Raw genomic sequence first — 55482 nt, 5'->3', positions numbered from 1 at the left:
GTTCGGAGATGCGGTACGGGCCTGGGCGGACGCGGGGTCGCAGGCCGGTTTGCAAAAATCTGCATAAGGTCTCCCATGATGTGCAATGCTGCAGACGGCGCTGCCTTGGAGCAGGGGCCGTTCAAGGTCAGGCGCGGAAAACCTGAGGACGCCGCCGCACTGGCAGATGTGTTCCATGCCGCGGTGCATGGTATTGCCAGCCGCTTTTATTCTCCGGAACAAACCGCCGCCTGGTGCCCGGACGTTCCGCCGGCAGAGCCGTTCCGGCAACGGCTGATGGATGGGCGGGAACTGTGGGTGGCGGCCGGCAGCAGCGATGTCCCGGACGCATTTATCGACTTGGAAAGCGATGGGCTTATCGACATGCTGTTCTGCCATCCGCGGGCGGCAGGGCAGGGTGCAGCAGCGGCGCTCTATGGTCAGCTGGAAGCCGCGGCGCGGCAGCGGGGCCTGGCGCAGCTTTATGTAAACGCCAGCGAAGCGGCACGCGGTTTCTTCGAAAAGCGCGGGTTCACTGTGGATCACAGGCGCGAGGTTGAGCGCCGCGGTGTGATGCTCCACAATTACCGGATGGTGAAAGCGCTCGTCTGAGGATGTGCGGCCCGCCCGGCAAGGCAGGCCGCATTTTGGTTCAGATCAGCAGCTCAAAGTCATGCATCAGCGGCAGCCGCCGGGCGCGTTTGCCTGTGAGGTCGAAAAGCGCATTGGCCAGTGCCGGGGCTGCGGGCGGGGTGCCGGGTTCGCCAACGCCGCCAAGCTGCGCTTGGGTTTCCAGCACCTTCACCTCTGTCCGCGGCATCGTATGCATACGGATTGCGTCGTAGTCCGGAAAATTGCCCTGTTCCGCCGCGCCTTCGGCAAAGGTGATCTCGCCGAAACACGCCGCCGACAGCCCATAGACCATGCCGCTGAACATCTGCGCCTTGACGATCTCCGGGTCGATGGCCCGGCCGACGTCGCAGGCAATCCAGGCGTTGGCGATGCGGATGCTGCCGTCTTCGTCCACCACTTCGATCACTTCGGCCACGGGGGTTCCGAAGCTGTAGCACAGCGCCACCCCGCGGCCTGTGCCTTCGGGGGTCTTGCCGGTCCAGCCGGACATTTCCTTGACCGCTTCCAGCACCGCAGCGGCTGGCGCCCATTCACGGCGCGCCATGTCCAGCCGGAATTCCAGCGGATCGGTGCCGGCAGCATGGGCCATCTCGTCAATGAAGCTTTCAACGAAGAAGGCGTTGAAACTGTTGCCGACTGAGCGCCAGAACCCGACAGGGATCTGGATGTCCGACAGGTGGCCGGCCATGCGGAAGCTCGGGATTGCATAAGGCGCATTGAAGAACCCCTCCACATGCACCTTGTCGGGGCCGGCGGCAGGCAGATCCGCCAGCCGTTTCATCGCCTGCGCAACTGGCGAGGCGGCTGCAACCTTGCCGTCCAGCAGCACCGCCTGGCCGCCCTTCACCGCGCCGCGCATCCGTGCCAGCGCCCCGGGGCGGTACATGTCGTGGCGCATATCCTCCTCGCGGCTCCAGGTCAGCTGCACCGGGGTGCCGGGCATCTGTTTCGCCAGCCGGGTGGCCAGCACCGCATAGTCGAACTCGGCCCGCCGCCCGAAGCCGCCGCCAAGATAGGTGGTGTTGACCTCCACCCGATCCGTTTCCAGCCCGGCCTCCCCGGCGCATTTCATCTGCACGAAGGTCGGCATCTGGTTGCCGCACCAAAGGGTCAGCTTGCCGTCCTGCAGCAGCGCGGTGGCATTCATCGGCTCCATGGTGGCATGGGCCAGGTAAGGCACCTGGTAGTCTGCCGTCAGTTCGGTTGCGCCATCAGGCAGCGCGTCCGCATCGCCGTCATCCCGCAGGACGGAGTTCGGCGCATCGTCAAACGCTTCTGCGATTTTTGCAAAGATCTGATCGGTTTCCGGCGGGTAGGGGGCGTCCTCCCAGTCCACGTCGATGGCGTCCAGCGCCTGCATCGCCAGCCAGGTGTTTGTTGCCACCACGGCCACGCCGGCCCCCATGTCCACGACCTTCTCGACACCGGGCATCCCTTCGGCAGCGGTGGCGTCAAAGCCCTTCATGCCGCCGCCCTGGCGCGGGTTCATGCGGACAGAGGCAAACTTCATCCCCGGCAGCCGCACGTCGATGCCGAACTCGGCGGTGCCAGTGGCCTTTTCTGCCATGTCAATCCGCGGCTGCGGTTTGCCGATCAGCCGCCACTGGCTGCTGGGGCGCAGGTCTGCGTCCACCGGTTCCAGTTTGGCGGCGTCCATCGCCAGATCGGTATAGGGGATCTGCGTCCCGTCCGGAGCAATCACCGCGCCCTTTGCGGTGCTCAGCTTGCTGCGGTCCACACCCAGCCGTTCTGCCGCGGCCTGCTTCAGCGTCTCGCGCGCGGCGGCGCCGGCTTGGCGCATCCGCTTGAACCCGTCCTTCATCGAGGTGGAGCCGCCGGTGCCATGCAGGTTCAGCACCTTGCCGATATGCCCCAGCGCCTCGCCCACGGCATGTTTAAAATTGCCGCTGTCATAGCCCTTGCCCGGCAGCGCATCGGCGATGAAGGCAGAGTTGTAATAGGCCTGCGCGGCAGGGCCGTGCAGAACCCGGACCTGGTCCAGCTCCAAATCCAGTTCCTCAGCGATCAGCGCGGCCCAGCTGGTTTTCACGCCCTGGCCCATCTCGGCGCGCGGTGCAAACAGGGTGACACCGTTCTGGTCAATGAGCACAAACGGGTTGAGCGCCGCTTCACCTTCTGCCGGTTTCAGCGGGTTCGGGGCCGGGCGGCTGACGTAATAGGCGCCGAAAGCCACGCCGCCGACAATGGCGGCTGAGCCGATCAGAAAGGTGCGGCGGGCGATTTTTGCAATACTGGCCATGGGTTACGCCTCCTGCATCTTCTGGGCGGCGGCATGGATCGCGGCGCGAATGCGCGGGTAGGTGCCGCAGCGGCAAAGGTTTCCTTGCATAGCCTCGTCAATTTCTGCATCGGAAGGCGCCGGGTTTTCCGCCAGCAGGCTGGCCGCTTGCATGATCTGGCCCGACTGGCAGTAGCCGCATTGGGCCACCTGATGCTCCACCCAGGCCTGCTGGATCGCGGCCATCGCCTCCGGCGTGCCGAGGCCCTCAATCGTGGTGACCTCGCCCCAGACATCCGACAGCGCCACCTGGCAGGAGCGCACCGCCTCGCCATCAATCTGCACAGTGCAGGCGCCGCAGGCGGCCACACCGCAACCGAACTTGGTGCCGGTGAGGCCAACCTCATCCCGCAGAACCCAGAGAAGGGGAACATCATCAGGCAGATCTACCTGATGGGTTTTTCCATTGATGCGCAGGTCTGTTGGCATGGCGGGGCTCCCTTGCTGTGCTTCTGACAAAAGTAACGAGTTTTGTCAGGGTGTCAATTGACATTTTTTACAAACAATGTCAGAAGCGGAAACATGAACATGGCAGGCATTGATCCGAAACAGCAGGCAATCCTCGAGGCCGCCTGGATGGCGTTTTCCACCTATGGGTTCCGCAAGACCTCGATGGATGACATCGCCAAGGGCGCGGGCATGTCGCGGCCCGCACTGTATCTGCATTTCAAGAACAAGGACGCGATTTTTCGGGCCTTGGTGACTGCCTACTACGGCAACGCTGCAGCCGGTGTCCGTGCTGCACTGGCCGGACCGGGGCCGCTGCCGGACCAATTGCAGGCGGCCTTTGCGGCCCAAGGCGGTGAAGCGATTGAACAGATGATGGCCTCGCCGCATGGGATGGAGCTGTTCGAGGTCACCAAACATGTGGCCGGCGCAGAGATCGAAGCAGGAGAGGCGGCGCTCAGCGGAATCTATGCGGACTGGCTGCAGCAGCAGGCCAATGCCGGGCAGGCGGTGCTGAGCGGCGATGCCGCGGTGATTGCCCGGACCCTCTGCGCCTCGTTGAAGGGGATCAAACAGACCGCCGCGGATTACGCGGCCTACCAGGCCGGGGTGCGCCAGCTGGCGGCCTTGGCCGGGGCTGGGCTGACACCGCGGTGATGCGGGCCGGTAGGGCCGGCCCGCTGAACTTTCACAGCTCGGTGCGCAGGTGCCACAGCTCTGGGAACAGCTCCACCTCCAGCATCCGCTTCAGATAGCTGACGCCGCCGGTGCCGCCGGTGCCGCGCTTGAAGCCGATCACGCGCTCCACCGTGGTCACATGGTTGAAACGCCAGCGGCGGAAGTAATCCTCGAAATCCACCAGCTTCTCGGCCAGTTCATACAGCTCCCAGTGGGTTTCGGTGTCGCGGTAAACCTCTGTCCAGGCGGCCTGCACCGCCTCATGCGGCTGATAGGCCTCGGAAACATCCCGGTTCACCACTTCATCCGGCAGCGCAAAGCTCTGGGCCAGCGCCTTCAGCGCCACATCATACAGCGACGGCTGCGCCAGTTCCGCCTCCAGCAGCGCCAGAATGTCCGGCCGGTGCGCGTGGGGCCGCAGCATCGCCTTGTTGCGGTTGCCCAGCATAAATTCGATCTGCCGGTACTGATGCGACTGAAAGCCGGAGCTTTGGCCCAGCTCATCCCGGAAGGCCGTGTAATCCGAGGGCGTCATGGTGCGCAGCACGTCCCAGGCGGAGTTGAGCTGTTCAAAGATCCGCGCCACCCGCGCCAGCATCTTGAACGCCTGCCGCGCCTGGCCGCTCAGCAGCCGCTCGCGGGCGGCGCTCAACTCGTGAATGGCCAGCCGCATCCACAGCTCAGAGGTCTGATGCTGAATGATGAACAGCATTTCGTCATGGGTATTGGTCCATGTCTTCTGCGCATTCAGCAGCATATCGAGCGACAGGTAATCGCCATAGGACATGCGCCCGTCAAAGGACATTTGGGCGCCGTCGTCGGCGGGATCGTAGGGTTTGGTCATCGGAGTCATTCCTTTTCCTAAGGGTAGCATACGTCAGGGAAAGGAATGCGTCCTCCGGTTCAGGGTGCCGCATTGGGCCAGGCGGCGCCACAGCGCGACCCAGCCCGCCGGGCGGCAGAGCGGCAGATGGTATGCGCGCGCGCCCTGCATCAGGTGACCGCGTGGCGGACCATGTATTCCGGCCGGTCCCACAGGGCGTTGGTCATGACATCGGCAATGATTTCAGCCGCCGCGCGCACGTCACCCTCGTCGATATACAGCGGGGTGAAGCCGAACCGCATGATATCGGGCGCCCGGAAGTCGCCGATCACACCGCGGGCAATCAGCGCCTGCATCGCCGCATAGCCCTCGTCGAACTTGAACGACACCTGGCTGCCGCGGAAGGCGGGGTCGCGCGGCGAGGCCAGCTCCAGCTGCGGGCAGCTCTCTTCAACCAGCGCGATGAACAGGTTGCAAAGTTCGACGGACCTGGCGCGCACGGCCTCCATTTCCGCCATGTCCCAGATGTCCATTGCCGCCTCCAGCGCGGTCAGCTGGATTACCGGCGGCGTGCCGACGCGCATCCGGTCGATGCCGCTGCCGGGCCGGTAGTCGAGGTCAAAGGCAAAAGGCGCCTCATGCCCCAGCCAGCCCGACAACGCCGGGCGGGCGGTCTCTGCGTGGCGTGGTGACACATAGATGAAGGCCGGCGCGCCGGGGCCGCCATTCAGGTATTTGTAGGTGCAGCCAACCGCAAAATCCGCACGGCACCCGGCCAGATCCACCGGAATGGCACCCGCCGAGTGCGCCAGATCCCAGACCGTCAGCACGCCATGGGCATGGGCCTTTTCGGTCAGCGCCTTCATGTCGTGCTTGCGCCCGGTGCGGTAGTCCACCTCTGTGATCATCAGCACCGCGATCTCATCGGTGATGGCGTCCTCAACCGCCTCCGGGTTCACCACCCGCAGCTCATACTCCGGCCCCAGCGATTTCAGCAGCCCGCCGGCCATATAGAGATCGGTGGGAAAGTTGCCATTGTCCGACAGCACTACCTTGCGGCCCGGGTTCAGCTCCAGCGCCGAGGCGACGGCCTGGTAAACCTTGATCGACAGCGTATCGCCCATCACCACATGGCCCGGCTCCGCCCCGATCAGCCGCCCGACCCGGTCCCCCAGCGCCTTGGGCTTGTCCATCCAGCCGGCCTTGTTCCAGCCGGTGATCAGCATCTGGCCCCATTCGTCCTGCATCATGGCCCCGACCCGCTCCCGGGCGGCGCGGGGCAGCGGACCCAATGAGTTGCCATCCAGATAGATCACCCCTTCGGGCAGGTCGAACATCGCCTTGGTTGCGGCAAAATCGGTCATGGAGGCCTCGCGTCTGATCGGTATTTCAAGCTTAAAGATTTTTAGGATTTGCTATCGCACCCAGGCCATTCTGTCCAGAGGCGGGCTGTCTGCATTAACCTTGGCTTGTGTCCGCTTGCGGGTCGGGGATGCCGAACTCGGCGCGCTTCTTTTTGGACAGCTTCGCGGTCACCATCTGATAGGACAGGGTGATCTGCTCTTTAAGCTCCGCATCCGTCAGGCCGTCGCTGTCAAACTGCTGCAGCCATTTCATGCCCCGCGACGCCAAATAGGGCGCCGGGCGGACACCGGGGCGCTCCTGCAGCACCTCATAGGCGATATCGCCCGCCTTGAAGGTGAAGGCATCCTGCCCCTCGGCCCAGCCGCAGACGGCAAACAGCTTGCCGCCCGCCTTCCAGACGTCGGAATTGCCCCATTGCACGACATGCTCGGCCGCTGGAAAGGTGGCGCAGAAGGCGTTGAATTCCTCTCGGTTCATCACATCTGCCCCCCGGCTATTTCGATGCACTGGCCATTGACTGAACCCGAGCCGGGACCGCACAGCCATAGGGCCGCCGCCGCCACTTCCTCCGGCTCAATCAGCCGCTTGTGGCGGTTGGCGTTGACCATCACGTCCAGCGCCTCCACTGAGCTTAAGCCCGCGCGCTGGGCGATCGAGGTGATGTTGCGCTCAACAATCGGGGTGTCCACATAGCCGGGGCACAGCGCGTTGAAGGTAAAGGGCGTGCCCAGATAATCCTCGCTCAGCGCGCGCGTCAGCCCGACCAGCCCGTGTTTGCTGGCCGTGTAACAGGCACCGCCTTTCAGCCCCCGCAGCCCGGCAATGGAGGAGACGGTAATCACCCGGCCCCAATCCGTCTGCCGCATTGAGGTAAAGCATTCCCTGATGGTCAGAAAGGCACCATCCAAATTGGTCGCCATCATATTGCGCCAGAACGCCATCGAGGTCTTGTGCAGCGCGGCGCCCTCGGCCACGCCCGCGTTGGCCACACAGACCTGTACCGGGCCGCGGGCCTCCACCGCGGCGGCAACCTTGGCCGCCACGTCGTCCTCGTCGCGCACATCCATGACCAGCGGATGCAGCCCGTCTGTTACGGCCTCCTCCAGCACCTCCAGCCTGCGCCCTGTGATGGTGACTTGGGCGCCCTGCGCGGCCAACCCCTGCGCAATGGCCAGCCCGATACCGGTGCCGCCGCCGGTGACCAGCGCGTGTTTGCCTTGCAAGCTCATGGCCTCGCCTCCCTGTTTTGCGGCTCAGCCTAGCCGGGCAGGGGCATCTGGCAACCCCGCCGTGCCGTCACGCCGCACACAGAGGGCGTTTACAGTTATATTCGCATGTGTGAATGTTGTGGCAAATGATCCGGGAGAGATGTGATGAAACCCCTTGCCGCCCTTGCCCTGCTGGTGCCATTCGCCGCCTTTGCCAGCGAGGATATCGCCGACCAGTACCCCCAGTCCGAGCTGTATTCGAAACCGGTTGAGGTCATTCCGAATGTCTTCTCCGCCATCGGCGCCACCGCCCCGCCGACCTATGAAAACGCGGGCCATAACAACAACTTGTCCTTTATCGTGACCTCCGAAGGCGTGGTGGTGGTGAACTCAGGTGCCTCCGATGCACTGGCGCAAGCCTTGCATGACGAGATCAAGCAGGTGACCGATCAGCCGGTGGTTCTGGTGATCAACGAAAACGGCCAGGGCCACGCGATGCTGGGCAACGGATACTGGCGCGACCAAGGCGTCGATGTGCTGGCCCATGCCGAGGCGATTGCCGAGACGCAGGAAAACAGCGACATGATCCTGCAACGCATGCGCGGCTATAACAAGGACCGGGCAGGGGAGACCCGTGTTGAGCACGCCAATATGTCTTTTGAAGACCGCTATGACCTGAGCCTCGGCGGGGTGGAAATGCAGGTGCTGCACCTTGGCCCCGCGCATGACCCCGGCGATATTCAGGTCTGGATCCCCGCCTGGGATCTGCTGATTGCCGGCGACATCGCCTTTCACGAACGGATGCTGCCGGTCTTCCCGCACACCTGCACCAAATGCTGGATCGAAACCTGGCAGGACAAGCTGGAACCGCTGGCGCCGGCCTATGTGATCCCCGGCCACGGCCACCCGACCAATTTGCCGCAGGTGCGCCGCTATACGCTCGACTATCTGACCGACCTGCGGGCCAAGGTGGGCGCCCATATCGAGGCGGGCGGAGACCTCGCAAGCGCATATTATGTTGATCAGGCGCGCTGGAAGGGCCTGGACACATTCGAGGAACTGGCGACCAAGAACGCAGGCCGCGTGTTCGAGGAAATGGAGTGGGAGTAAGGCCCCGCGCCCTCAGTACACATAAATATACTTAGGCTTTCGGGGGATTTTGTGCAGGATCATGCCGCAAGCCGGGACAGATTCGCCGTAAATGCGGCATCGGGGGCAATTTGTCCTTAATTTCCAGTCTTGGCTCAAGAGGTCTGGACGGCCTGGCTGGATGAGGGAAAACTGCCCGCGATGTGCGTGATTTCAGGACATATTTTGCCGGAGAACCGGGCGTGATGCGGTGGCTGGACGTGCCGCCCGCCTGGCTGGCGGGTTCTGTGCTGATTGCCTGGCTGCAGGCAAAACATGCCGCATTCGGGCTGTCTTTCGGCGGCGCCTGGGCGGATTTCCTGGGCGGTATCCTGCTGGGCGGCGGCCTGTTGCTGGCGCTGCTGGCGATTACTGAGATGCGGCGCCAGAAAACCTCCGTGATTCCGCATCAGACGCCCAGCCGGCTGGTGCAATCGGGCATCTTCAGCCGCTCCCGCAATCCAATTTACCTGGGCGATGTACTGATCCTCGCGGGCCTCATCCTGTGGTTCGACGCGGTGCTGTCGCTGCCTTTGATCCCGGTCTTCCTGTGGCTGCTGGAGAAGCGGTTCGTGATCCCGGAAGAGGACCGGATGCGGCGCACGTTCCGGGCCGACTGGGCGCGGTATGAGCAGAAAGTACGCCGCTGGCTATGACCTGAACGCGGCATTGCGGCATAAAATTGCGGCGGCGCAGCAAAATCCTTGCGCAACAATATTGCGCGATGTAATAGAAATCATTGCGATCCGTACCTGGGCACTGCTGGCACGGGCAAGACGAGGGGGACCAAAAAGGTGAAAATAGGAACACCAAAAGAAACATTTGCAGGTGAGAACCGGGTCGGCATGACGCCGGATTCTGCGCGTCAGCTGCAAAAACTCGGCTACGATTGCGCGATCGAAACCGGGGCAGGCGCAGCGGCAGGCTTTTCCGATGCGGCCTATGAGGCGGCAGGGGTTGAGATCATCAAGACCCCGGCAGCGCTGTGGAAAGCCTCCGACATTGTCGCCAAGGTGCGCCAGCCGGACGCGACAGAGCTGAAGCGGCTGACCAAGGGCAAGACACTGATCTCCTTCTTCAACCCGGCGGGCAATGAAGAAGGCATGGAGCTGGCCAAATCCAAGGGCGCCAATGTGATCGCCATGGAAATGGTGCCGCGTATTTCGCGGGCGCAGAAGATGGATGCGCTGTCGTCGATGGCCAATATCGCGGGCTACCGCGCCGTGATCGAGGCGGGCAACAATTTCGGCCGCTTCTTCACCGGTCAGATCACCGCGGCGGGCAAGGTGCCCCCGGCCAAGGTTCTGGTAGTTGGCGCCGGTGTGGCGGGCCTCGCCGCCATCGGCACCTCAACCTCGCTTGGTGCGGTCACCTATGCCTTCGACGTGCGCCCGGAAGTGGCCGAGCAGGTCGAGTCGATGGGCGCCGAGTTTGTCTATCTCGATTTCGAGGAAGAGCAGCAGGACGGCGCCGCCACCGGCGGTTATGCCTCGGTCTCCAGCCCGGAATTCCGCGAAGCGCAGCTCGCCAAGTTCCGTGAATTGGCTCCAGAGGTGGACATCGTCATCACCACCGCGCTGATCCCCAACCGCGAGGCGCCTGAGCTGTGGACCGAAGACATGGTCGCAGCGATGAAGCCGGGCTCGGTCATCGTGGACCTCGCGGCAGAGAAGGGCGGCAACTGCAAGCTGACCGTCGCGGATGAGAAGATCGTCACAGAAAACGGCGTCACTATCATCGGCTACACCGACTTCCCGTCCCGGATGGCGGCGCAGTCGTCCAGCCTGTACGCCACCAACATCCGCCATATGATGGCCGACCTCACGCCTGAGAAAGACGGCCAGGTCAACCACAACATGGAGGACGACGTGATCCGCGGCGCCACCGTGGCGTTTGAGGGCGAGATCACCTTCCCGCCGCCGCCGCCCAAGGTGCAGGCGATTGCGGCCAAGCCCAAGGAAACCGTGCCGGAACTGACCCCGGAAGAAAAACGGGCGCAGGAAATCGAAGCCTTCAAGGCGCAGACCAAAAGCCAGGTCACCATGCTGGCAGGCGGCGGTGCTCTCTTGCTGCTGGTGGGCCTGTTTGCTCCGGCCAGCTTCATGCAGCATTTCATCGTCTTTGCGCTGTCGTGCTTTGTCGGCTTCCAGGTGATCTGGGGCGTCGCACACTCGCTGCACACGCCCCTGATGGCTGTGACCAACGCGATCTCCTCGATCATCATCCTGGGCGCGCTGATGCAGATCGGATCGGGCAGCTTCCTGGTGATCCTCCTGGCGGCGCTTTCGGTCTTCATGGCCGGGATCAACATCTTCGGCGGATTCCTCGTCACCCGGCGCATGCTCGCCATGTTCCAGAAATCTTGAATTGGGGGACGGACTTATGATTGGTTTCACCACCGCCGCCTATGTCGTTGCGGCTGTTCTCTTCATCCTGTCCCTTGGCGGGCTGTCCAACCAGGAAAGCGCCAAGCGCGCGGTCTGGTACGGCATTGCCGGCATGGGGCTGGCGGTTTTTGCCACCCTCATCGGCCCCGGCTCCGGCCTGTGGCTGCTGTCGCTGATCCTGATCGCCGGCGGCGGCATCATCGGCACCTATGTCGCCAAGAAGGTCCAGATGACCGAGATGCCGCAGCTGGTTGCCGCGATGCACTCGCTGGTCGGCCTGGCGGCGGTCTTCGTCGGCTTCATCGCCCATTTCGAGATCGGCAATGTGGCAGCTGCGGCCAGCACCGATGACCTCGGCGCCTTTGCCAAGCTGATCGCCAAGAAGACCCCGGCCGAGATCGCCTTCCTGCGGGTTGAGCTGTTCCTCGGCATCTTCATCGGCGCCATCACCTTCACCGGCTCGGTCATCGCCTTCGGCAAGCTGGCGGGCAAGGTCACCTCGGCGGCCACCAAACTGCCGGGCGGCCATATGCTGAACGCAGGCGCGGCGGCGCTCTCGCTCCTCTGCCTGATCTGGTACTTCAACACCGGCGGCTTCTTCCCGCTGATCCTGATGACCCTGGCGGCGCTGTTCATCGGCTACCACCTGATCATGGGCATCGGCGGCGCCGACATGCCGGTGGTGGTCTCGATGCTGAACAGCTACTCGGGCTGGGCCGCGGCCGCCATCGGCTTTAGCCTCGGCAATGACCTGCTGATCGTGGTCGGCGCGCTGGTGGGCTCCTCCGGTGCAATCCTCAGCTACATCATGTGCAAGGCGATGAACCGCTCGTTCATCTCGGTGATCCTGGGCGGCTTCGGCGGCACAACCGGCCCTGCGATGGAAGTGGAAGGCGAGCAGATCGCCATCGACGCCGACGGTGTCTCCACCGCGCTGGAAGAGGCTGACAGCGTCATCATCATCCCCGGCTACGGCATGGCGGTGGCCCAGGCGCAGCAGAACGTGGCGGAACTCACCCGCCGCCTGCGCGCCAAGGGCAAGGACGTGCGCTTTGCCATCCACCCGGTGGCAGGCCGTCTGCCGGGCCACATGAACGTGCTCCTGGCCGAAGCCAAGGTGCCTTACGACATCGTCCTTGAAATGGATGAGATCAACGAGGACTTCCCGGAAACCGATGTGGCCATCGTCATTGGCTCCAACGACATCGTGAACCCGGCGGCGCAGGAAGATCCCAACTCGCCCATCGCCGGCATGCCGGTGCTGGAGTGCTGGAAAGCAAAACAGGTCTTCGTGTCCAAACGCGGCCAGGGCACCGGCTATTCGGGCATCGAGAACCCGCTGTTCTTCAAGGACAACACCCGCATGTTCTATGGCGACGCCAAGGCCAGCCTCGATACGCTGCTCACCATGATCAGCTGAGCCGCCAGGCCAAAGACAAGGAAAGGCGCTCCACCCGGGGCGCCTTTTTCTTTCGGGCTTCTTTCAGGCTGCAAATACTCCGGGGGAGGCCGCAGGCCGGGGGCAGAGCCCCTTTAGGCGGGATGTATACCGTTGCATTCAGCTAACGCTTTGAAATAAAACGTTTCTGTACATGTATTCTTGACCGGAGTATGGTCCGCGCCATTGCCCCGGAGATCAAGAATGCCACCGATCCAGGATCACCCTCTGCGCTACACGCTCACCAATGAGCTGCACGCGCGCCCTTTTCCTGCCATGTCCTGCCCCAGCACGGTGGTTTACCTCGCCGTCAAACAGCCGCATGAGGCAGAGCACCGGGACCGGATGCAGGATCTGCAGCATCTGACCAGTCTGCTGGACCGCCACGGCGCGCCGCATCCCAAGCCGGGAGCCACCCATCACGCGGCGCAAATCGGCCGGCATATGATCAAGTGGGAGCAGCATACCGAATTTGTCAGCTACACCGTCTACCGGGACGGGGCCAGCGGCCGGGCGTTTGACCCTGCGGATTTTGATGTGTTTCCCGCCGATTGGCTGGCAGAGCTCCCTGGCCAGCGGATCACTTCGGCGCTGATCCGGGTTGTGCCCCGCCGGAAGGCGGCAGCGATGAAGGAGACCCTGCACGACTGGTTTGTGCCGGAAAGCCTGGCCGTTTCGCAGGTGCTGGATGACAGCGCTGTGGTGGCGGGGGATTTCCGCATTGACCCGGCCGGGCACATGCGCTTTGCGGTTCTGGCGAACCCGGAAACCGGCAGCCAGCGGATAGGCCGGATCGTGCAGCGGCTTTGCGAGATCGAGACCTACCGGGCGATGGCAATGCTGGGTTTTTCCCGCGCCCGCGGGCTGACCCCGTCGATCAGCGCGCTCGACACCCATCTCAGCGAGATGATGGTGGAAATGACCGGCGGCAGCGCTCCGGCGGAGCAGACCCTGTCCCAATTGCTGACCGTGTCAGCTGAGCTGGAGTCGATGGCTGCCCGCTCAGCCTTCCGGTTCAGCGCAACGGGGGCCTATGATGCGCTGGTCAGCCAGCGGGTCAGCCTGCTGCGCGAGGACCGGCACGGCGGGTTCCAAACCTTGGAAGAATTCATGCTGCGCCGCTTTGAACCGGCTATGCGGACGGTGAAATCCACCGAAAAGCGGCTGGACAGCCTGGCAAACCGGGCCCGGCGGGCAGGGGAGCTGCTGCGGACCCGGGTGGATGTGGAGCGCTCGGCCCAGAACCAGGCCCTGCTGGCCAGCATGGACCGGCGCTCGGACATTGCCTTGCGGCTGCAGCACACAGTCGAAGGGCTGTCGGTGGTGGCAGTCAGCTATTATGCGGTGTCGCTGGTCTCGGACTTTTTCCTGCCGCTGGCGGAACGCTACGGGATCAGCAAGAAGCTGTTGATCGCGGCGGTCACTCTGCCGGTTGTTGCCCTGGTGTGGCTGGGGATCCAGCGGATCCGGAAGACACTGCACTAGGGGTCCTGGCCCTAAGTGCCGCGTCCATCGCCAGCCCGCCAATTGCGATGCAGGCCAGCGCGAACAGGGCCGCCAGGCTCAGCGTTGGAATGCCGGCCAGCCCGGCGCCGACAGTGCAGCCGCCCGCCAGCACACCGCCCGCGCCCATCAGCACAGCCCCTGCCAGGTAACGGCCGGTCTGGCGCGGGCTCTCAAAGCTCTGCCACTGAAAGCTGCCGCTGAACACCGCTGCCGCCAGCGCCCCCAGCAGCACGCCGCCAATCAGCCCGGTGCCAAACCCGGCAGGGATTGAGCTGGAGGCGATGACAAAGAACAGCGTGTCCGCAGCGGGGGCGGTGAATGACAGGCTTTCCATCGCGATCGGGTCGAATTCGTCAAACAGGATAAAGCCAGTGCCAACCCAGGCCGCAGGCACCAGCAGGCCGATCAGCCCGGCGCCTGCCAGTGTCAGCGTCCGGTTGCCGGACCGCAGGGCAAGAGCCAGCGCTGCCGCAGCGATCACCGCGCTCCACAGCAGCGGGCCACCGGGCAGCGCGGCAAGGGAAATCTGCTCTCCCGCTGGCAGCGTGACCGCCCCAAGCGCGGTGCGCACCGATGCCAGAACCCCTTTGAGCGTTGCATGGGCGGTGACAGCAAAGACCGCGATGACCAGCAGCGCCCGCAAGTTGCCGCTGCCCGCCAGCACCAGCAGGCGCGAGGCGCAGCCGCGGGTCAGGATCATGCCCGCGCCGAACATCAGCCCGCCCGCGGCGATGGCTACAATGGGCAGGTCCTGAGCCAGCAGCCGGTGCTCGGCAAAGCTGATCCACCCCGCGGCCACGGCCGCCTGGGTGCCCGCGACGGCTGCAGCCAGCGCCATGGCCCACACCCCTGCCGCCTGGCGGCGGTCCTCTCCCGCCAGTGCGCGGCGGAAACAGAAACGGGTCAGCTGCGCCAGCACCCCGAACAGGGCGCCGATGCCAAGCGCAAACAGGACCGAGGCGTCCCGTGCAGTGGTCTCTTCAAAGCCAAATGTTTCGAACATGGCGCTCTCCGGGGTGGGGATTCGGAACCTTTTCCCGAAATGGCGTTTTTTTCGCCAGCAGGCAACGGCCATCGCGGCCTTGCACCGCATGCCAGGGCGGACAACAGTCTGCCCTTGCGGCGGTTCCGGGGAAAACAGTCTTTCGCACTGGTGCTGGCCGAAAACAAACTGGCCGCCTGCGGGGAGGCGGCCAGAAGGTATGTTTTTATTTGAATGTGTGACTGTGTTGCGGTCAGCGGCCCCGGATCCGCGGGTCCAGCGCGTCGCGCAACCCGTCGCCCAGGTAGTTCACGCTCAGCACCGTCAGCGAGATCGCCATACCGGGCCAGAACACCCGCTCAGGGTGCTGCTGCAGGTAATCGGTGGCATCAAACAGCAGCCGTCCCCAGGTCGGGAAATCCGGCGGGAAGCCAAGGCCGAGGAAAGACAAGGACGACTCGGTGATGATCGCGGTGGCAATGCCCAGGGTGGCCGAAACCATGATTGGCGACAGCACGTTGGGCAGGATGTGCCGTGTGATCAGCCCGCGGTTGGTGGTGCCGATAGACCGCGCCGCCATCACGAACTCGCGCTCCTTCAGCGCCAGCACATCGCCGCGCACGATCCGGGCGGTCGGCATCCAGCTGGTTACCCCGATGGAGATCACGATCAGGATGAAGATCCCCTGTTCCGGGCCGAAGGCGGCATTCAGCGGCTCTCGGAACAGCAGCATCATCACCAAGAGCAGCGGCAGCAGCGGCAGCGCCAGGAACAGGTCGGTCAGGCGCATCAGTGGCCCGTCCAGTTTCTTGAAGAAACCGGCCATCACCCCGATGAAGGAGCCCAGGAACAGCGCCAGCAGCATCGCTGTCAGGCCCACCGACACCGATGTCGCGCCGCCCGCCATCATCCGGGCCAGCATGTCGCGGCCCAGCTGGTCGGTGCCAAAGGGGTGCGCCCAGCTGGGACCCTGGTTGCGGGCGCGGATGTCGATCTTGGTGGCTTCGATGTCCCACAGGAACGGGCCCAGGTAGACCGCCAGGATGATGAACAGGAACAGCGCCCCGCCCATCAGCGCGCCGCGATGGGATTTGAACTGGTCCCAGACGTCCAGCCACTGGCTGCGCGGCGGCTTCGAAGGGACAGGATTGCTCAGCTCAGTCATAGCGGATCCTCGGGTCAAGAATGCCGTACAGCACGTCGGCGATCAGGTTGAACAGCACGATCAGCACCGCAAAGATGAAGGTCAGCGTCTGCACCATCGGCAGGTCGTTGGCCTGGATTGCACCGATCAGCAATTGGCCGATACCGTTCACCTTGAACACCTGCTCGGTGATGATGGCGCCGCCAAAGATCGACGGGATCCCCAGCGCAATCACCGTGACCACCGGGATCATCGAGTTCCTGAGCACATGGACCATCACCACCACATATTCGCTCAGCCCCTTGGCGCGGGCGGTGCGGACATAATCCTGGTTCAGGTTGTCCAGCATCGAGGCGCGCATAAAGCGGCTAAGCTGCGCGGTGATCTGCAGTGCCAGCACCATCACCGGCATGATCATCTGCTTCAGCTGGTAGACAAAGGCGTCCCAGCTGTCGACCACATGGGTGGTGTCATAGATCGACGGGAACCAGCCCAGCTGCACCGAGAAGATCACAATGACCAGCACGCCCGAAAAGAACGGCGGCACCGAGAAGCCGACCATCGACACAAAGGTGCCCATCTGGTCGAACCAGCTGTACTGGCGGTAAGCGGAGTAGATGCCGATCGGCAGCGCGATCAGAATAGCGACCACATAGGCCGTGCCGACCACCCACAGGGTCTGCGGAATTCGCTGCACCACGATGTCCATCACCGGCGAGCGGGTCTGCCAGGAGATCACCCGCAGCTGCCCCTCTGAGAAGCTGGTGCCCAGGTAATAGTCGATCAGCACCTGCGGCTCGATCCAGAAGAACTGCACGATCCATTTCCAGAACCGGATATGCACCGGCTCGCCCAGGCCCAGGGCCAGGCGCATTTTCTCTTTGACTTCGGGGGGGACGGTCAGGGGAACCTGTGCCATCGGGTCGCCAGGGGCGAGCTCCAGCAGCAGGAAAATCACGAGACTGATGAACAGCAGTGTCGGAACTGCCAGGATCAGCCGCCGGATTGTAAAGGTCAGCATCTGCTTAGCGCCTTTGCAATTTGTAGTTATTTCGGAACAGGCGGGGAGAAAACCCCGCGTCCAGGCCATGTGAGGAGCCGAAGAACAGCCCCGGCAGATGGCAAGAGGCCCCGGCATGTGCCGGGGCCCCGGAAAGCAAGCCAGGCTTACTTGATGCGGTGCCAGTCAGCTGCGTTCCACATCTCGCTGTCCCAGACATTCAGGTCGACACCGCCCAGGGTGTTGGAATGCGCCGACAGGCGGCCACGGTGCACCAGCGGGATCATACCGCCTTTTTCGACCATGATATCATTCAGGCGGCGGCCGATCTCGGCGCGGGCTTCCAGGCCTGCGGTCTTGGTCAGCTCGGCATGCAACGCATCGAACTCCTCGTCGCAGAAGCGGGAGATGTTCTCGCCCTGCCACTGGGAGGCCGGGGCCGGGGCCTTGTCGCACAGGCCGTTGGCCAGGTAGGACTGCGGGTCAGTGCCGTTGAAGGTGTTGGCATACATTTCCACGTCCGCATAGAACTTCTGGAAGGTGTCGGGCGAGCCCGGGTCACCGCCGAAGAACACGGATGCGTTGATGTTGCGCAGTTCGGTCTCGATGCCGATCTGGCTCCACCATTCCTTGATCAGCGCCTGGAAGTCCTGGCGCACCGCGTTGGTCGAGGTCTGGTACAGGATCTTCATCGGCTTGCCGTCCGGGGTTTCCCGCACGCCGTCGCCATTGGTGTCCTTGTAGCCGGCTTCTTCCAGCATCGCCTTGGCGCCTTCGATGTCCTGGGTGGAGCAGTCAAAGGTGTCAGAGGCAAATGCCGCAGGTGCCGGCACCCAGTTGCAGCCGACCTTGCCGGCCTTGCCATAGCCGATTTCCACCAGCAGCGGGCGGTCGATGGCCAGCGACATCGCCTTGTAGACCGCCGGGTCGTTCAGGAACGGGTGGCCGCGCTTCACGGAACGCTCATCCGGGCCCAGTTCCGGGCTCGGGTCGGTCTGGTTCAGCATGATGCGCTCAACCAGCGGGCCGAAGCCTGCAACCGGGGTGCCTTTGCCGCCGGCTTCCATCTGGGCGATCACTTCCGGCGCCAGCTGCAGGTTCCAGGCATAGTCGAACTCGCCGGTTTCCATCACTGCACGGCCTGCTGCAGTTGCGTCACCGCCGCCTTTGAACAGCACCTTGGCGAAGGCGGGCTTGGCCGGGTCGCGGTAGTTCGGGTTCGCGGACATGGTGATCACGTCGTTGGGCTTGAACTCATCCACGGTGAACGGGCCGGTGCCGATCGGGCCAAAGTTGGCCTCGGTGCATTCCGGCGCCTTGGCACCCATGCAGTTCTCGAACTGGGCCTTCTGAATGATCGGGCTTTCACCGCCGACAAACGGGCCATAGGGGAAGGGGGTCGGCTTGTCGAAGGTGACCTTGACGGTCAGATCGTCCAGCGCTTCGACCGAGGTCACGCCCTCGAACTTGGTGACTTGCGCACAGCCGCCTTCGGGATGCATGCAGTAGTCGGCGGTGAACTTAACGTCATGCGCAGTAAAGGCAGACCCGTCGGACCACTTCAGGCCGGGGGCGATCTTCCAGGTGATCGAGGTCAGATCTTCGGACACGCCGCCGTTTTCGACGGTCGGGATTTCCGTTGCCAGATAGGGCAGCATGTTACCGTTCGGATCATAGCGTGCCAGCGGTTCGATCACCAGCGCTGAGGCGTCGATGTCCTTGGTGCCGCCGGACAGGAACGGGTTCAGGATCGACGGCGCCTGCCAGTAGATGATGTTGACCTGGCCGTCGCTGCCGCGCTCGGCAAAGGCCGCAGGCGCCAGAGTGGCCGCGGCAACGGCACCCATCAATAGGGATTTCAATTTCATCACACACTCCTTGTCGGACACGTTTCGTGTCTTTTTGTTGGCCGGGCCGGATCGGGCCCGGAAGGTTTCCGCATCGCTGCGGAAGTGTAGCACTGGGCCTGCAGGCGCAGGGAAAACTTTGGAACTATAATCCCTTAACACGTTGCCGGACACACCGGCATGTGACAGCTTGCAGACAACCACGGGGGTATCGAAACGCTTTTGCTGCGAAATTGCAAATTCCAATTTCGAAACGCCCATGCATTATTTGCATGAGCTTTTTTGTGCGAAGTAGAGTTTACTCCGGAACCTGAGGCCGCCCGGGAACGCGGCCCAGGCAAAATAGAACCAGGGAGCCGTCATGCTGGACAACGCCATTGCGTCCATAAGAAACCTGCGGGTGGAGTTTCAGACCAAGGACGGCCCGGTGGTCGGGGTCGAGGATGTGTCCTTCGACGTCAGCCCGGGCGAAACCGTTTGTATCGTTGGCGAATCCGGCTCCGGCAAGTCGGTCTCCTCGCTGTCGCTGATGCGGCTGGTGGAGTTCGGCGGCGGCGAGATCGCGGGCGGCGAGCTGCTGTTCAACCGCCGCGAAGGCGAGGACACCAACCTGGCCGCTTCCGAGCAGGAGCTGATGAAGCAAATTCGCGGCAACGAGATCGGCATGATCTTCCAGGAGCCGATGACCGCACTGAACCCGGTGTTCACGGTGGGCCGCCAGCTGACCGAAGGCCTGCGCATTCACAAGAAGATGTCCAAGGCCCAGGCCGAAGAACGCGCGCTGGAACTGTTGCGCCAGGTCCGCATCCCGGAACCGGAGCGCCGCCTGAAACAATACCCCCACGAACTTTCCGGCGGGATGCGCCAGCGGGTGGTGATCGCCATGGCAATGGCCTGCGAGCCGCGGCTTCTGATCGCGGATGAACCCACCACCGCGCTCGACGTGACCATCCAGGCCGAGATCCTGGCGCTGATGGACCGCTTGAAGCGCGAGACCGGCACCGCGGTGATGTTCATCACCCACGACATGGCGGTGGTGGCCCAGATGGCCGACCGCGTCGTTGTCATGTTCCGCGGCAACAAGGTTGAGGAAGGCACCGTCGAGGAGATCTTCGAAAACCCCAAGCACGACTACACCAAGGCGCTGCTGGCCGCGGTTCCCAAACTGGGTGAGATGCGCGGCAAGCACTTCCCCGAGCCGATGAAACTGATGGGTGTTGAGAACCAGAAGATCGAACCGATCAAGGGCACCGATGAGGTGCTTCTGGACGTGCAGAACCTGACCACCCGCTTCCCGGTCAAGGGCGGGCTCTTGCGCCGCACCATCTCCAACGTGCACGCGGTGGAGGACGTCTCCTTCAAGGTTTTCAAGGGCCAGACCCTGTCGCTGGTCGGCAAATCCGGCTGCGGCAAATCCTCAGCCGGGCGCTCGATCCTGCGGCTGGTGGAGCCGCTGTCGGGCCAGGTGAATTTCGAAGGCCGCAATGTGCTGGAATTCAGTGCCTCGCAGATGCACAAGGCACGCCAGGACATGCAGATGATCTTCCAGGATCCCTTTGCATCCCTGAACCCGCAGATGCAGCTGATGGACCAGGTCGCAGAACCGCTGCGCAACTACGGCCTGGCCTCCGGCTCCGAACTGCAGGACCGGGTTGCCAGTCTCTTTGACCGTGTCCACCTGCCGCGCAGCTTCATGCGCCGCTACCCGCACGAGATGTCCGGCGGCCAGCGCCAGCGCATCGCCATCGCCCGCGCGCTGGCCCTGAACCCCAAGCTCATTGTCGCGGACGAGGCGGTCTCCGCGCTCGACGTCTCGGTACAGGCGCAGGTGCTGAACCTGATGATGGAGCTGCAGGCGGAACTGGGCCTGTCGTTCCTGTTCATCAGCCACGACATGGCGGTGGTAGAGCGCGTCTCCCATCAGGTCGGCGTCATGTACCTGGGCCGCATCGTCGAAATCGGCCCCCGCGACCGCGTGTTTGAAAACCCGCTGCACGCCTATACCCAGGCGCTGATGAAGGCGGTCCCCATCGCCGACCCGCGCCAGCGCAAGTCGGAGAAGGAACTGAACTTCAAACCGATTCCCTCGCCGATCCACGAAGTGGGCTACCAGCCTGAACCCTCTGAGTATCTGGAGCTGGAGCCCGGCCATTTCGTCCTGACCACTGACAGCGGGTATTAAGGCATGGCTGAAAAACTGACGCCGCTGGAGATCATGGAACGCCTGGTCTCTTTCCCGACGGTGAGCCGCGACACCAACCTGCCGCTGGTCGATTGGGTGCAGGAATACCTGTCGTCCCACGGTATCGAAAGCCACCGCTGGGTGGACCCGGACCAGCCGCACAAGGCCGCTGTATTCGCCCATGCCGGCCCTTGGGAAGAGGGCGCCGTGGTGCTGTCAGGCCATACCGATGTGGTGCCGGTAGACGGCCAGCCCTGGGACACAGATCCCTTCACGGTGGTGGAAAGGGACGGCAAATACTTCGGCCGCGGCACCTGCGACATGAAGGGCTTTGACGCACTGGCGGTCTGGGCGCTGGTGGAGGCGCATACCCAAGGTGTCATTCGTCCATTGCAGCTGGCACTGAGCTTTGACGAGGAAACCGGCTGCACCGGCGCCCCGCCGATGATCGAAGCCATGCAGCAAGTTCTGCCCAAAGGCTCCGCGGTGATCGTGGGGGAGCCTTCGATGATGCAAGCAGTGACGGGCCATAAGGGCGGCACCGGCTACGACACCCATCTGGTGGGGTTCGAGGTGCACTCTTCGCTCATGCACACCGGCGTCAGCGCCATCATGCAGGGTGCGAAACTGATCGACTGGGCCAACCAGCAGAACGCCGCGAACATGGCCCAGGAGCCGGGCGAAGTGCAGGCGATGTTCACCCCGCCCTGGACCACCTGCCACGTCGGCATGATCGAGGGCGGCACAGCCCACAACATCACCGCCAAGGACTGCCAATTCCTGATGGACTTCCGGGTGGTGCCGGGCGAGCACGCCAGCGATTGGGAAGCCGCCTATCTGGCCAAGGTGCGCGAGGTTGAGGCAGAGATGCAGATGATCAACCCGGAGGCCCGCATTGATGTGTCCAAGCACTTCGACGTGCCCGGACTGGTGCCGGAAGACAATGGAGAGGCGGAGGCGCTGGTGCGCCGGGTGACCGGCGACAACGGCTCCCATGTGGTCAGCTACGGCACCGAGGCGGGCCAGTTCCAGCAGGCCGGTTATTCGGCGGTGATCTGCGGTCCCGGCGACATCGCGCAGGCGCATCAGCCCAACGAGAACATCACGGTCGCCCAGTTCGAGGCGGGTCATGACTTCATGCGCAAGCTGGTGGAGAAATTGCGCGGCTACTTCCCGCTGCCTTGAAACGGTGCGTTTCGTGCTCAGATTGATGCTGAGTGTGCGACGGGGGGTGTACAGGAGGTGCACAGGGGGTGCACGCATGTCACCCCCGCTCTGGCGCGTTCCGCCACGTCCCGGCGCGGCAGGATACTTGCGAAGCTAAGTTTTATCGCGGACAGTCTGCCGCAACGGAACCTGAAACAGAAAGGGGAGGGGAAAATGCCGGCCAAGAACCGCTTTGCCGAGATGCACCAGGAGATCACCGCCTGGCGCCATCACCTGCACGAGAACCCCGAACTGATGTACGAGGTGCATGAAACCGCTGCCTTTGTGGTGGAGCGGCTCAAGGAGTTTGGCATCACCGACATCACCACCGGCGTCGGCCAGACCGGCGTGGTGGCGGTGATCGAGGGCAAGACCAATTCCTCCGGCCGCGCCATCGGCCTGCGCGCCGACATGGACGCGCTGCCAATCCCCGAGGCCTCCGGCGTGGACTACGCCTCCAAGACGCCCGGCGTGATGCACGCCTGCGGCCATGACGGCCATACCTCGATGCTGCTGGGGGCTGCCAAGTACCTGGCGGAGACACGGAATTTCGACGGCAAGGCGGTGCTGATCTTCCAGCCGGCCGAGGAAGGCGGCGCCGGCGGCAAGGCGATGTGCGACGACGGTCTGATGGACCGCTGGGGCATTCAGGAGGTCTATGGCCTGCACAATATGCCGGGCCTTCCGGTGGGCGAATTTGCCATCCGCCCGGGTCCGCTGATGGCGTCCTCGGACGAGTTCATCATCACCGTCACCGGCAAGGGCGGCCATGCCGCCGCCCCGCATGAGGCGATTGATACGACGCTGGTTGCCTCCCAGATCGTGGTCTCGCTGCACTCGATCGTGTCGCGCAACGTGGACCCGGTCAAACGCGTGGTGCTGACCGTCGGCACCTTCGAGACCGACAGCACCGCGTCGAACGTGATTGCCCACACCGCCAAGCTGCAGGGCACCGTGCGCACGCTGGACCCGGAATACCGTGCCCAGGCCGAGGACTGGGTGCGCCGGGTCGCCGAAAGCACCGCCGCGGCCTTTGGCGCCACGGCGGATGTCGAGTGGGTTCCAGGCTATCCCGTTACAATCAATGATGAAAACGGCACCGCCCATGCGGTGGAGGCGGCGCATGCGGTCTCGGCAAAGGTCGATGCCGAGACCCCGCCGATCATGCCGTCCGAGGATTTCGCCTATATGCTGGAGCAGCGCCCGGGCGCTTATATCTTCCTTGGCAACGGCGGCACCGAGATGTGCCACCACCCGGCCTATGTCTTTGACGACGAAGCGATCCCGCTGGGATGCAGCTGGTTTGCCGAGCTGGTGGAACGAAGAATGCCCGCGGCCTGAGGCTGCGGGGGAAAGACAAACAAAGGAGTGAGAAATGCCGGTCAAGAACCGCTTTGCCGAACTGCAGGATGAAATCACCGCCTGGCGCCGTGACATCCACGAAAACCCCGAAATCCTGTTCGAAACCCACCGCACCAGCGCGCTGGTAGCAGAGAAACTGCAGGCGTTCGGCTGCGACGAAGTGGTGACCGGTATCGGCCGCACTGGCGTGGTCGGCGTGATCAAGGGCAAAGCGGACACATCGGGCAAGGTCATTGGCCTGCGCGCCGACATGGATGCGCTGCCGATCCATGAGCAGACCGGGCTGGACTATGCCTCCAAGACCCCCGGCGCGATGCATGCCTGCGGCCATGATGGCCACACCGCGATGCTGCTGGGGGCTGCCAAGTACCTGTCCGAGACCCGCAATTTCGACGGCACCGTGGTGGTGATCTTCCAGCCCGCCGAAGAGGGCGGCGGCGGTGCCAAGGTGATGTGCGACGACGGCCTGATGGACCGCTGGGGCGTGCAGGAGGTCTACGGCCTGCACAACTGGCCGGGCCAGCCGCTGGGCTCTTTTGCCATCCGCCCCGGTTCCTTCTTTGCTGCGACCGACCAGTTCGACATCACCTTCGAGGGCCGCGGCGGCCATGCGGCCAAGCCGCATGAGACCGTCGACACCACCGTTCTGGCGGCGCAAGCGGTGCTGGCGCTGCAGACCATCGCCTCGCGCAATGCCGACCCGGTGCACCAGATCGTGGTCTCCGTGACCTCTTTCGAGACGTCGTCCAAGGCGTTCAACGTGATCCCGCAGAAGGTGCAGATCAAAGGCACCGTGCGCACCATGTCCAAGGAGATGCGCGACCTGGCGGAGAAGCGGATCAACGAGGTGTGCACCGGCATCGCCGCGACCTTCGGCGGCACTGCCGGTGTCACCTACCACCGCGGCTACCCGGTGATGGTGAACCACGAGGAGCAAACCGAATTTGCAGCCAAGGTGGCGGAGAGTGTCTCCGGCTCTTGCGATGATGCACCGCTGGTAATGGGCGGCGAGGATTTTGCCTTCATGCTGGAGGAGCGCCCCGGCGCCTATATCCTGATGGGCAACGGCGATACCGCGATGGTGCATCACCCGGAGTACAACTTCAACGACGACGCCATTCCTGCAGGTTGCAGCTGGTGGGCGGAGATCGTTGAGCAGCGGATGCCTGCGGCTTGATGTGAAACAGAAGAGGGGGCTGTCTGCCCCCTCTTGAGCCTGCGGCTCAATTCACCCCCGAGAGTATTTCAGACCAGAAAGAAGCGGGGCCGATGGTCACGCTGGAGCGGGGTTAGTGCTCCAGAAGCTCGCGGTAGATGGTGACGAGTGTTTCAGCTTCTTTTTCCAGCGCGAAGTTGGTCATGGCGTGTTTGCGCGCGGCCTCTGACCAAGCCTGCAGGCGGCCCTCGGTCGCAAGCACCGCGCTGATGGCTTCCACCATCTGGGTGGTTTCGCCTGGGTCGATCAGCAGGCCGGTTTCTCCCGGCGCAATCAGTTCCTCGAAAGCGCCGACGCGGGTGGCTACAGCAGGCACGCCGCAGGACATCGCCTCCAGCGGGGTGAGGCCAAAGCCCTCCCAGCGCTGCGGCGCCACGTAGAGGTCCAGCGCCTGATACCAGCGGGAGACCTCCCAGACAGGGACCTCTGGCGGGAACAGCAGCCGGTCCTTGAGATCCGCGGCTTCCGCCTTGGCGCGCAGGCCCTTTTCGAAGGCCACGTGTTTCTCAGTGGCGCGGCCCATCACAATGCCAACCGCCTTGGGGTGTGCCTTCAGCACTTCCAGCATGGCGTCGACGAAAACGTCGGTGCCCTTTTGCGCGCGGATGCGGCCGTAGCAGCCGATCAGGATGGCGTCCTCCGGCAGATCCAGTTCACGCCGCAGCGCAGCCTTGTCGGCGGGCGGCGCGAACTCTTCCGTGTTGATCCCGTGGTGCACCACTTGCGCGGGTTTCTCCAGATAGGCCGCGCCTTTGGCCGAGGTGGCAATTACCCGGTCCATCTGCGAGATCAGCCATTTGGTATAGCCGGAGTGATGCCGTTGCGACGCGGAGGTGAACAGAAGTTTCAGCCGCTTGCCCAAGAGGTATTTCAGTGCCAGCCCGCCCAGCATTTCCACATTGCGCCGGGCGTGCCAGACGCGGGCGCCGGCGGGGCCGTTGCGGTTCATGAGGATGAGCTGGGAGGTCGTCAGATGGGGCATGTCCCCCGGCAGGCCGCTGCCTGCGGTGGCAATGGCGAGGTGCTGGCGCTGCAAGGGCACCAGCCGGACGATTGTAGAGGTGACGCCGGACAGGCGGCGTTTGAAGTTCGGCGCGATGACTTCGATCTCATTGGCGTCAACCTGTGCCATCAGGGTCTCCTATCAGGCAGCAGCGCCAGCAGCGCGCCCACTGTCTTGTCCAGTTGATCCGACTGCCGCGAGATGAACGCCCCGGCGGCATCGCGGGCGGCCTGAAAGGCCGCCGGCTGTTCCAGCCACTTGGCGGCCTGATCCGCCAGCTCCGCTGCTGAACGCACCTCCGCCGCGGCGCCAAGGGCGGTCAGCTCGGCATAGGTCTCGGCAAAATTGTAATGGCCGGTGCCGGTGATCACCGCGGCGCCTGCCTGCATCGGCTCAAACGGGTTGTGGCCCCCGATCTCGCGCAGGGACCCGCCCAGGAAAACCAGCGGGCAGAGCGCATACCAGGTGCCGACTTCGCCCAGCGTGTCGGCCAGATAGACCTGCGTTTGGGTGCCAGGCAGCACGCCTTTGCTGCGCCTTGCGCAACTGAGCCCGGCGCCCTGTACCAGGGTTTCAACGGCATCCCCGCGTTCCGGGTGGCGGGGAGCGAGCAGCAGGCAGAGATCCGGGTGCTGTTTCAGCAGCGCCTTATGGGCCTCCAGCACGGTTTCCTCTTCGCCCTCGTGGGTGGAGGAGGCGATCCAGACCGGGCGTTCGCCGATGCTGCTGCGCACTTTGGCGAGAGTGTCCCGATCCACCGGCAGCGGGGCGGAAACAGCCTTGAGGTTGCTGCCGGGGCGGATCCGGTCCGGGGCGGCACCCATGGTCTTGAGGCTTGCGGCAGTTTTCTGGTTCTGGGTGACCAGCAGGGTGAATTGATCAAGGATGAAGCGCGCGGTGTCCGGGCGTTTGGTCCAGCCCCTCACCGATTTGTCCGACAGCCGCGCGTTCAGCAGCACCAGCGGGCAGCCGGACTTGCGGGCGCGCACCAGCATCTGCGGCCAGAGTTCGCTTTCGACAAAAACGCCCAGATCGGGCTGCCAATGGGCCAGGAAACGGTCCACGGCGGCGGCGGTGTCCAGGGGCGGGAACTGGTGGCGGCAGCGCGGCGGCATCCGCTTGGAAATCAGCTCTGCCGAGGTGGGGGTGCCGGAGGTGATCAGGAATTCCGCCTCCGGCAACTGTTCGCCCATGCGGGCAATCAGGGTCAGCACCGACAGGCTTTCCCCGACAGAGGCGGCATGAAACCAGATCAGCCGCCCGGCCGGACGGGGCTGGGAGGCGTGGCCCAGACGCTCGCGCACCCGTTCCTCCGGCAGGCCGTAGTCGCGCAGTTTGCCCGCGACCTTGCGCCAGGCAAACGGGGCAATCAGCGTGCTGACACCGCAATAAAGGGAGTAGAGCAGCGTCGGGCGCGCAGTCGGGCTGGACATTGTCAGCCGCCGGTGTGGCTCATATGGCGGGTCATCTGGCCGCCGACTCCCTGCCGGGAATAATCAAAATCATGGCCGCGGGGCTTGTCTCCGATGGCGGCACGGATGGCGGCCTCCAGCGCGCCTGCGCCTTCCTCATTTGCACGCAAGGGGGCACGCAGGTCGGCTTTGCCCTCTTGGCCCAGACAGGTGTAAATCTCGCCGGTGCAGGTGACCCGCACGCGGTTGCAGCTTTCGCAGAAGTTATGGGACAGCGGCGTGATGAAGCCGATCTTCTGGCCGGTCTCCTCCAGCCGCACATAGCGGGCCGGGCCGCCGGTGCGCTCAGTCAGATCGGTCACGGTATAGTGGCCTTCATATTCCGCTCGCACATCCTCCAGCGACCAGTACTGGCCGATACGCTCCATGGCGCCGATATCCTCGCCCATCGGCATCACTTCGATCCAGGTGAGATCGAGGCCGCGTCCGGCGCACCATTCGGTGATCTTCGGCAGTTCTTCTTCGTTGAAGCCCTTGAGTGCCACAGCGTTGATCTTGACCCTGAGGCCTGCTTTCTGCGCCGCATCAATGCCCTTCAGCACCTGCGGCAGACGGCCCCAGCGGGTCACGTCCGCGAATTTCTGCTCGTCCAGCGTGTCGAGCGAAATATTCACCCGGCGCACCCCGGCGGCGTAAAGGTCATCGGCGTGTTTCACCAGCTGCGAGCCATTGGTGGTCAGCGTCAGCTCTTTCAGGGCGCCGCTTTCCAAGTGGCGGCTCATCGCCTGGAAGAAGCTGATGATGCCGCGGCGCACCAAGGGCTCGCCGCCGGTGATCCTGAGCTTCTCCACGCCAAGCCGGGTAAAGGTCGAACACAGCCTGTCCAGCTCCTCCAGCGTCAAGAGATCTTTCTTGGGCAGAAAGGTCATGTTTTCCGACATGCAATAGACACAGCGGAAATCGCAGCGGTCGGTGACCGAGAGGCGCAGATAGGTGATTGCGCGGGCGAAGGGATCAATGAGTGGTGCCGTCATGCCTCCTAGGTAAAGCGGGGCACCGCCCGCGGCAAGAGGGCAAGGCTTTTTACCGCTGGCAAAGCCCATCACCGGGGGCTAGGGTCGCCCCATGCGTATGACAGTCCTTTCCCTTGCTTCAATTTCCCTGCTGGCGGCCTGCAATGGAATCCAGCTTAATTCCTCTATTCTGGGCGGCCAGGGTGCCCCGGCCGCTGCGGCCCCGCATGACCCTGTGCTGCCACCTGCGCCCGGTGTTGATACGGCCGCGGCAGATCCGCTGGCACCGGTCCCGCCGGCTGCGCCTTCGTTCCGCGGATCTGCAACCACAGTTGCGTCTCTGGGCGATCCGTCGCTGCCGGGATTGTGGATGGAAACGCCGCTGGTGGCGGCAGAGCAGCAGGCGCTGATCCGTACCAGCCGCAATACGCAGGTTGTAGTCACGCTTAAGCCCATTCCGGGAGCGGAGTCGGGCGGCAGCCGCCTGTCGATTGGTGCGATGCGGGCGTTGGGCCTGCCGCTGACGGAACTGGCCGAAGTGCAGGTACTGCCTGCGGGCTGAGCTTTGACCCATTGGAGGAGGGAGCGCCCGCCCTCTTTGAGCAGGGGCGTGCGCTGCCCGGCTGACGCCGGGCGGCTGGTGTGGCCGGCCTAGGCCGTTTTCAGGTATTTCGCGGCTTCCTTGCGGGCAAATGCTTTCATGGCATCCCCATGTTCCGCCAGAAACGCGCGGGTGCGCCCGGCATCGTGCTTGCTGAGGTCGCGCAGCCACCAGGCGATGGCTTTCTGGATGAACCAGTCCCGGTCGGGCACATAAGACGCGGCCCAGCCCAGAATGCGTTCGCGGGATTCCTGATCGGCGGGTTTCAGATTGTTCATCTTTGCCCAGGGCAGAGTCGCCACCAAAGCGGCCCTGCGTGTCCACATGTGGTCCGATTGCGTCCAGATCTCGACCGTGTCCAGCCGTTCGGGGGCTGCCAGCAGCCGTTTCGAGATGGCAGAGCAGGCATGGTCGGCAATCGCCCAGCTGTCAAACTGCGGCACCCAGGATTGCAGCAGCTCCCAGACCGCTTCGTCGCCTTTGATCCGCGCTTGGGTCAGCAGCTTGCCTGCGGCGATGCGGGCCTCGAAGATATCGGTGTCCCACAGCGCGCGCGCCAGATCCACGCGCTCTGCCAGGCTGAGGGACTGGCGCCAGGACTTGGTCAGCTCATTGGTGGCCGGGTTGGGCACCCCCAGCACTTCACGGGCTTGCTTGTGATAGGCCGCCATTTGCTCTGCCCGGCCGGGCTCGGCCCGGGCCTTCAGCGCATCAAGATAGGTTTCCAGCATTTTCCCGGCTCGCAGCTTTATACCGGCACGCCGGTGGGTTTGCCGTCGATGGTGGTCTGGTTCTTCTCTTCCCAATAGGCGCGGATATCCGCTTCCGACTTGCCGTCGACCCATTTCTGCATGGTGTCGCGGTCGGACTGGAACTCCATGAAGGGCACCGCATAGCCGCAGGAGGTCTGCACCAGATCCACCGACACATCAAAGATCTGCCGGGCGCTGCGGTGGGCAGGGAACAGGGCCGCCAGATCATCCCAGCCGTCATCGCCCGCATGCAGCACCTTGGCGGTGCCATAGGTGCGCAGGATCTGCGGGCGGGTGGTGAAGGAGCACCACATCAGGGTGATGCGGTTCACCTCCAGCAGATGGCCTGCGGTCTCGTTGCCGCTGCCGGTCAGGTTCATCCAGGCAATCCGGTCCGGCCCCAGCACCCGCAGCGAATCCATGCCCTTGGGGGAGATGTTCACGCGCCCCTCGGGGCCCGCGGAGCCGGTGAAGAACATGTGCTGCTCTTCGATGAACTTGCGGTGCGCCTCTTCGATCTGCGGAAATTGCTTGGCCATGTCTCACTCCACCGTCACGGATTTTGCCAGGTTGCGCGGCTGGTCCACGTCGGTACCCTTGGCCACCGCGGTGTGATAGGCCAGGAGCTGCGCCGGAATGGCATAGAGGATCGGCGTCAGCGCCTCCTTAACCTCAGGCATCCGGATCGCGCACCAAACATCGTCGCCGGCTTCATCAATGCCGTCCTGATCGGAAATCATCAGCACCTTGCCCTTGCGGGCCAGCACCTCCTGCATGTTGGAAACCGATTTGTCGAACAGCGTGTCCTTGGGCGTCAGCACCACCACCGGCATGTTCTTGTCGATCAGCGCGATGGGGCCGTGCTTCAGCTCGCCGGAGGCATAAGCTTCGGCGTGGATGTAGCTGATTTCCTTCAGCTTCAAGGCGCCCTCTAGCGCCAACGGGAACATCAGGCCGCGGCCCAGGAACAGCACGTCGCGCGCTTCGCTCACCTTTTGGGCAGCAACCCGGATCGCTGCGTTCTGCTCCAGCGCGGAGGACAGCACATTGGGCAACCCGCGGATCGCGGTGGCGTAACCGGCCATTTCTTCGGCATTCAGATGCCCGCGGTCGCAGGCGGCCTTGAGCGCCAGTGCCAAGAGGACCGTCAGCTGGCAGGTGAACGCCTTGGTGGAGGCAACGCCGATCTCCGGCCCGGCGTAAATCGGCAGCGCCAGATCGCTTTCGCGCGCAATCGAGCTTTCGGGGACATTGACCACTGACAGGATCTTGTCTGCCTTTTCATGGCAGTAGCGCAGGGCGGCGAGCGTGTCGGCGGTTTCGCCCGATTGGGAGACGAACAGCGCCAAGGTTTTGCCCGGGATCGGCGGCTCGCGGTAGCGGAACTCTGAGGCGATATCGACCTCGACTGGCAGGCGGGCGATCTGTTCGAACCAGTATTTTGCGGTCAGGCAGGCGTAATAGGCGGTGCCGCAGGCGACCATAGTCAGCCGCTCGACTTGCGAGAAATCAACCTCGCCGGGCAGGTGCACCGCGTCTTCCTCGACCGGCAGATAGTGGCGGATCGCCTCGGCGATCACATGCGGCTGCTCGGCGATTTCCTTAGCCATGAAATGCTTGTGCCCGCCCTTGTCGACCTGGGAGGAGTCGATCTGGATGGTTTTGGTTTCGCGGTTGACCAGCGTGCCATCGGCATTGCGGATCTCGGCGCCTTGGCGGGTGACAACAGCACGGTCGCCTTCCTCCAGATAGGTGATCCGGTCGGTCAGCGGTGCCAGCGCGATGGCGTCGGAGCCCACGAACATCTCGCCGTTGCCATGGCCGATTGCCAGCGGGGAGCCCTTGCGGGCCGCGACGATCAGGTCTTCCTGGCCGTCAAACAGGAACGCCAGCGCAAAGGCGCCTTCCAGCTGATCGAGCGTCTTGAAGGCCGCATCAACGGGGGCGTACCCTTCTTTCAGATACCGCTCTGTCATCAGGGCAACGGTTTCGGTGTCGGTCTCAGTGCGGAACTCCATGCCGCAGTTCAACAGCTCTGCGCGCAGCTCCTTGTAGTTTTCAATAATACCGTTGTGGACAACTGCCACAGCGCCGGCCCGGTGCGGATGCGCGTTGCTGACCGAGGGCGCGCCATGGGTGGCCCAGCGGGTGTGGCCGATGCCGGCCTTTCCGGCCAGCGGCTCATGCACCAGGAGGTCGGAGAGGTTCACCAGCTTGCCCACCGCGCGGCGGCGGCGCAGCTCACCCTTGTTCACGGTGGCGATGCCTGCGCTGTCATAGCCGCGGTATTCCAGCCGCTTCAGCGCCTCGACCAGGATCGGGGCAGCCTCGTGATTTCCCAGAACGCCGACAATTCCGCACATCACTTGGCTTCCTTCTGCAGGCGGGCCTTCTTGGCGCGCAGCATATCCATCAGCTTGCGCGCGCGGCCCGGTTTGTTGCTCTGTTCGGCGCGGGCAATTGCCAGGTCGCCGTCATCGACATTTTTGGTCACAACCGCACCGGTTGCGGTCATCGCCTCGTTGCCGACCCGGACCGGCGCCACCAGCATGGTGTTCGACCCGATAAAGGCGCGGGCGCCGATCTCGGTGCGGTGCTTCATTACCCCGTCATAGTTGCAGGTAATGGTGCCAGCGCCAATATTGCTGGCTTCACCGACAGAGGCATCGCCGATATAGCTGAGGTGATTGACCTTGGCGCCTTCGGCGATTTCGGCGTTCTTGATCTCGACAAAGTTGCCGATGTGGGTGTTCTCGGCCAGTTCCGCGCCGGGTCGCAGGCGGGCGTAAGGCCCCACTTTGGCGCCGCGGCTGACATGGCAGCCCTCCAGATGCGAAAACGCGCGGATCAGCGCGCCGCTTTCCACTGTGACACCGGGGCCGAAAACCACATTGGGCTCGATCACCGTGTCGCGGCCGATATGGGTGTCAAATGCCAAATAGACGGTTTCCGGCGCCATCAGTGTCACGCCCAGGTCCAGCAACTCTGCCCGGGCGCGGGACTGGAACAAGGCATCCGCCTGCGCCAGCTCAGCACGGGAGTTGATGCCCAGCGTCTCCGCCTCGTCACAGGACACGGCAGTGACGGATTTGCTTTCACGCCGCGCCAGCTCCACCAGGTCAGTCAGGTAATATTCGCCCGATGCGTTTTCATTGCCGACCTTGGCGATCAGATCAAACATCACCGATACGTCGCAAGCCATCAGGCCGGAGTTGCAGAAGGTGATGGCACGCTCGGCCTCTGAGGCGTCCTTGAATTCGACAATCCGCTCCAGGCTGTCACCGTCCATCACCAGCCGGCCATAGCGGCCGGGATCGGCGGCCTCAAACCCCAGGATCACCAGGTCTGCGCGCTGGCGGGCCTCCACCATGCGCTCCAGCGTGTCCGCGCTGACAAAGGGCGTGTCGCCATAAAGCACCACGACATCGCCAGCAAAGCCGTCCAGAGCAGCCCGCGCCTGGTCCACTGCATGGGCGGTCCCCAACTGCTCCTCCTGCAGAACCACCTCGGCGTTTTCTTCAAGCCTTGCAACAGCTGCCTGCACGGCATCTGCGCCATGGCCTGCCACAATGATAGTGCGTTCGGGGTTAAGCGCGCGGCCCGCGGCCAGCGCATGCTCCAGCATCGGAGCCTGGGCAATCGGGTGCAATACCTTGGGAATATCAGAATTCATCCGTGTGCCTTTTCCGGCTGCCAGGATGACAAGGGCAATACTCATAATCGCTTTTCTCTTTGTCTTTTTAGCGCTCCCGTTTTATCCGCTAACAGGCGGGGCGCAAGGGACAGCGCCATCAAACAAGATTGCGGGCTGCAACATGCGGCGGCGGAAAGTTGCCGGGAAGGGGCGGAAATGCGAACGGTTATCTTCGATCTGGACGGCACGCTGGCCGATACCTCGGGCGATCTTCTGGCCGCGGCCAATGCCTGTTTCCGGCAGATGGGACTGGGCGATGTGCTGTCTCAGAAACAGGATGCAGCTGTGGCATTGCGCGGTGCCCGGATGATGCTAACGCATGGATTAAAGCGTGTGGATCAGTATGACCCGGCAGTGGTCGAGGAGTTCTATCCTGTATTCCTGGAGGTCTACCGCGATGCCATCGATCATCACACCGTGATGTATCCCGGCGCTATGGAGGCGGTCGAGGCGTTGAAGTCCGCAGGTTTCGGGGTTGGCATCTGCACCAACAAGCCGGAGGCGCTGGCAGAGCAGCTGATGCGCAGCCTTGGCGTGCGCGACGCTTTTGCCTCGCTGGTCGGCGCCGACACGCTGCCGGTGCGCAAACCCGACCCGGAGCCGTTGTTCGAAGCCGCGCGCCGCGCCGGCGGCGACCCGGCGCGCACCCTGCTGGTCGGCGACAGCGACACCGACCGCAATACTTCGGCAAATGCCGGGGTGCCGTCAGTGCTGGTGACCTTCGGCCCCTCCGGTGAGGACATGGCAGCGTTGAAACCCGAGGCGCTGCTGCAGTGTTTCGAAGATCTGGTCGAGGTGGCGGAGCGGCTGATTGCGTAAAACCGCAACCCGGTTCCGGGTTTTCCAGCCGGTCAGCTTCCCCCTTGACCGCTGACCGCCCGCGGCTCACAAACGCCGCATGAGCGAGATATTTTCCGGGTCATTCACCCAGCAGGAACCAATCCCCGAAGACGCCATTGAGGCTGCGCTTGCAGTGCTTCGCCACGGGCGGCTGCACCGCTACAACGTGGCGGATGGCGAAGACGGTGAAACCGCGCTGCTGGAGCAGGAGTTCGCAGCGCAGATGGGGGCGAAATACTGCCTGGCTGCAGCCTCTGGCGGCTATGCGCTGGCGACCTCGCTGCGCGCAGTCGGGGTGAAGCCTGGCGACAAGGTGCTGACCAACGCCTTCACCCTGGCGCCGGTGCCGGGGTCGATTGCTTCCGTCGGGGCGGAGCCGGTGTTTGTCGAGGTGACCGAAGACCTGACCATTGATCTGGATGATCTGGCGGCCAAGGCCGATCAGGCCAAGGTGCTGATGCTGTCCCACATGCGCGGGCATCTGTGCGACATGGACCGGCTGATGGAGATTTGCGATGGCGCCGGCATCACCGTGATCGAGGATTGCGCCCACACCATGGGGGCCTCCTGGAACGGGGTGCTGTCGGGCCGCCATGGCGCGGTTGGCTGCTATTCCTGCCAGACCTACAAGCATGTGAACTCGGGCGAGGGCGGGCTGCTGATTACCGACGACGAGGAAATTGCCGCCCGTGCCATCATGATGTCCGGTTCCTACATGCTCTATGGCCGCCATTTGGCGGGGCCTGGGCTGGAAGTGTTTGAGCGGGTGAAGTATGAGACCCCCAACATCTCGGGCCGGATGGACAACTTGCGCGCCGCGATCCTGCGGCCGCAGCTGCGCGACCTGGAAGCGCAGGTAGAGCGCTGGAACGAGCGCTACCGCGCTGTAGAGGAGGGCTTGCGCAGCACGCCGGGCCTCACTGTGGTGGAGCGCCCGGAGCAGGAGGTCTATGTGGGCTCCTCCATCCAGTTCCTGTTGCTGGACTGGTCCGAGGATGCGGTGCAAGAGGCGGTCCGTCGCTGTGCCGCCCGCGGGGTGGAGCTGAAATGGTTCGGCACGCCGGAGCCTGTTGCCTTCACCTCCCGCTATGACAGCTGGCGGTATGCGGACACACCGCGCCTGCCGCAGAGCGACCGGGTTCTGGCGGGCATCATCGACATGCGGGTGCCGCTGACGTTCAGCCTGGAAGACTGCGCGCAGATCGCCCGCATTATCCGGGCCGAGGTCTCCGCCGTCTATCAAGGCGCTTAGGCTCCATCCTTCAGTCAGCCGGAATTCTATGAGAATTCCGGCCTGGAAAAACATATGTCTTCCGTCCCGTTTTCCGCACCGGAAAACGGGTTTTCCTTGTTTTGGGCGCTCTGCAGAAATCGACGCTGCGTTCCTGGCAGCTGGACCGCCATTGACCCGAATCGCGGGCTCCTCTATTGAATTGAACAACTGTTCATATAATCAGCTCTGCCCTGGAGGATCCGCGGAATGTTCAATGCAAGCATGACTTTCGATCTTGGTGAGGACGTGAACGCGCTGCGCGATGTGGTTCACCGCTGGGCGCAAGAACGCGTCAAGCCGATGGCGCAGGAGATCGACCAGAAGAACGAATTCCCGGCAGAGCTGTGGCAGGAGATGGGTGGGCTGGGCCTGCTGGGCATCACCGTGCCGGAAGAGTTCGGCGGCGCGGGCATGTCCTACTTGGCCCATACCGTGGCGGTCGAGGAAATCGCCCGTGCCAGCGCCTCCGTGTCGCTGTCCTACGGCGCGCATTCCAACCTCTGCGTCAACCAGATCAAGCTGAACGGCAACGCCGAGCAGAAGGCGAAATACCTGCCGCGGCTGATCTCGGGCGAACATGTCGGCGCGCTGGCAATGTCTGAAGCGGGCGCTGGCTCCGACGTGGTGTCGATGAGCCTGCGCGCGGAAAAGCGTAACGATCACTTCCGTCTGAACGGCAACAAGTACTGGATCACCAACGGCCCTGATGCCGACACTCTGGTTGTCTACGCCAAGACCGATCCAGAGGCCGGCTCCAAAGGCATTACCGCCTTTCTCATCGAGAAGGAATTCAAAGGCTTCTCTACCTCCAAGCATTTCGACAAGCTGGGAATGCGCGGCTCCAACACCGCTGAGCTGGTGTTCGAGGACGTCGAGGTGCCGTTCGAGAACATCCTGGGCGAAGAAGGCAAGGGCGTGCGGGTGCTGATGTCCGGCCTGGATTATGAACGTGTAGTGCTGGCCGGGATCGGCACCGGCATCATGGCCTCCTGCATGGATGAAATGATGCCCTACATGGCGGAGCGCAAGCAGTTCGGCCAGCCGATCGGAAACTTCCAGCTGATGCAGGCCAAGATCGCCGACATGTACACGGCGATGAACTCGGCGCGGGCCTATGTCTATGAGGTTGCCAAATCCTGCGACAAGGGCACCGTGACCCGTCAGGACGCAGCCGCCTGCTGCCTTTACGCCTCCGAGGTCGCGATGACCCAGGCGCATCAGGCGGTGCAGGCCTTTGGCGGTGCCGGTTACCTGTCCGACAATCCGGTGGGCCGCATTTTCCGCGATGCCAAACTGATGGAAATCGGTGCGGGCACCAGCGAAATCCGCCGGATGCTCATCGGCCGCGAGCTGATGGGCACCATGTAAATGTAAAACCCCGCGCTTCCCAGGGGACGCGCGGGGATCTGAAAAAGGCCGGGCGGCACGAGGCCAGCCGCCAGGCCAGAACCGGACCCTCGAAGGATCAGAAGCGGTGCACGTAAGCGAAGTTCACGACAACCGGATCAATCTCTGCAGTGCCGATGGCGGCGCCGTTCAGGGTTGCATCGGAGTCGATGTCCATCCAGCGGACGTTGAAACGCAGCGCACCGTTGTCGGAGATCTGGTAGTCGGCACCGGCGTTCACCGCGATACCAAAGCTGTCATCCAGTTTGAGCGTGCCAAGTGCGGTCTCTTCCTCAAAGAAGGTGGTGTAGTTCAGACCCAGGCCGAGGAACGGTTTGATCACGCCTTGGGTGGGGAAGTGGTAGTTGACCGACAGGGTTGGCGGCAGCTGCTTGGCCGAGGCCGCAAAGGCACCGTTCAGTTTGACGTCATGCTCAAACGGGGAGGCCGCCAGCAGCTCGACACCCCAATTGTCGCGGAAGAAGTATTCGACGGTCAGCGACAGAGCGGTGCCATCGTCAATGTCCGCCGCCGCACCGGCCAGGGTGCCGTTGCCGGATTTCGGGTTCACGTTGGCAATGCCGACGCCAACAGTCCAGTCGCCCTGCTGCTGGGCAAAGGCAGGAGCGGCCAACGCGGCCAGGGCGGAGGTCAGCGCAAGCGCGGAAACCATGCGTTTCATGGGGTGCGTCCCTTTTCTTGTGTTCACCTGGATGTGATGCGTCTGAAAAGGCGCGAAAACCCTGATCTGAGTCAAAGTGATGCGTTGCTACCCGTTGAAAATGCAGTGAAAAATTGCATACCCGTCATGCGTTTCGGGAATATCTAAATATGTCTGAAAGATGTAACATTTCAGGGCTTCGCGCAGATGGCAGCTGGGATCTGCCAGCGCAGCTCAATATGGCGGCGCAATGCCTGGCACAGCCGGACGATGCGGTGGCGCTGATCGACATGACTGCTCCTGCACGCCGGGACATTACCTATGGCGAGCTGGCAGCGATGGCTGACGGGCTGGCACGCTACCTGCTGACCCGCATCCAGCCCGGTGACCGGGTCGGAGTGCTGCTCAGCCAGTCGCCCTGGTGCGCGGCGGCGCATCTGGCGGTCTGGAAGGCGGGCGGCATTTCGGTGCCGCTGTTCAAGCTGTTCAAACGCGACGCTCTGGCCTCCCGGGCCGGGGATGCCGGCGTGCGCTTTGTCTTCACAGATTCCGAAGGCGCCGGACTGCTGGGCGATCTTGCCGAAGCGGTTATGGTGGAGAGCGCTGGTATTGAAGGCGGCCCGGTGCCTTTTGCCGATACCTCCCCGGATACCCCCGCCGTTCTGATCTACACCTCCGGCACCACCGGCAGCCCCAAGGGCGCACTGCACGGACACCGGGTGCTGACCGGCCACCTGCCGGGTGTTGTCATCAGCCACGACCACCTTGGCCAGCCGGGCGATGTCCTCTGGACCCCGGCGGACTGGGCCTGGATCGGCGGGCTGTTCGACGTGCTGATGCCGGGCCTGGCGCTGGGCGTGCCGGTGGTGGCCGCGCGGCTGGAGAAATTCACCCCCGAAGCCTGTGCCGATCTGATCGAGCAGGCCGGCGTGCGCAACATCTTCTTCCCGCCGACCGCGCTGCGGATGCTGAAGGCAGCGGGGCAGGGGCTCGACGGTCTGCGCTCTGTTGCCAGCGGCGGAGAGCCCCTGGGCGCGGAGATGCTCGCCTGGGGCCGGCGTAAGCTGGGGGTGACCATCAACGAGTTCTACGGCCAGACCGAATGCAACATGGTGGCCTCCTCCTGCGCTGCGGATTTCGAGCCGCGCCCGGGCTGCATCGGCAAGGCGGTGCCGGGGCATGAGCTGGCTGTGATCGACGAAGCGGGCGTGCCCACGGAGGGCGAAGGCGACGTCGCCATCCGCCGTGGCTCCGCCGCGATGCTGCTGGAATACTGGAACCGGCCCGAAGAGACTGCCGCCAAGTTCCGCGGGGACTGGCTGGTGACCGGCGACCGCGGTATCTGGGAGGGCGATTACCTGCGCTTTGTCGGCCGCGAGGATGATGTGATCACCTCGGGCGGCTACCGCATCGGCCCGGCTGAGATCGAGGATTGCCTGCTGACCCATCCGGCGGTGGCGACCGTGGGTGTGGTGGGCAAGCCGGATGAGCTGCGCACCGAGATCGTCAAGGCCTATGTGGTGCTGAAAACGGGAGCCGCGGCCTCCGAGAAAGAACTGCAGGATTACGTGAAGGACCGCCTCGCACATTATTCCTACCCGCGCGAAGTGGAGTTCCTCGATGCCCTTCCGATGACCGTGACCGGAAAGGTGATCCGCAAGGAGCTGAAGGCGCAGGCGGCGGGGGAGGTGAACTGATGAAACAGCCGGTCCTTTCCGTTGTTGCAGCCTGTGCTTGCGCTTTGGGCGCGTCCTTTCCTCTTACTGCGGCAGGTGAGGAGGCCCCCGTTTTTGATACAGCTGGTTTTCTTCGCGCTTGCACTAGCTTTGTCCCCGATGTCGGCGTTGCGGTTCCCATGGACACTCAATGCGTCTCGCAGGCCGTCCGCATGTGTAACATGAGCCAAGAAAACAAGGCTTTACAGTACTGTGTTGACAGCGCCGCGGCGTGGTTGGAGGCGGATGGAGCGCGCATCGTTAGCCAGATGCCCGGCTTCGACAAAAGTGTTCTTGATGGCAACGGGCCTGCAGGTCTGTCCCTGCCCATGCCTGCTTTGGGTGGCGCTCCCGATTGTAGCAAGATTTCGGACCCCAATTTGCCTTCCGAATTAGTGTGCCGCTATTCGGAGGCACTTTCAGAATGGCTCAAACTAAGAGTTCTGATGCGCAGTGAGGATATGACCGGGGAGGCAAGCCAATGACCCAAGGTGTTGCATACCCGGCGTACGCTGCCCCAACCGGAATGAAAGACATTTCCCGTAAAACGGGACCCTGCCTAACCCCTATAACGGGAGAGTGGACATGAAACTCACATCCAAGGCGATGCCCTCCTCGGACGGCTTCAAGCAGAACCGCGCGGCGCATCTGGACGCGCTGGCGCAGATCAGCGAGGCGGCAGAGGCCGCGCGCATGGGCGGCGGCGAGAAGTCCCGGACCCGGCACGAAAGCCGCGGCAAGATGCTGCCGCGCCGCCGGGTGGCGAACCTGCTGGACCCCGGCTCTCCGTTTCTGGAGATCGGGGCCACCGCGGCGCACGCGATGTATGACGGCGCCGCACCCTCGGCGGGCGTGATTGCGGGCATCGGCCGGGTGCACGGGCAGGAGGTCATGGTTGTCTGCAACGACGCCACCGTGAAGGGCGGCACCTATTATCCGATGACGGTGAAGAAGCACCTGCGTGCGCAGGAAATCGCAGAGGAGAACCATCTTCCCTGCATCTATCTGGTGGACTCCGGCGGGGCTAACCTGCCCAACCAGGATGAGGTCTTCCCCGACCGCGACCACTTCGGGCGGATCTTCTACAACCAGGCGCGGATGTCGGCCAAGGGCATCCCGCAGATCGCAGTCGTCATGGGCTCCTGCACCGCGGGCGGCGCCTATGTGCCGGCGATGTCGGATGTCACCATCATCGTGAAGGAGCAGGGCACGATCTTCCTGGCCGGTCCGCCGCTGGTGAAGGCTGCCACGGGCGAGGTTGTCAGCGCCGAGGACCTGGGCGGGGGCGACGTGCACACGCGGCTTTCGGGCGTGGCCGACTACCTGGCCGAGGATGACGCCCACGCGCTGGCGCTGGCGCGGCGTGCGGTGCAGTCGCTGAACATCACAAAACCGCTGACGGTGAACTGGGCCAGCCCGGAAGAGCCGGCTTACGACCCGGAGGAAATCCTCGGCGTGGTACCCGGCGACCTGCGCACGCCCTATGACATCCGCGAAGTGATCGCGCGTCTGGTCGACGGTTCCCGCTTTGACGAATTCAAACCGCGTTTTGGCGAGACCCTGGTGACCGGCTTTGCCCACCTCAAGGGCTGCCCGATCGGCATCATAGCCAATAACGGCGTCTTGTTCTCCGAAGCCGCCCAGAAAGGCGCGCATTTCGTGGAGCTGTGCAGCCAGCGCAAGATCCCGCTGGTGTTCCTGCAGAACATCACCGGCTTCATGGTGGGCCGGAAATACGAAAACGAGGGCATCGCCCGCCACGGCGCCAAGATGGTGACCGCCGTCGCCACCACCAATGTCCCCAAGATCACCATGCTCGTCGGCGGCTCCTTTGGTGCCGGCAACTACGGCATGTCGGGGCGCGCTTACTCGCCGCGCTTCCTGTGGACCTGGCCGAACTCCCGCATCTCGGTGATGGGCGGCGAGCAGGCCGCGGGCGTGCTGGCCACCGTCAAGCGCGACGCCATCGAGCGCCAGGGCGGCAGCTGGAGCACGGAAGAAGAGGCGGAGTTCAAGCGCCCCACCATCGACATGTTCGAGGAGCAGAGCCACCCGCTCTATGCCTCCGCGCGTCTTTGGGACGATGGCATCATCGACCCGCGCAAATCCCGCGACGTGCTGTCGCTCTCGCTGAGCGCCGCGCTGAATGCCCCGATCGAAGACACGCGCTTCGGCGTCTTCCGGATGTGAGGATCTCCCATGTTTGACAAAATCCTGATTGCCAACCGCGGAGAGATTGCCTGCCGCGTGATGGAAACCGCCCGTGCCATGGGGGTGCGGACCGTGGCTGTTTACTCCGACGCCGATGCGGCTTCGAAACATGTGGCGCTGGCGGATGAGGCCGTGCATATCGGCGGCCCGGCCCCGGCGGACAGCTACCTGAAGGGCGATGAGATAATACGGGTGGCGCAGGAAACCGGCGCCCAGGCGATCCACCCGGGCTACGGCTTCCTGTCGGAAAACCCGAAGTTCGTCGAGGCGGTGGAGGCTGCGGGCCTCACCTTTATCGGGCCGTCTGCGGATGCGATCCGCAAGATGGGCCTCAAGGACGCCGCCAAGGCGCTGATGGAAGAGGCCGGCGTGCCGGTGGTGCCGGGCTATCACGGCAGCAATCAGGACCCGGAATTCCTGGCCGCCGAGGCGGGAAAAATCGGCTACCCGGTGCTGATCAAGGCGGTTGCGGGCGGCGGCGGTAAGGGGATGCGGCTGGTTGAGAAGCCGGAAGAGTTCTCCGACGCCCTGAAAAGCGCGCAGGGCGAGGCAACCACCGCCTTTGGCAATCCTGACGTTCTGATTGAGAAATACATCCAGCAGCCCCGCCATATCGAGGTTCAGGTCTTTGGCGACGGCGAGAAGGCCGTGCATCTGTTTGAGCGGGACTGCTCGCTGCAGCGCCGCCATCAAAAGGTGATCGAGGAGGCGCCTGCGCCGGGCATGACTGCGGAAATGCGCGAGGCGATGGGGCAGGCCGGCGTGCGCGCGGCAGAGGCCATCGGCTACAAGGGCGCTGGCACCGTGGAGTTCATCGTCGACGGTTCTGACGGGCTGCGCCCCGACGGGTTCTGGTTCATGGAAATGAACACCCGCCTGCAGGTGGAGCATCCGGTCACGGAGCTGATCACTGGCGTTGATCTGGTCGAGTGGCAGCTGCGGGTGGCCTCAGGCGAGAGCCTGCCAGCCAAGCAGGAAGACCTCACCATCACCGGCCACGCATTTGAGGCGCGGCTTTATGCGGAGGACGTGCCCAAGGGCTTCCTGCCTGCAACCGGCACGCTGACCCACCTGTCCTTCCCGGATGAGGCCCGCGCCGACAGCGGCGTCAGGGCGGGGGACACCATCAGCCCCTGGTATGATCCGATGATCGCCAAGGTGATCGTGCATGGCTCCACCCGCAAGGTGGCGCTGTCGCGGCTGGCCCGCGCGCTGGAGGAAACGCAAGTTGGCGGCACCGTCACCAACCTGGCCTTCCTCGGCGCATTGGCGGCGCATGAGGGGTTTGCGGGTGGCGACGTCGACACCGGCCTGATCGCCCGCGATCTGGACGCGCTGACCGCGGCGCCGGTGGTGGAGCTGCGCCATAAGGCGGCGGCTGGTATGGTGGCGCTGGATCTGGTGGAGGCTGCACCGGACACTGGCTTCACCCTTTGGGCGCCTTTGCACCGGGCTGTCACCCTGTCCCTTGCGGGCGAGGAGTTCACGGCGGATGTGCAGGTGGACGGGCCTGACCGGCAGCTTTGGACCATTGAAGGCGAAACCGTCGTGGCGGAGCGCAGCCAGGGCCAGTGGCGCATTGATGAGCGCCGCATGCCCGCTGTTTCGCAGTCGGGAACGCTGATCACCGTGCATGATGCCTATGGGCTGGAGTTCACCGCGATAGACCCGCTGGACCGCGATGCAGCGGCGGGCGGCGACAGCAATGTGATCGAGGCGCCGATGCCAGGCCTCGTGAAAGCAGTCTTTGCCGAAGCCGGCCAGGCGGTGAAGGAAGGCGACCGGCTTGCGATTCTGGAAGCGATGAAGATGGAGCATTCCCTGCTGGCGGCCCGCGACGGCGTGGTGGCTGAGGTTCTGGCTGCTGCCGGCGACCAGGTTGAGGCTGGTGCAGCGCTGGTGCGGCTGGAAGAAGAAGACGGCTGACCCGGGACCGGGGCGGCGCGCCTGCCGCCCCCGCTGCGGTTTGAGTATTTTTGGAAAGATGAAGCCGGAGGGCATTCCATGGGTGAATTTGCCGAAATCTTCGAGGTCGGCCCGCGCGACGGGCTGCAGAACGAAAAGCGGGAGATCCCGGTTGCGGAAAAGGTGGCGCTGACCGACTGCCTGAGCCGCGCCGGGTTCAAACGCATCGAAGTGGCAAGCTTCGTCTCGCCCAAATGGGTGCCGCAGATGGCGGGCAGCGCGGAGGTGCTGGCTGGCATCACCCGGGCACCCGGGGTCCGCTATGCGGCGCTGACCCCTAACATGCGCGGTTACGAGGACGCGGTCGCTGCCAAGGCGGATGAGATCGCGGTCTTTGCGTCTGCCTCCGAAGGGTTTTCCAAAGCCAATATCAACGCCAGTATCGAGGAAAGCATCAACCGCTTCCTGCCCATTCTTGACGCGGCCAAAGAGATCAGCCTGCCGGTCCGCGGCTATGTCTCCTGTGTGACCGACTGCCCCTATGACGGGGCCACGCCGCCAGAAAAGGTGGCCGAGGTGGCCGAACGGCTGCACGCGCTCGGCTGTTACGAGATCTCGCTGGGCGACACCATCGGACGGGGCACCCCGGAAGCGATCAGCGCGATGCTGAGGGCTGTTACCGCACGGGTGCCTGTCGCTAAGCTGGCGGGGCATTACCACGACACGGCGGGCCGGGCGCTGGACAATATCGAGGCCTCGCTGGCGCAGGGCGTACGGGTGTTCGATGCGGCCGTGGGCGGGCTTGGCGGCTGCCCCTATGCGCCCGGGGCAGCAGGCAATGTGGCAACGGAAGCGGTGCATAAGCGCTTGACGGAGCTGGGCTATGATACCGGCCTGAATGCGGATGTGCTGGAAGAAGCCGCGGCCCTGGCCCGGGCCATGCGCGGCCTGCAGTAAGATTTCAGCGGAGCTACAAGATGTTTGAGACAATCACCCTGGAGACCGACGCCCGCGGCGTCTGCACCCTGACCTTGAACCGGGCGGAGAAGCACAACGCCATGTCCGGCCAGATGCTGAAGGAGCTGACCCTGGCTGCGAAACGCCTGGCCGAGGACGAGACCGTCCGCGTGGTGGTGCTGACCGGTGCCGGCAAGAGTTTCTGCGCGGGTGGCGACCTTGTTTGGATGCGCGCGCAGATGGATGCGGACGCGGAAACCCGCGCGCGTGAGGCGCGGGTGCTGGCGGAGATGCTGATGGCGCTCAACACCCTGCCCAAACCGCTGATCGGCGCGGTGCAGGGCAACGCCTTTGGCGGCGGTGTCGGAATGGCGTCGGTTTGCGACGTGGCCATAGGTGCAGATCATCTGAAGATGGGGCTGACCGAGACCAAGCTGGGACTGATTCCCGCCACCATCGGCCCCTATGTCATCGCCCGCATGGGTGAAGCCAAGGCGCGCCGCGTGTTCATGTCGGCCCGCCTGTTTGGTGCGGCGGAAGCGGTGGAGCTCGGGTTGCTGGCAAAAGCCGTGCCCGCAGACCAGCTGGCCGAGGCGGTCGAAGCGGAGGTTACGCCCTACCTGAGCTGCGCCCCCGGTGCTGTCGCCGCCGCCAAGAAGCTGGCCCGCGATCTGGGGCCGCGGCTGGACAGCGGCGTGATTGACCATACAATCAAGGCGCTTGTGGAGCGCTGGGAGGGGCCGGAAGCCGGCGAAGGGATTGCCGCGTTCTTTGAAAAGCGCAAACCGGTCTGGCAAGACTGAAAACCGGCATATTTGACTCCTGTTTTAAGCGCGGCTGCAGTTTACCCTGCGGCCGCTTTTCTTATGAATTTGCTAGGGAATTACAGGCATGTTGCGGCAGTGCTTTTTCCTGTCACAAACCCTTGTTGATTAACCTTGCCTTAGTTGACGCTGTGGGGGCGTGGGGGTATGCACAGTCCAAATCAACACGCCAATTGACGCCGCGCGGAAATCCGCCCGGGGAAAGGAGCTGCTCTTGGAAGAGATGTTGAGGGAATACCTGCCGATCCTGGTCTTCCTGGCCGTTGCGGCAGGTTTGGGGATTGTCCTGATCCTGGCAGCCGTGGTGCTGGCGGTCCGCAACCCGGACCCGGAAAAGGTCAGCGCCTATGAATGCGGTTTCAATGCCTTTGACGATGCCCGCATGAAATTCGATGTCCGGTTCTATCTGGTCTCGATTCTCTTCATCATTTTCGACCTGGAAATTGCCTTCCTGTTCCCCTGGGCCGTCGGATTCAAGGACATCAGCGACCTCGGTTTTTGGTCGATGATGGTATTCCTGGGTGTGCTGACCATCGGCTTTGCCTATGAGTGGAAGAAAGGGGCCCTGGAATGGCAGTGATGACCGGACCCAACTCGGCGGGCGTGGATAAGGAAGTTGTCACCCGGGCCATCAATGCCGAACTGCAGGACAAGGGTTTCCTGCTCACCTCGGCAGAAGATATTATCAACTGGGCCCGCACCGGTTCGCTGCACTGGATGACCTTTGGCCTGGCCTGCTGCGCGGTGGAGATGATGCACACCTCGATGCCGCGCTATGACGCGGAGCGTTTTGGTATCGCGCCGCGCGCCTCCCCGCGCCAGTCGGACGTGATGATCGTGGCGGGCACCCTCACCAACAAGATGGCGCCGGCCCTGCGCAAGGTCTACGACCAGATGCCCGAGCCGCGCTATGTGATCTCGATGGGCTCCTGCGCCAATGGCGGCGGCTATTACCACTACAGCTATTCCGTGGTGCGCGGCTGCGACCGGGTTGTGCCGGTCGACGTCTATGTGCCGGGCTGCCCGCCGACGGCTGAGGCGCTGCTCTATGGCCTGATGCAGCTGCAGCGCAAGATCCGCCGCACCGGCACCCTGGTGCGCTAAGGAGGGGCGGAGAAGATATGACTGAAGAACTGCAAGAGCTTGGCGCCCAGATCGAAGCCAAACGCCCCGATTGCGTTGTGGCCTGGGACGTGTCCTTTGACGAACTGAACATCGACGTCACACCCTCGAACATCGCCGGTCTGGTGGAGTTCCTGAAATCGGACCCGAACTGCAAGTTTTCGACCCTGGTGGACATCACCGCGGTGGATTACCCGGAGCGCGGCAAGCGGTTCGACGTGGTCTACCACTTCCTGTCGATGTACCGGAACCAGCGCATCCGCCTGCGCGCCGCCGTGCGCGAGGATGAGATGGTGCCCTCGATCGTGAACGTGCACCCCTCTGCCAACTGGTTCGAGCGGGAAGTCTACGACATGTTCGGCATCCTGTTCTCCGGCCATCCGGACCTGCGCCGCCTGCTGACCGACTATGGCTTCCGCGGCTATCCGCTGCGCAAGGACTTCCCGACCACCGGTTACACCGAAGTGCGCTATGACGAGGCGCAGAAGCGCGTGGTCTATGAGCCGGTGAAGCTGGTGCAGGAATACCGCCAGTTTGATTTCATGTCCCCGTGGGAAGGTGCCGAATACATCCTGCCCGGTGACGAGAAGGAGGGGGCGCAATGATGGACGGCTCCAAATTTGACGACGGCAGCGTCGACGCGCTGAGCGGCGAGCAGAAGATCCGCAACTTCAACATCAACTTCGGCCCGCAGCACCCTGCGGCGCATGGGGTTTTGCGTCTGGTGCTTGAACTTGACGGCGAGATTGTCGAGCGTTGCGACCCGCACATCGGCCTGCTGCATCGCGGCACCGAAAAGCTGATGGAAAGCCGCACCTACCTGCAGAACCTGCCGTACTTCGACCGCCTCGACTATGTGGCGCCGATGAACCAGGAACACGCCTGGTGCCTCGCCATCGAAAAGCTGACCGGCACCGAGGTGCCGCGCCGCGGGCAGCTGATCCGGGTGCTCTACTCGGAAATCGGCCGGGTGCTGAACCACCTCCTCAACGTCACCACGCAGGCAATGGACGTCGGCGCGCTGACCCCGCCGCTGTGGGGCTTTGAAGAGCGCGAAAAGCTGATGATCTTCTACGAGCGGGCCTGTGGCGCGCGCCTGCACGCGGCCTACTTCCGCCCCGGCGGCGTGCATCAGGACCTGCCGGACGATCTGCTGGATGATATCGACCTCTGGGCGATGGAATTCCCCAAGGTGCTGGACGACATCGACGGCCTTCTTACCGAAAACCGCATCTTCAAGCAGCGCAACTGCGACATTGGTGTGGTGACGGAGAAGGACATCCAGGAATACGGCTTCTCCGGCGTCATGGTGCGCGGCTCCGGCCTCGCTTGGGACCTGCGCCGCGCGCAGCCCTATGAATGCTATGACGAGTTCGAATTCCAGGTCCCCGTCGGCAAAAACGGCGACTGCTACGACCGCTATCTCTGCCGCATGGAAGAGATGCGCCAGTCGACCTCGATCATCCGTCAGGCGATTGCCAAGCTGCGCGAAGCCACCGGCGACGTGCTGGCCCGCGGCAAGCTGACACCGCCCAAGCGCGGCGACATGAAGACCTCGATGGAAAGCCTGATCCACCATTTCAAGCTCTACACCGAAGGTTTCCACGTCCCGGCAGGCGAGGTTTACGCCGCCGTCGAGGCGCCCAAGGGCGAGTTCGGCGTCTATCTGGTGGCGGACGGGTCCAACAAGCCCTACCGCTCCAAGATCCGCGCGCCGGGCTTCCTGCACCTGCAGGCGATGGACCACGTTGCCAAGGGCCACCAGCTGGCCGACGTCGCCGCCATCATCGGCACCATGGACGTCGTATTTGGAGAGATTGACCGCTAATGCTCCGCCGTTTGCACTCTGAACAACCCGACAGCTTTGCCTTCACCCCGGCCAACCAGGCCTGGGCCGAGGCGCAGATCACTAAATACCCTGAGGGCCGCCAGGCCTCGGCGGTCATTCCGCTTTTGTGGCGGGCGCAGGAGCAGGAGGGCTGGGTCACCAAACCCGCGATCGAGCACATCGCCGATATGCTCGGCATGGCCTATATCCGGGTGCTGGAGGTTTGCTCCTTCTACTTCATGTTCCAGATGCAACCGACCGGTTCCGTTGCCAATATCCAGATCTGCGGCACCACGTCCTGCATGATCTGCGGAGCAGAGGACCTGGTGGCGGTCTGCAAGGAAAAGATCAACGAGAAGCCGCATTCCCTGTCGGCGGACGGCAAGTTCACCTGGGAAGAGGTCGAATGCCTGGGCGCCTGCACCAACGCCCCGATGGCGCAGATCGGCAAGGACTACTACGAGGACCTGACCGTTGAGAGCTTCACGAAGCTGCTTGACGATTTGGCCGCGGGCAAGGACGTCACGCCTGGCCCGCAGAACGGCCGTTATGCGGCTGAGCCGAAATCCGGCCTCACCTCTCTGACCGAATTTGACAGCGGCAAGACGCAGTACAACGCATCTGTGCAGCTAGCGGTGGACGTCAAGGACGGCGTCAAGCGCATCCAGGGCGACGAGGTTCCGCTGCTGACCCCTTGGGTTGGCAAGGACGGCGTTGTTGCCGGCCGCGCAGCCGCGGGCGCGCCGCCCAAGGCGCCCGAAGCAGCCAAGCCTGCGGTGAAACAGGCCGCCGAAGCCAAGAAGGACGACGCGCCTGCCGCTGATGAGCAAGAGCCGGAACTGCTGAAGGAAGCCCGCGGCGGCCTGCCGGACGACCTGAAGCTCTTGAAGGGGGTAGGCCCCAAGCTGGAAGAAAAGCTGAACGAACTGGGGTTCTTCCACTTTGACCAGATCGCTGAATGGACTGAGGCAGAGGTCGCCTGGGTTGATGCGCGGCTCAAGTTCAAGGGGCGGATCGCCCGCGACGGCTGGATCGAACAGGCCAAACGCCTTGCCGTCGGGGATGAGACCGAATTCGCCAAACGTGCCAAGGAAGAGCACATCTACGACGACAAGGAAGACTGATCGGGAGGCGGCCCCCAGGGGCCGCGCCCGGGTGTAGGGAACAGATGAGCAAGGAACAGGACCAAGCTATAGCAGCAAAGGGCCGGCACATCGCGCTTGTGATTGCCGGGACCATTTCGCTGTGGGTCGTGCTGTCGCTGTTCATCGGCCCCATGCTGGGGCTGCCGGGGCGCTATGCTCTGCTGTTCGACTTCGCCGCGCTGGCGGGCATGATCTATGCCCTGGTCAACATATTTCAACTCTGGCGCATGCGCCGGGACAGCCAAAGGTAGGCAAACATGCTGAAGGATCAGGACCGGATCTTTACCAACCTTTACGGGATGCACGACCGTAACCTGGCGGGCGCCAAGGCGCGCGGCCATTGGGACGGCACGGCGGGCATCATCGAAAAGGGCCGCGACTGGATCATTCAGACGATGAAGGACAGCGGCCTGCGCGGCCGCGGCGGCGCGGGCTTCCCCACGGGTCTGAAATGGTCCTTCATGCCCAAGGAAAGCGACGGCCGCCCGGCGTATCTGGTTATCAACGCAGATGAATCCGAGCCCGGCACCTGCAAAGACCGGGAAATCATGCGCCACGATCCGCACACGCTGATCGAGGGCGCGCTGATCGCCTCCTTCGCGATGAACGCGCATACCTGCTACATCTACCTGCGCGGCGAATACATCCGCGAGCGCGAGGCGCTGCAGGCCGCGATCGACGAATGCTATGACAAGGGCTTGCTTGGCAAGAACGCGGCCGGCTCCGGCTGGGATTTCGACGTCTTCCTGCACCACGGGGCAGGGGCCTATATCTGCGGCGAGGAAACCGCCCTGATCGAAAGCCTGGAGGGCAAGAAGGGCATGCCCCGGATGAAGCCGCCGTTCCCGGCAGGTGCTGGTCTTTACGGCTGCCCGACCACTGTGAACAACGTGGAATCCATCGCGGTGGTGCCCACCATCCTGCGCCGCGGCGCCGACTGGTTCGCGGGCTTTGGCCGCCAGAACAACGCGGGCACCAAGCTGTTTGCGATCTCGGGCCATGTCAACAACCCGTGTGTCGTTGAAGAAGCGATGTCGATCTCCTTTGAGGAACTGATCGAGAAACATTGCGGCGGCATCCGCGGCGGCTGGGACAACCTGCTGGCGGTGATCCCTGGCGGCTCCTCTGTTCCTTGCGTGCGCGGCGAGAACATGCGTGACGCGATCATGGACTTCGACTACCTGCGCGGCGAGCTTGGCTCCGGCCTTGGCACCGCGGCGGTGATCGTGATGGACAAGCAAACCGACATCATCAAGGCGATCTGGCGGCTGTCCAAGTTCTACAAACACGAAAGCTGCGGCCAGTGCACCCCGTGCCGCGAAGGCACCGGCTGGATGATGCGCGTCATGGACCGCCTGGTGAAGGGCGAGGCCGAGCTGGAAGAGATCGATATGCTGTGGGACGTGACCAAACAGGTCGAAGGCCACACCATCTGCGCCCTTGGCGACGCGGCGGCCTGGCCGATCCAGGGCCTGATCAAGAACTTCCGCGAGGAAATCGAAGACCGCATCAAGGCTCAGAAATCGGGCCGCATGGGCGCGATGGCGGCGGAGTAACGAATGGAAGCCTTCGCCGCATATTCCCATGCTCTGGCCGCGCTGGTGATCTTTACCCTGATCATCCTGGCGCTGTCGCCGTTTTCGGCGCTGGCCAAGCAAAAGGCGGGTCTTGCTCCCGGGGCCACGCCGGATGAGGATTATGCGGAAAAGGCTTACCGGCTGAACCGGGCCTATCTGAATGGATGCGAAACGCTGCCGGCATTCCTGACCGTGACACTGGCGGCAATTCTCGCGGGCGCTGCGCCGTTCTGGGTGAATTTGCTGGCCTCGCTGGTGCTATTGTCGCGGGTGATCATGATCCTCGTCCATCTGCGCGGCAGTGGCAAACCGCATGGGGGCTTGCGCTCCATCTTCTACGTGATCGGCTGGTCCTGTATGGGCGGCCTGGCAATTTTTACTTTGGCGGCAGTATTTTGAGCATTCTGAAAACATACCGGCTGGCCTTGCCTGCAGCCCTTCTGGCAGCCGCAGCGCTGGTGTCGGCCTGCGGGTCCTCCACCAGTAACCGGCCTCTTTACGACGGCGTTCAATTCAAGGCCAAGGCCAAGCCGGTTGACAAGAAAGTCAACCGGGCCCTGTTCCAGATCGAAATCAAGGGTGCCGAGCGCTCTGTCAAAGGCGCGCGGGAGGCTGCGGCCCATGCCGGCACGACCTACTGCGTGGTGAATTACGGTTCTTCCAAAATCGACTGGGTGAACGACCCTAACGACGATGCGGCACAGGTGACGCTGGCTGACGGCAAGGCCCTGTTCCAGGGAACCTGCAACCCGTGAGCGGAATTCCGGCATATCAGGGCCTGACGGCCCGGCTGCTATTGAATAGCAGCCGCGCAAGCCTGCGCATGGGGGCTTCGAAATTGAAGGAGTCCCATCCCATGCGTGCCCTGATAGCCGTTGCCCTGTCCACTGTTGTAGCCCTGCCTGCCGCAGCGCTGGCGAAACCGTCGCTGCGCGATGTGCAGGAAATTGAAGATCCGTTGTTTGCCGTCGCCATGGCCAAGGAAGTCGCCGATTATTGCGACGATATTTCCCCGCGGTATCTGAAAGGCCTGGGCGAGTTGCGCCGGCTCAAATCGCGGGCCAACGCGCTGGGGTACACGGACGCGGAAATCCGCGATTACATCGAATCTGATGCCGAAAAAGCCCGGATGCGCGCCAAGGGAGAGAAGCTCCTGGCGCAGAACGGCGTCGACTACGGCGAACCCGAAACATTCTGCGCCTATGGCCGTGCAGAGATTGAGAAAAACAGCGCGATCGGCGTGTTACTGAGGGCGAAATAGACCATGTCTGACCTCCGCAAGATCAACATTGACGGAACCGAGATCGAGGTGGATGGGGCAATGACCCTGATCCAGGCCTGTGAGGAGGCCGGCGTCGAGATCCCGCGCTTCTGCTATCATGAGCGGCTGTCGATTGCGGGCAACTGCCGCATGTGCCTGGTTGAGGTTGTCGGCGGCCCGCCGAAACCCGCTGCCTCCTGCGCGATGCAGGTGCGGGATCTTCGCCCCGGTCCCGAAGGCCAGGCGCCGCAGGTGAAAACCAACTCGCCGATGGTCAAGAAGGCCCGCGAAGGCGTGATGGAATTCATGCTGATCAACCACCCGCTGGATTGCCCGATCTGCGACCAGGGCGGCGAATGCGACCTGCAGGACCAGGCGATGGCCTATGGCCTGTCGGGCAGCCGCTTCAAGGAAGCCAAGCGCGCGGTGGACGATCTGGACCTCGGCCCGCTGGTTGCCACCACCATGACTCGCTGCATCTCCTGCACCCGCTGCGTGCGCTTCACCACCGAGGTCGCGGGCATCACCCAGATGGGCCAGACCGGGCGCGGCGAGGATGCGGAGATCACCTCCTACCTGAACCAGACGCTGCAATCGAACCTGCAGGGCAACATCATCGACCTGTGCCCGGTGGGCGCGCTGACGTCGAAGCCCTACGCGTTTACTGCCCGTCCGTGGGAGCTGACCAAGACCGAAACCATCGACGTGATGGACGCGCTTGGCTCGAACATCCGCGTGGATACCAAGGGCCGCGAAGTGATGCGCATCCTGCCGCGCAACCACGACGGCGTGAACGAAGAGTGGATCAGCGACAAGACCCGCTTTGTCTGGGACGGGTTGCGCCGCCAGCGCCTTGACCGCCCTTATGTTCGCGTTGACGGCAAGCTGAAGCCCGCCAGCTGGTCGGAGGCGCTGTCTGCCGCAGCCGGCGCCATGAAAGGCAAAAAAATTGCTGGCCTGATCGGCGATCTGGCGTCCGTTGAGGCAGCCTTTGCGCTGAAGCAGCTGGTCGAAGGGCTGGGTGGCAAGGTTGAATGCCGCACTGATAACGCCCGCCTGCCGATCGGCAACCGCGCAGGCTATGCCGGCACCGCCGCCATCGAAGACCTCGATGACGCGGAAATGATCCTGCTGATAGGCAGCAACCCGCGCGACGAAGCACCGGTGCTGAATGCCCGTATCCGCAAAGCATGGGCCAAGGGGGCCGAAGTGGCACTGATCGGCCCGGCGGCGGATCTGACTTATGAGTACTACCACGCAGGCACCGGCCGCGACGCGCTCAGCGATATGATCGACAAGGGCGTTTCGGAGGAGACCCGCGACAACAAAAAAACCGTGATCATCGTGGGGCAGGGCGCCCTGCGCGAGGCCGACGGCCTGGCGGTCCTGGCAGCGGCCCAGAAGATGGCGGAACTGTCCCGTTCCAAGCTGATGGTGCTGCACACCGCAGCCTCCCGCGTGGGCGCGATGGACATCGGTGCGGTGTCTGAGGGCGGCATGGAAGCGGCTATTGACGGGGCAGAGGTGATCTACAACCTCGGCGCCGATGAAGTGGAAATCGACGCGGGCGCATTCGTGATCTATCAGGGCTCCCACGGCGACCGCGGCGCGCACCGCGCCGACGTGATCCTGCCGGGCGCCGCCTACACGGAAGAAAACGGCCTGTTCGTGAACACCGAAGGCCGTCCGCAGCTGGCGATGCGTGCGAGCTTTGCACCGGGTGAGGCCAAGGAAAACTGGGCCATCCTGCGCGCGCTCAGCGCCGAAGCAGATGCCAAGCTGGGCTATGACTCGCTGGCACAGCTGCGCCAGGCGCTGGTTGCAGAGGTTCCGCATCTGGCGCAGATCGACGAAGTGGCCGAAAAGGACGGCGCGCCGCTGGAGCAGGACAAACTCGGCAACGCCGATTTCCTGCCCGCGATCAAGGACTTCTACCTGACCAATCCGATTGCCCGCGCATCGCAACTGATGGCGGAACTGTCGGCAGGTGTAAAGGCCCGCGGAAACGAGGCAATGGCCGCCGAATGATCCGTTTCGCCCTCATAACGCCTTTCCTGCTGGCAGCCTGCGCAATGGCACCCGGCAGCGAAGGAGAGCGGCCCGCCCCGGTATACGAAGGGGTGGAAACCAGCCTGCTGGAGGGCGATCTGGTGCAATTTCACGTCTCCATGCGCGGAGTGTTCGCGCAGGAAGACCTTGACGACTATGCGGAATGCGCCGCCGCGCAATACGCGCTGATCCGGGATTACGGGTTTGCGCGCCATGTGCGCACGACAACGAAACAGGCAGGGGGCAGCCGGGCCGCGGACGCGGTCTATCTGATTTCGCCCTCTCTGCCGCGCGGATTGCGCACCATCGACGCCGAAGTCGTGGTCGCGGATTGCGCGGCGAACGGAATACCCACGGTGTGAGGACCTATGGCTGATTTCTTTAACACTCCAGGCGGCATCGCTGTTCTGATCCTGGCGCAAGTGCTTGCAGTTGTTGCCTTTGTGATGATCTCGCTCCTGTTCCTCGTCTACGGGGACCGCAAGATCTGGGCCGCGGTCCAGATGCGCCGGGGCCCGAATGTGGTGGGCGTCTACGGCCTGCTGCAATCGGTGGCCGACGCGCTGAAATATGTGGTCAAGGAAGTGGTGATCCCGGCCGGCGCCGACCGCACCGTGTTCATCCTGGCGCCGATGACCTCCTTCGTGCTGGCGATGATCGCCTGGGCGGTGATCCCGTTCAATGACGGCTGGGTGCTCAGCGACATCAACGTGGCGATCCTCTATGTCTTCGCGGTCTCCAGCCTCGAGGTCTACGGCGTGATCATGGGCGGCTGGGCGTCGAACTCGAAATACCCGTTCCTTGGCAGCTTGCGCTCCGCGGCGCAGATGATCTCTTACGAGGTCTCCATCGGCCTGATCATCATCGGCGTGATCATCTCCACCGGTTCGATGAACTTCGGCGACATCGTCCGCGCGCAGGATGGCGATCTGGGCCTGTTGAACTGGTACTGGATCCCGCATTTCCCGATGGTCTTCCTGTTCTTCATCTCGGCGCTGGCTGAAACCAACCGCCCGCCATTCGATCTGCCGGAAGCGGAATCGGAACTGGTCGCGGGCTACCAGGTGGAATACTCGGCGACCCCGTTCCTATTGTTCATGGCCGGCGAATACATCGCCATCTTCCTGATGTGCGCGCTGACAACCCTGTTGTTCTTCGGCGGCTGGCTGTCCCCGATCCCGGGCCTGCCCGATGGCGTGCTGTGGATGGTTGCCAAGATGGCGTTCTTCTTCTTCCTCTTCGCAATGGTGAAGGCGATCACCCCGCGCTACCGCTACGACCAGCTGATGCGCCTGGGCTGGAAAGTGTTCCTGCCGTTCTCGCTGGCCTGGGTGGTCTTCGTGTCCTTTGCTGCAAAATTTGACTGGTTCTGGGGCATCTTCGCCCGCTGGACCGTGGGAGGCTAACTGATGGCGAACATCGA

54 protein-coding genes (2 of these 54 cut by a window edge) are annotated in these 55482 nt (G+C 63.5%); 36 read left to right on the top strand and 18 right to left on the bottom strand.

All coding sequences use genetic code 11. From position 1 onward, the window contains the following. A protein-coding gene (locus ACXAEK_RS18580) for a gamma-glutamyl-gamma-aminobutyrate hydrolase family protein (protein ID WP_475044151.1) crosses the window boundary here: on the top strand, positions 1-67 show its 3' portion. The gene continues 713 nt to the left of window position 1, outside the view; 67 of the gene's 780 nt are visible here — the last part of the coding sequence; the start codon falls outside the window, past its left edge; it ends in the stop codon at positions 65-67. Positions 68-75: 8 nt separating this feature from the next. Continuing rightward, on the top strand, positions 76-591 hold the full coding sequence (locus ACXAEK_RS18575; RefSeq protein WP_475044150.1) for a GNAT family N-acetyltransferase: 516 nt from the start codon (positions 76-78) through the stop codon (positions 589-591). A gap of 40 nt (positions 592-631) precedes the next feature. Here ACXAEK_RS18575 and ACXAEK_RS18570 read toward each other — a convergent pair whose 3' ends face one another. Then, the gene (locus tag ACXAEK_RS18570) at positions 632-2872 is read right to left on the bottom strand and encodes a xanthine dehydrogenase family protein molybdopterin-binding subunit (protein ID WP_475044148.1); all 2241 of its coding nucleotides are present in this window, start codon (positions 2870-2872) and stop codon (positions 632-634) included. A gap of 3 nt (positions 2873-2875) precedes the next feature. Then, positions 2876-3340 carry a (2Fe-2S)-binding protein gene (locus tag ACXAEK_RS18565; RefSeq protein WP_475044146.1) on the bottom strand — a complete coding sequence of 155 codons (465 nt, stop codon included), beginning with the start codon at positions 3338-3340 and terminating at the stop codon, positions 2876-2878. 93 nt (positions 3341-3433) lie between these two features. Here ACXAEK_RS18565 and ACXAEK_RS18560 point away from each other — a divergent pair, with 93 nt between their 5' ends. Continuing rightward, positions 3434-4015 (top strand): TetR/AcrR family transcriptional regulator, encoded by a 582-nt coding sequence (locus ACXAEK_RS18560; RefSeq protein ID WP_475044144.1) that lies wholly within the window; start codon positions 3434-3436, stop codon positions 4013-4015. Positions 4016-4046: 31 nt separating this feature from the next. On the opposite strand, the gene kynA is transcribed toward ACXAEK_RS18560, so the two are convergent. The 4 genes from kynA to ACXAEK_RS18540 all read right to left on the bottom strand — a co-directional run bounded on the left by kynA (position 4047) and on the right by ACXAEK_RS18540 (position 7453). Further along, on the bottom strand, positions 4047-4880 hold the full coding sequence (gene kynA / locus ACXAEK_RS18555; protein WP_475044143.1) for a tryptophan 2,3-dioxygenase: 834 nt from the start codon (positions 4878-4880) through the stop codon (positions 4047-4049). Between the two features lie 149 nt (positions 4881-5029). Then, a complete protein-coding gene (kynU, locus tag ACXAEK_RS18550; protein ID WP_475044141.1) occupies positions 5030-6223 on the bottom strand; it encodes a kynureninase in 1194 nt (397 codons plus the stop codon). Positions 6224-6317: 94 nt separating this feature from the next. After that, entirely contained in the window at positions 6318-6701 is a 384-nt protein-coding gene (locus ACXAEK_RS18545) for an MmcQ/YjbR family DNA-binding protein (protein WP_475044139.1), read from the bottom strand. Continuing rightward, positions 6701-7453: an SDR family NAD(P)-dependent oxidoreductase gene (locus ACXAEK_RS18540; protein WP_475044137.1), complete on the bottom strand. Its 753-nt coding sequence runs from the start codon at positions 7451-7453 to the stop codon at positions 6701-6703. The genes ACXAEK_RS18545 and ACXAEK_RS18540 overlap by 1 nt, the downstream gene beginning before the upstream one ends. 144 nt (positions 7454-7597) lie before the next feature. On the opposite strand from ACXAEK_RS18540, the gene ACXAEK_RS18535 reads away from it, so the two are divergent. The 5 genes from ACXAEK_RS18535 (at position 7598) to ACXAEK_RS18515 (ending at position 13870) form a co-directional block, all read left to right on the top strand. Next, a complete protein-coding gene (locus tag ACXAEK_RS18535) occupies positions 7598-8542 on the top strand; it encodes an MBL fold metallo-hydrolase (RefSeq protein ID WP_475044135.1) in 945 nt (314 codons plus the stop codon). Positions 8543-8766: 224 nt separating this feature from the next. After that, complete coding sequence (locus ACXAEK_RS18530; RefSeq protein ID WP_475044134.1) at positions 8767-9216, top strand: methyltransferase family protein; 450 nt, start codon at positions 8767-8769, stop codon at positions 9214-9216. A gap of 138 nt (positions 9217-9354) precedes the next feature. Next, complete coding sequence (locus tag ACXAEK_RS18525) at positions 9355-10926, top strand: Re/Si-specific NAD(P)(+) transhydrogenase subunit alpha (RefSeq protein WP_475044132.1); 1572 nt, start codon at positions 9355-9357, stop codon at positions 10924-10926. Between the two features lie 16 nt (positions 10927-10942). Further along, on the top strand, positions 10943-12367 hold the full coding sequence (locus ACXAEK_RS18520) for an NAD(P)(+) transhydrogenase (Re/Si-specific) subunit beta (protein WP_475044130.1): 1425 nt from the start codon (positions 10943-10945) through the stop codon (positions 12365-12367). A gap of 222 nt (positions 12368-12589) precedes the next feature. Then, positions 12590-13870 (top strand): DUF3422 family protein, encoded by a 1281-nt coding sequence (locus ACXAEK_RS18515; RefSeq protein ID WP_475044128.1) that lies wholly within the window; start codon positions 12590-12592, stop codon positions 13868-13870. On the opposite strand, the gene ACXAEK_RS18510 is transcribed toward ACXAEK_RS18515, so the two are convergent. From ACXAEK_RS18510 to ACXAEK_RS18495, 4 genes are all read right to left on the bottom strand, one after another. After that, entirely contained in the window at positions 13806-14894 is a 1089-nt protein-coding gene (locus ACXAEK_RS18510; protein WP_475044126.1) for a YeeE/YedE family protein, read from the bottom strand. The two genes, ACXAEK_RS18515 and ACXAEK_RS18510, sit on opposite strands and share 65 nt — an antisense overlap. Before the next feature lie 232 nt (positions 14895-15126). Next, positions 15127-16038 (bottom strand): ABC transporter permease, encoded by a 912-nt coding sequence (locus ACXAEK_RS18505; RefSeq protein WP_475044125.1) that lies wholly within the window; start codon positions 16036-16038, stop codon positions 15127-15129. Beyond that, entirely contained in the window at positions 16031-17038 is a 1008-nt protein-coding gene (locus tag ACXAEK_RS18500) for an ABC transporter permease (RefSeq protein ID WP_475044123.1), read from the bottom strand. The genes ACXAEK_RS18505 and ACXAEK_RS18500 overlap by 8 nt, the downstream gene beginning before the upstream one ends. Before the next feature lie 146 nt (positions 17039-17184). Next, positions 17185-18885 carry a peptide ABC transporter substrate-binding protein gene (locus tag ACXAEK_RS18495; RefSeq protein WP_475044121.1) on the bottom strand — a complete coding sequence of 567 codons (1701 nt, stop codon included), beginning with the start codon at positions 18883-18885 and terminating at the stop codon, positions 17185-17187. 340 nt (positions 18886-19225) lie between these two features. Between ACXAEK_RS18495 and ACXAEK_RS18490 the strand changes: the two genes are divergently transcribed. The 4 genes from ACXAEK_RS18490 (at position 19226) to ACXAEK_RS18475 (ending at position 24791) form a co-directional block, all read left to right on the top strand. Continuing rightward, positions 19226-21046 carry an ABC transporter ATP-binding protein gene (locus tag ACXAEK_RS18490; RefSeq protein ID WP_475044119.1) on the top strand — a complete coding sequence of 607 codons (1821 nt, stop codon included), beginning with the start codon at positions 19226-19228 and terminating at the stop codon, positions 21044-21046. A 3-nt stretch (positions 21047-21049) separates the two neighbouring features. Beyond that, positions 21050-22231, top strand: a complete 1182-nt coding sequence (gene argE, locus ACXAEK_RS18485) for an acetylornithine deacetylase (protein WP_475044118.1) — start codon at positions 21050-21052, stop codon at positions 22229-22231. Between the two features lie 195 nt (positions 22232-22426). Then, positions 22427-23593 carry a M20 aminoacylase family protein gene (locus ACXAEK_RS18480; protein WP_475044116.1) on the top strand — a complete coding sequence of 389 codons (1167 nt, stop codon included), beginning with the start codon at positions 22427-22429 and terminating at the stop codon, positions 23591-23593. 34 nt (positions 23594-23627) lie between these two features. Beyond that, positions 23628-24791 carry a M20 aminoacylase family protein gene (locus tag ACXAEK_RS18475; protein WP_475044115.1) on the top strand — a complete coding sequence of 388 codons (1164 nt, stop codon included), beginning with the start codon at positions 23628-23630 and terminating at the stop codon, positions 24789-24791. A 112-nt stretch (positions 24792-24903) separates the two neighbouring features. Here ACXAEK_RS18475 and ACXAEK_RS18470 read toward each other — a convergent pair whose 3' ends face one another. From ACXAEK_RS18470 to moaA, 3 genes are read right to left on the bottom strand one after another with little or no spacing between them, the layout of a single operon-like run. Then, entirely contained in the window at positions 24904-25962 is a 1059-nt protein-coding gene (locus ACXAEK_RS18470) for a glycosyltransferase family 4 protein (RefSeq protein ID WP_475044113.1), read from the bottom strand. Continuing rightward, positions 25962-27266 (bottom strand): 3-deoxy-D-manno-octulosonic acid transferase, encoded by a 1305-nt coding sequence (locus ACXAEK_RS18465; protein ID WP_475044112.1) that lies wholly within the window; start codon positions 27264-27266, stop codon positions 25962-25964. The genes ACXAEK_RS18470 and ACXAEK_RS18465 overlap by 1 nt, the downstream gene beginning before the upstream one ends. Before the next feature lie 2 nt (positions 27267-27268). Next, entirely contained in the window at positions 27269-28279 is a 1011-nt protein-coding gene (gene moaA / locus ACXAEK_RS18460) for a GTP 3',8-cyclase MoaA (protein ID WP_475044110.1), read from the bottom strand. Between the two features lie 91 nt (positions 28280-28370). Between moaA and ACXAEK_RS18455 the strand changes: the two genes are divergently transcribed. Next, complete coding sequence (locus tag ACXAEK_RS18455) at positions 28371-28820, top strand: hypothetical protein (protein WP_475044108.1); 450 nt, start codon at positions 28371-28373, stop codon at positions 28818-28820. An 89-nt stretch (positions 28821-28909) separates the two neighbouring features. Here ACXAEK_RS18455 and ACXAEK_RS18450 read toward each other — a convergent pair whose 3' ends face one another. Genes ACXAEK_RS18450 through glmU form a run of 4 tightly spaced genes read right to left on the bottom strand, consistent with a single transcriptional unit; the run spans position 28910 to position 33329 of the window. Beyond that, positions 28910-29590, bottom strand: coding sequence for a DNA alkylation repair protein (locus ACXAEK_RS18450; RefSeq protein WP_475044106.1), 681 nt, complete (start codon positions 29588-29590; stop codon positions 28910-28912). A gap of 17 nt (positions 29591-29607) precedes the next feature. Beyond that, positions 29608-30150: a pyridoxamine 5'-phosphate oxidase family protein gene (locus ACXAEK_RS18445; RefSeq protein ID WP_475044105.1), complete on the bottom strand. Its 543-nt coding sequence runs from the start codon at positions 30148-30150 to the stop codon at positions 29608-29610. Between the two features lie 3 nt (positions 30151-30153). Then, positions 30154-31974 (bottom strand): glutamine--fructose-6-phosphate transaminase (isomerizing), encoded by a 1821-nt coding sequence (glmS, locus tag ACXAEK_RS18440; protein ID WP_475044103.1) that lies wholly within the window; start codon positions 31972-31974, stop codon positions 30154-30156. Next, positions 31974-33329, bottom strand: coding sequence for a bifunctional UDP-N-acetylglucosamine diphosphorylase/glucosamine-1-phosphate N-acetyltransferase GlmU (glmU, locus tag ACXAEK_RS18435; protein WP_475044101.1), 1356 nt, complete (start codon positions 33327-33329; stop codon positions 31974-31976). The genes glmS and glmU overlap by 1 nt, the downstream gene beginning before the upstream one ends. Before the next feature lie 132 nt (positions 33330-33461). On the opposite strand from glmU, the gene ACXAEK_RS18430 reads away from it, so the two are divergent. The 3 genes from ACXAEK_RS18430 to ACXAEK_RS18420 all read left to right on the top strand — a co-directional run bounded on the left by ACXAEK_RS18430 (position 33462) and on the right by ACXAEK_RS18420 (position 36786). Further along, on the top strand, positions 33462-34124 hold the full coding sequence (locus tag ACXAEK_RS18430) for an HAD-IA family hydrolase (RefSeq protein WP_475044099.1): 663 nt from the start codon (positions 33462-33464) through the stop codon (positions 34122-34124). Between the two features lie 79 nt (positions 34125-34203). After that, entirely contained in the window at positions 34204-35397 is a 1194-nt protein-coding gene (locus tag ACXAEK_RS18425) for a DegT/DnrJ/EryC1/StrS family aminotransferase (RefSeq protein ID WP_475044097.1), read from the top strand. 228 nt (positions 35398-35625) lie between these two features. After that, positions 35626-36786 (top strand): isovaleryl-CoA dehydrogenase, encoded by a 1161-nt coding sequence (locus tag ACXAEK_RS18420; protein WP_475044095.1) that lies wholly within the window; start codon positions 35626-35628, stop codon positions 36784-36786. Positions 36787-36883: 97 nt separating this feature from the next. Here the strand turns inward: ACXAEK_RS18420 and ACXAEK_RS18415 are convergent, their stop codons facing one another. Then, on the bottom strand, positions 36884-37486 hold the full coding sequence (locus ACXAEK_RS18415) for an OmpW/AlkL family protein (protein WP_475044093.1): 603 nt from the start codon (positions 37484-37486) through the stop codon (positions 36884-36886). A gap of 149 nt (positions 37487-37635) precedes the next feature. Here ACXAEK_RS18415 and ACXAEK_RS18410 point away from each other — a divergent pair, with 149 nt between their 5' ends. The 20 genes from ACXAEK_RS18410 to nuoI form a co-directional block, all read left to right on the top strand. Then, complete coding sequence (locus ACXAEK_RS18410) at positions 37636-39162, top strand: AMP-binding protein (RefSeq protein WP_475044091.1); 1527 nt, start codon at positions 37636-37638, stop codon at positions 39160-39162. Further along, the gene (locus ACXAEK_RS18405) at positions 39162-39665 is read left to right on the top strand and encodes a hypothetical protein (RefSeq protein ID WP_475044090.1); all 504 of its coding nucleotides are present in this window, start codon (positions 39162-39164) and stop codon (positions 39663-39665) included. Before ACXAEK_RS18410 ends, ACXAEK_RS18405 begins: the two co-directional genes overlap by 1 nt. 100 nt (positions 39666-39765) lie before the next feature. After that, positions 39766-41370 (top strand): carboxyl transferase domain-containing protein, encoded by a 1605-nt coding sequence (locus tag ACXAEK_RS18400; protein ID WP_475044088.1) that lies wholly within the window; start codon positions 39766-39768, stop codon positions 41368-41370. Positions 41371-41379: 9 nt separating this feature from the next. Beyond that, the gene (locus ACXAEK_RS18395) at positions 41380-43317 is read left to right on the top strand and encodes an ATP-binding protein (RefSeq protein ID WP_475044086.1); all 1938 of its coding nucleotides are present in this window, start codon (positions 41380-41382) and stop codon (positions 43315-43317) included. 78 nt (positions 43318-43395) lie between these two features. Further along, the gene (locus ACXAEK_RS18390; protein ID WP_475044085.1) at positions 43396-44253 is read left to right on the top strand and encodes a hydroxymethylglutaryl-CoA lyase; all 858 of its coding nucleotides are present in this window, start codon (positions 43396-43398) and stop codon (positions 44251-44253) included. Positions 44254-44273: 20 nt separating this feature from the next. Then, positions 44274-45056: a crotonase/enoyl-CoA hydratase family protein gene (locus ACXAEK_RS18385; RefSeq protein ID WP_475044083.1), complete on the top strand. Its 783-nt coding sequence runs from the start codon at positions 44274-44276 to the stop codon at positions 45054-45056. 235 nt (positions 45057-45291) lie between these two features. Further along, positions 45292-45657 carry an NADH-quinone oxidoreductase subunit A gene (locus tag ACXAEK_RS18380; RefSeq protein WP_019295998.1) on the top strand — a complete coding sequence of 122 codons (366 nt, stop codon included), beginning with the start codon at positions 45292-45294 and terminating at the stop codon, positions 45655-45657. Next, on the top strand, positions 45648-46181 hold the full coding sequence (locus ACXAEK_RS18375) for a NuoB/complex I 20 kDa subunit family protein (RefSeq protein WP_475044082.1): 534 nt from the start codon (positions 45648-45650) through the stop codon (positions 46179-46181). The genes ACXAEK_RS18380 and ACXAEK_RS18375 overlap by 10 nt, the downstream gene beginning before the upstream one ends. 17 nt (positions 46182-46198) lie before the next feature. After that, positions 46199-46804, top strand: a complete 606-nt coding sequence (locus tag ACXAEK_RS18370) for an NADH-quinone oxidoreductase subunit C (protein ID WP_475044080.1) — start codon at positions 46199-46201, stop codon at positions 46802-46804. After that, on the top strand, positions 46804-48027 hold the full coding sequence (locus tag ACXAEK_RS18365) for an NADH-quinone oxidoreductase subunit D (RefSeq protein WP_475045310.1): 1224 nt from the start codon (positions 46804-46806) through the stop codon (positions 48025-48027). Before ACXAEK_RS18370 ends, ACXAEK_RS18365 begins: the two co-directional genes overlap by 1 nt. Beyond that, positions 48027-49151, top strand: coding sequence for an NADH-quinone oxidoreductase subunit NuoE (nuoE, locus tag ACXAEK_RS18360; RefSeq protein ID WP_475044079.1), 1125 nt, complete (start codon positions 48027-48029; stop codon positions 49149-49151). Before ACXAEK_RS18365 ends, nuoE begins: the two co-directional genes overlap by 1 nt. Before the next feature lie 44 nt (positions 49152-49195). Continuing rightward, positions 49196-49423, top strand: a complete 228-nt coding sequence (locus ACXAEK_RS18355; protein WP_475044077.1) for a DUF5337 domain-containing protein — start codon at positions 49196-49198, stop codon at positions 49421-49423. A gap of 6 nt (positions 49424-49429) precedes the next feature. After that, positions 49430-50728, top strand: a complete 1299-nt coding sequence (gene nuoF / locus ACXAEK_RS18350) for an NADH-quinone oxidoreductase subunit NuoF (RefSeq protein ID WP_475044075.1) — start codon at positions 49430-49432, stop codon at positions 50726-50728. 3 nt (positions 50729-50731) lie between these two features. Continuing rightward, positions 50732-51148, top strand: coding sequence for an MAPEG family protein (locus tag ACXAEK_RS18345; protein WP_475044073.1), 417 nt, complete (start codon positions 50732-50734; stop codon positions 51146-51148). Continuing rightward, positions 51145-51504: a hypothetical protein gene (locus tag ACXAEK_RS18340; protein ID WP_475044071.1), complete on the top strand. Its 360-nt coding sequence runs from the start codon at positions 51145-51147 to the stop codon at positions 51502-51504. Before ACXAEK_RS18345 ends, ACXAEK_RS18340 begins: the two co-directional genes overlap by 4 nt. Positions 51505-51605: 101 nt before the next feature. After that, complete coding sequence (locus tag ACXAEK_RS18335; RefSeq protein ID WP_475045308.1) at positions 51606-52010, top strand: DUF5333 domain-containing protein; 405 nt, start codon at positions 51606-51608, stop codon at positions 52008-52010. 3 nt (positions 52011-52013) lie between these two features. Then, complete coding sequence (gene nuoG / locus ACXAEK_RS18330) at positions 52014-54038, top strand: NADH-quinone oxidoreductase subunit NuoG (protein WP_475044069.1); 2025 nt, start codon at positions 52014-52016, stop codon at positions 54036-54038. Beyond that, a complete protein-coding gene (locus tag ACXAEK_RS18325; protein ID WP_475044067.1) occupies positions 54035-54421 on the top strand; it encodes a hypothetical protein in 387 nt (128 codons plus the stop codon). The genes nuoG and ACXAEK_RS18325 overlap by 4 nt, the downstream gene beginning before the upstream one ends. Positions 54422-54427: 6 nt before the next feature. After that, positions 54428-55465 carry an NADH-quinone oxidoreductase subunit NuoH gene (gene nuoH, locus ACXAEK_RS18320; protein WP_039145417.1) on the top strand — a complete coding sequence of 346 codons (1038 nt, stop codon included), beginning with the start codon at positions 54428-54430 and terminating at the stop codon, positions 55463-55465. Between the two features lie 3 nt (positions 55466-55468). Next, positions 55469-55482: the beginning of an NADH-quinone oxidoreductase subunit NuoI gene (gene nuoI, locus ACXAEK_RS18315; protein ID WP_475044066.1), read on the top strand. The gene runs 481 nt beyond the window's last position; only the first 14 of its 495 coding nucleotides appear in the window; the start codon lies at positions 55469-55471; the stop codon falls past the right edge of the window.

The organism is Leisingera sp. ABM4_101, assembly GCF_056158725.1.
The sequence above is the reverse complement of the archived record's forward strand: the minus strand, read 5'-3'. Positions and strand labels throughout refer to the sequence as shown.

What these genes read in the sequence shown, in the direction of transcription:
- ACXAEK_RS18405 (WP_475044090.1), top strand. Translation starts at nt 39,162, where the DNA reads ATGAAACAGCCGGTCCTTTCCGTTGTTGCAGCCTGTGCTTGCGCTTTG.
- ACXAEK_RS18530 (WP_475044134.1), top strand. Translation starts at nt 8,767, where the DNA reads ATGCGGTGGCTGGACGTGCCGCCCGCCTGGCTGGCGGGTTCTGTGCTG.
- ACXAEK_RS18475 (WP_475044115.1), top strand. Translation starts at nt 23,628, where the DNA reads ATGCCGGTCAAGAACCGCTTTGCCGAACTGCAGGATGAAATCACCGCC.
- ACXAEK_RS18450 (WP_475044106.1), bottom strand. Translation starts at nt 29,590, where the DNA reads ATGCTGGAAACCTATCTTGATGCGCTGAAGGCCCGGGCCGAGCCCGGC.
- ACXAEK_RS18415 (WP_475044093.1), bottom strand. Translation starts at nt 37,486, where the DNA reads ATGAAACGCATGGTTTCCGCGCTTGCGCTGACCTCCGCCCTGGCCGCG.
- ACXAEK_RS18390 (WP_475044085.1), top strand. Translation starts at nt 43,396, where the DNA reads ATGGGTGAATTTGCCGAAATCTTCGAGGTCGGCCCGCGCGACGGGCTG.
- ACXAEK_RS18410 (WP_475044091.1), top strand. Translation starts at nt 37,636, where the DNA reads ATGTCTGAAAGATGTAACATTTCAGGGCTTCGCGCAGATGGCAGCTGG.
- argE (WP_475044118.1), top strand. Translation starts at nt 21,050, where the DNA reads ATGGCTGAAAAACTGACGCCGCTGGAGATCATGGAACGCCTGGTCTCT.
- ACXAEK_RS18355 (WP_475044077.1), top strand. Translation starts at nt 49,196, where the DNA reads ATGAGCAAGGAACAGGACCAAGCTATAGCAGCAAAGGGCCGGCACATC.
- kynA (WP_475044143.1), bottom strand. Translation starts at nt 4,880, where the DNA reads ATGACCAAACCCTACGATCCCGCCGACGACGGCGCCCAAATGTCCTTT.
- nuoE (WP_475044079.1), top strand. Translation starts at nt 48,027, where the DNA reads ATGCTCCGCCGTTTGCACTCTGAACAACCCGACAGCTTTGCCTTCACC.
- ACXAEK_RS18560 (WP_475044144.1), top strand. Translation starts at nt 3,434, where the DNA reads ATGAACATGGCAGGCATTGATCCGAAACAGCAGGCAATCCTCGAGGCC.
- ACXAEK_RS18575 (WP_475044150.1), top strand. Translation starts at nt 76, where the DNA reads ATGATGTGCAATGCTGCAGACGGCGCTGCCTTGGAGCAGGGGCCGTTC.
- ACXAEK_RS18455 (WP_475044108.1), top strand. Translation starts at nt 28,371, where the DNA reads ATGCGTATGACAGTCCTTTCCCTTGCTTCAATTTCCCTGCTGGCGGCC.
- ACXAEK_RS18570 (WP_475044148.1), bottom strand. Translation starts at nt 2,872, where the DNA reads ATGGCCAGTATTGCAAAAATCGCCCGCCGCACCTTTCTGATCGGCTCA.
- ACXAEK_RS18370 (WP_475044080.1), top strand. Translation starts at nt 46,199, where the DNA reads ATGACTGAAGAACTGCAAGAGCTTGGCGCCCAGATCGAAGCCAAACGC.
- ACXAEK_RS18510 (WP_475044126.1), bottom strand. Translation starts at nt 14,894, where the DNA reads ATGTTCGAAACATTTGGCTTTGAAGAGACCACTGCACGGGACGCCTCG.
- ACXAEK_RS18400 (WP_475044088.1), top strand. Translation starts at nt 39,766, where the DNA reads ATGAAACTCACATCCAAGGCGATGCCCTCCTCGGACGGCTTCAAGCAG.
- ACXAEK_RS18505 (WP_475044125.1), bottom strand. Translation starts at nt 16,038, where the DNA reads ATGACTGAGCTGAGCAATCCTGTCCCTTCGAAGCCGCCGCGCAGCCAG.
- ACXAEK_RS18500 (WP_475044123.1), bottom strand. Translation starts at nt 17,038, where the DNA reads ATGCTGACCTTTACAATCCGGCGGCTGATCCTGGCAGTTCCGACACTG.
- moaA (WP_475044110.1), bottom strand. Translation starts at nt 28,279, where the DNA reads ATGACGGCACCACTCATTGATCCCTTCGCCCGCGCAATCACCTATCTG.
- ACXAEK_RS18470 (WP_475044113.1), bottom strand. Translation starts at nt 25,962, where the DNA reads ATGGCACAGGTTGACGCCAATGAGATCGAAGTCATCGCGCCGAACTTC.
- ACXAEK_RS18490 (WP_475044119.1), top strand. Translation starts at nt 19,226, where the DNA reads ATGCTGGACAACGCCATTGCGTCCATAAGAAACCTGCGGGTGGAGTTT.
- ACXAEK_RS18425 (WP_475044097.1), top strand. Translation starts at nt 34,204, where the DNA reads ATGAGCGAGATATTTTCCGGGTCATTCACCCAGCAGGAACCAATCCCC.
- ACXAEK_RS18520 (WP_475044130.1), top strand. Translation starts at nt 10,943, where the DNA reads ATGATTGGTTTCACCACCGCCGCCTATGTCGTTGCGGCTGTTCTCTTC.
- kynU (WP_475044141.1), bottom strand. Translation starts at nt 6,223, where the DNA reads ATGACCGATTTTGCCGCAACCAAGGCGATGTTCGACCTGCCCGAAGGG.
- ACXAEK_RS18540 (WP_475044137.1), bottom strand. Translation starts at nt 7,453, where the DNA reads ATGAGCTTGCAAGGCAAACACGCGCTGGTCACCGGCGGCGGCACCGGT.
- ACXAEK_RS18480 (WP_475044116.1), top strand. Translation starts at nt 22,427, where the DNA reads ATGCCGGCCAAGAACCGCTTTGCCGAGATGCACCAGGAGATCACCGCC.
- ACXAEK_RS18545 (WP_475044139.1), bottom strand. Translation starts at nt 6,701, where the DNA reads ATGAACCGAGAGGAATTCAACGCCTTCTGCGCCACCTTTCCAGCGGCC.
- ACXAEK_RS18515 (WP_475044128.1), top strand. Translation starts at nt 12,590, where the DNA reads ATGCCACCGATCCAGGATCACCCTCTGCGCTACACGCTCACCAATGAG.
- nuoH (WP_039145417.1), top strand. Translation starts at nt 54,428, where the DNA reads ATGGCTGATTTCTTTAACACTCCAGGCGGCATCGCTGTTCTGATCCTG.
- ACXAEK_RS18430 (WP_475044099.1), top strand. Translation starts at nt 33,462, where the DNA reads ATGCGAACGGTTATCTTCGATCTGGACGGCACGCTGGCCGATACCTCG.
- nuoF (WP_475044075.1), top strand. Translation starts at nt 49,430, where the DNA reads ATGCTGAAGGATCAGGACCGGATCTTTACCAACCTTTACGGGATGCAC.
- nuoG (WP_475044069.1), top strand. Translation starts at nt 52,014, where the DNA reads ATGTCTGACCTCCGCAAGATCAACATTGACGGAACCGAGATCGAGGTG.
- ACXAEK_RS18335 (WP_475045308.1), top strand. Translation starts at nt 51,606, where the DNA reads ATGCGTGCCCTGATAGCCGTTGCCCTGTCCACTGTTGTAGCCCTGCCT.
- ACXAEK_RS18325 (WP_475044067.1), top strand. Translation starts at nt 54,035, where the DNA reads ATGATCCGTTTCGCCCTCATAACGCCTTTCCTGCTGGCAGCCTGCGCA.
- ACXAEK_RS18395 (WP_475044086.1), top strand. Translation starts at nt 41,380, where the DNA reads ATGTTTGACAAAATCCTGATTGCCAACCGCGGAGAGATTGCCTGCCGC.
- ACXAEK_RS18420 (WP_475044095.1), top strand. Translation starts at nt 35,626, where the DNA reads ATGTTCAATGCAAGCATGACTTTCGATCTTGGTGAGGACGTGAACGCG.
- ACXAEK_RS18445 (WP_475044105.1), bottom strand. Translation starts at nt 30,150, where the DNA reads ATGGCCAAGCAATTTCCGCAGATCGAAGAGGCGCACCGCAAGTTCATC.
- ACXAEK_RS18375 (WP_475044082.1), top strand. Translation starts at nt 45,648, where the DNA reads ATGGCAGTGATGACCGGACCCAACTCGGCGGGCGTGGATAAGGAAGTT.
- ACXAEK_RS18535 (WP_475044135.1), top strand. Translation starts at nt 7,598, where the DNA reads ATGAAACCCCTTGCCGCCCTTGCCCTGCTGGTGCCATTCGCCGCCTTT.
- ACXAEK_RS18345 (WP_475044073.1), top strand. Translation starts at nt 50,732, where the DNA reads ATGGAAGCCTTCGCCGCATATTCCCATGCTCTGGCCGCGCTGGTGATC.
- ACXAEK_RS18365 (WP_475045310.1), top strand. Translation starts at nt 46,804, where the DNA reads ATGGACGGCTCCAAATTTGACGACGGCAGCGTCGACGCGCTGAGCGGC.
- ACXAEK_RS18565 (WP_475044146.1), bottom strand. Translation starts at nt 3,340, where the DNA reads ATGCCAACAGACCTGCGCATCAATGGAAAAACCCATCAGGTAGATCTG.
- ACXAEK_RS18495 (WP_475044121.1), bottom strand. Translation starts at nt 18,885, where the DNA reads ATGAAATTGAAATCCCTATTGATGGGTGCCGTTGCCGCGGCCACTCTG.
- glmS (WP_475044103.1), bottom strand. Translation starts at nt 31,974, where the DNA reads ATGTGCGGAATTGTCGGCGTTCTGGGAAATCACGAGGCTGCCCCGATC.
- glmU (WP_475044101.1), bottom strand. Translation starts at nt 33,329, where the DNA reads ATGAGTATTGCCCTTGTCATCCTGGCAGCCGGAAAAGGCACACGGATG.
- ACXAEK_RS18465 (WP_475044112.1), bottom strand. Translation starts at nt 27,266, where the DNA reads ATGTCCAGCCCGACTGCGCGCCCGACGCTGCTCTACTCCCTTTATTGC.
- ACXAEK_RS18385 (WP_475044083.1), top strand. Translation starts at nt 44,274, where the DNA reads ATGTTTGAGACAATCACCCTGGAGACCGACGCCCGCGGCGTCTGCACC.